Source organism: Dactylosporangium sp. NPDC005572 (assembly GCF_040605515.1).
Classification (GTDB): Bacteria; Actinomycetota; Actinomycetes; order Mycobacteriales; family Micromonosporaceae; genus Dactylosporangium.
The window spans coordinates 1-45087 of record NZ_JBEXCY010000087.1 but is presented as its reverse complement, the minus strand read 5'-3'; the positions used below and the strand labels follow the sequence as shown (position 1 = coordinate 45087).

General features: G+C 71.0%; 41 protein-coding genes and 1 pseudogene. 29 read left to right on the top strand and 13 right to left on the bottom strand.

Going from position 1 to position 45087, the window contains the following annotated elements:
- Both ABZS66_RS33225 and ABZS66_RS33220 read right to left on the bottom strand, forming a co-directional pair.
- Positions 1 to 269: LysE family transporter (locus tag ABZS66_RS33225; protein ID WP_354764652.1), on the bottom strand; the 269-nt coding region annotated here is incomplete at its 3' end.
- Positions 270 to 1502 (bottom strand): bifunctional pyridoxamine 5'-phosphate oxidase family protein/GNAT family N-acetyltransferase, encoded by a 1233-nt coding sequence (locus ABZS66_RS33220; RefSeq protein ID WP_354764650.1) that lies wholly within the window; start codon positions 1500 to 1502, stop codon positions 270 to 272.
- A gap of 45 nt (positions 1503 to 1547) precedes the next feature.
- Here ABZS66_RS33220 and ABZS66_RS33215 point away from each other — a divergent pair, with 45 nt between their 5' ends.
- The 5 genes from ABZS66_RS33215 to ABZS66_RS33195 all read left to right on the top strand — a co-directional run bounded on the left by ABZS66_RS33215 (position 1548) and on the right by ABZS66_RS33195 (position 7376).
- Positions 1548 to 2870: an aminotransferase class I/II-fold pyridoxal phosphate-dependent enzyme gene (locus tag ABZS66_RS33215; RefSeq protein ID WP_354764648.1), complete on the top strand. Its 1323-nt coding sequence runs from the start codon at positions 1548 to 1550 to the stop codon at positions 2868 to 2870.
- 124 nt (positions 2871 to 2994) lie between these two features.
- Positions 2995 to 3792 (top strand): hypothetical protein, encoded by a 798-nt coding sequence (locus ABZS66_RS33210; RefSeq protein ID WP_354764646.1) that lies wholly within the window; start codon positions 2995 to 2997, stop codon positions 3790 to 3792.
- Positions 3793 to 3992: 200 nt separating this feature from the next.
- Complete coding sequence (locus ABZS66_RS33205; protein WP_354764644.1) at positions 3993 to 4781, top strand: hypothetical protein; 789 nt, start codon at positions 3993 to 3995, stop codon at positions 4779 to 4781.
- A 657-nt stretch (positions 4782 to 5438) separates the two neighbouring features.
- Positions 5439 to 6188: a hypothetical protein gene (locus tag ABZS66_RS33200; RefSeq protein ID WP_354764642.1), complete on the top strand. Its 750-nt coding sequence runs from the start codon at positions 5439 to 5441 to the stop codon at positions 6186 to 6188.
- A 45-nt stretch (positions 6189 to 6233) separates the two neighbouring features.
- Positions 6234 to 7376 carry an acyl-CoA dehydrogenase family protein gene (locus ABZS66_RS33195; protein ID WP_354764640.1) on the top strand — a complete coding sequence of 381 codons (1143 nt, stop codon included), beginning with the start codon at positions 6234 to 6236 and terminating at the stop codon, positions 7374 to 7376.
- Here ABZS66_RS33195 and dhaL read toward each other — a convergent pair.
- Together dhaL and dhaK are read right to left on the bottom strand one after the other, a co-directional pair.
- A complete protein-coding gene (gene dhaL, locus ABZS66_RS33190) occupies positions 7351 to 7950 on the bottom strand; it encodes a dihydroxyacetone kinase subunit DhaL (RefSeq protein WP_354764638.1) in 600 nt (199 codons plus the stop codon). The genes ABZS66_RS33195 and dhaL overlap by 26 nt on opposite strands.
- A gap of 2 nt (positions 7951 to 7952) precedes the next feature.
- Positions 7953 to 8951 (bottom strand): dihydroxyacetone kinase subunit DhaK, encoded by a 999-nt coding sequence (gene dhaK / locus ABZS66_RS33185; protein ID WP_354764636.1) that lies wholly within the window; start codon positions 8949 to 8951, stop codon positions 7953 to 7955.
- A gap of 44 nt (positions 8952 to 8995) precedes the next feature.
- Here dhaK and dhaM point away from each other — a divergent pair, with 44 nt between their 5' ends.
- From dhaM to rny, 7 genes and pseudogenes are all read left to right on the top strand, one after another.
- The gene (dhaM, locus tag ABZS66_RS33180; protein WP_354764634.1) at positions 8996 to 9388 is read left to right on the top strand and encodes a dihydroxyacetone kinase phosphoryl donor subunit DhaM; all 393 of its coding nucleotides are present in this window, start codon (positions 8996 to 8998) and stop codon (positions 9386 to 9388) included.
- Complete coding sequence (locus tag ABZS66_RS33175) at positions 9372 to 9632, top strand: HPr family phosphocarrier protein (protein WP_354764632.1); 261 nt, start codon at positions 9372 to 9374, stop codon at positions 9630 to 9632. The genes dhaM and ABZS66_RS33175 overlap by 17 nt, the downstream gene beginning before the upstream one ends.
- 32 nt (positions 9633 to 9664) lie before the next feature.
- Positions 9665 to 10936, top strand: coding sequence for an MFS transporter (locus ABZS66_RS33170; RefSeq protein ID WP_354764630.1), 1272 nt, complete (start codon positions 9665 to 9667; stop codon positions 10934 to 10936).
- A 9-nt stretch (positions 10937 to 10945) separates the two neighbouring features.
- Positions 10946 to 11146, top strand: coding sequence for a DUF3046 domain-containing protein (locus ABZS66_RS33165; protein WP_354764628.1), 201 nt, complete (start codon positions 10946 to 10948; stop codon positions 11144 to 11146).
- 157 nt (positions 11147 to 11303) lie between these two features.
- Entirely contained in the window at positions 11304 to 12353 is a 1050-nt protein-coding gene (recA, locus tag ABZS66_RS33160; RefSeq protein WP_354764660.1) for a recombinase RecA, read from the top strand.
- Between the two features lie 908 nt (positions 12354 to 13261).
- Positions 13262 to 13792: pseudogene (locus ABZS66_RS33155) on the top strand (regulatory protein RecX); the annotation flags it as partial.
- A gap of 1669 nt (positions 13793 to 15461) precedes the next feature.
- A complete protein-coding gene (rny, locus tag ABZS66_RS33150; protein ID WP_354764658.1) occupies positions 15462 to 17171 on the top strand; it encodes a ribonuclease Y in 1710 nt (569 codons plus the stop codon).
- A gap of 68 nt (positions 17172 to 17239) precedes the next feature.
- On the opposite strand, the gene ABZS66_RS33145 is transcribed toward rny, so the two are convergent.
- From ABZS66_RS33145 to ABZS66_RS33125, 5 genes are all read right to left on the bottom strand, one after another.
- Positions 17240 to 19996, bottom strand: coding sequence for an ABC transporter substrate-binding protein (locus ABZS66_RS33145; RefSeq protein ID WP_354764626.1), 2757 nt, complete (start codon positions 19994 to 19996; stop codon positions 17240 to 17242).
- Between the two features lie 83 nt (positions 19997 to 20079).
- The gene (locus ABZS66_RS33140) at positions 20080 to 20949 is read right to left on the bottom strand and encodes an amino acid ABC transporter permease (RefSeq protein ID WP_354764624.1); all 870 of its coding nucleotides are present in this window, start codon (positions 20947 to 20949) and stop codon (positions 20080 to 20082) included.
- On the bottom strand, positions 20946 to 21602 hold the full coding sequence (locus ABZS66_RS33135) for an amino acid ABC transporter permease (protein WP_354764622.1): 657 nt from the start codon (positions 21600 to 21602) through the stop codon (positions 20946 to 20948). Before ABZS66_RS33135 ends, ABZS66_RS33140 begins: the two co-directional genes overlap by 4 nt.
- A gap of 82 nt (positions 21603 to 21684) precedes the next feature.
- A complete protein-coding gene (locus ABZS66_RS33130; protein WP_354764620.1) occupies positions 21685 to 22653 on the bottom strand; it encodes a glutamate ABC transporter substrate-binding protein in 969 nt (322 codons plus the stop codon).
- A gap of 67 nt (positions 22654 to 22720) precedes the next feature.
- Positions 22721 to 23464, bottom strand: a complete 744-nt coding sequence (locus tag ABZS66_RS33125) for an amino acid ABC transporter ATP-binding protein (protein WP_354764618.1) — start codon at positions 23462 to 23464, stop codon at positions 22721 to 22723.
- Positions 23465 to 23579: 115 nt separating this feature from the next.
- On the opposite strand from ABZS66_RS33125, the gene ABZS66_RS33120 reads away from it, so the two are divergent.
- Together ABZS66_RS33120 and miaB are read left to right on the top strand one after the other, a co-directional pair.
- The gene (locus ABZS66_RS33120) at positions 23580 to 24365 is read left to right on the top strand and encodes a 5'/3'-nucleotidase SurE (protein WP_354764616.1); all 786 of its coding nucleotides are present in this window, start codon (positions 23580 to 23582) and stop codon (positions 24363 to 24365) included.
- 13 nt (positions 24366 to 24378) lie between these two features.
- Positions 24379 to 25848, top strand: a complete 1470-nt coding sequence (gene miaB, locus ABZS66_RS33115) for a tRNA (N6-isopentenyl adenosine(37)-C2)-methylthiotransferase MiaB (RefSeq protein ID WP_354764614.1) — start codon at positions 24379 to 24381, stop codon at positions 25846 to 25848.
- 602 nt (positions 25849 to 26450) lie between these two features.
- Here the strand turns inward: miaB and ABZS66_RS33110 are convergent.
- Complete coding sequence (locus tag ABZS66_RS33110) at positions 26451 to 27659, bottom strand: DUF349 domain-containing protein (RefSeq protein WP_354764612.1); 1209 nt, start codon at positions 27657 to 27659, stop codon at positions 26451 to 26453.
- Positions 27660 to 27854: 195 nt separating this feature from the next.
- Between ABZS66_RS33110 and ABZS66_RS33105 the strand changes: the two genes are divergently transcribed.
- The 3 genes from ABZS66_RS33105 to dapF are packed head-to-tail and all read left to right on the top strand — an operon-like array spanning position 27855 to position 30275.
- Positions 27855 to 28532 carry a class III extradiol dioxygenase subunit B-like domain-containing protein gene (locus ABZS66_RS33105; protein WP_354764610.1) on the top strand — a complete coding sequence of 226 codons (678 nt, stop codon included), beginning with the start codon at positions 27855 to 27857 and terminating at the stop codon, positions 28530 to 28532.
- On the top strand, positions 28523 to 29416 hold the full coding sequence (miaA, locus tag ABZS66_RS33100) for a tRNA (adenosine(37)-N6)-dimethylallyltransferase MiaA (protein WP_354764656.1): 894 nt from the start codon (positions 28523 to 28525) through the stop codon (positions 29414 to 29416). The genes ABZS66_RS33105 and miaA overlap by 10 nt, the downstream gene beginning before the upstream one ends.
- A gap of 4 nt (positions 29417 to 29420) precedes the next feature.
- Positions 29421 to 30275 (top strand): diaminopimelate epimerase, encoded by an 855-nt coding sequence (dapF, locus tag ABZS66_RS33095; RefSeq protein WP_354764609.1) that lies wholly within the window; start codon positions 29421 to 29423, stop codon positions 30273 to 30275.
- A 99-nt stretch (positions 30276 to 30374) separates the two neighbouring features.
- On the opposite strand, the gene ABZS66_RS33090 is transcribed toward dapF, so the two are convergent.
- Positions 30375 to 31808, bottom strand: coding sequence for an NAD-dependent malic enzyme (locus ABZS66_RS33090; protein ID WP_354764607.1), 1434 nt, complete (start codon positions 31806 to 31808; stop codon positions 30375 to 30377).
- 149 nt (positions 31809 to 31957) lie between these two features.
- Between ABZS66_RS33090 and hflX the strand changes: the two genes are divergently transcribed.
- Positions 31958 to 33376, top strand: coding sequence for a GTPase HflX (hflX, locus tag ABZS66_RS33085; protein WP_354764606.1), 1419 nt, complete (start codon positions 31958 to 31960; stop codon positions 33374 to 33376).
- 231 nt (positions 33377 to 33607) lie between these two features.
- Positions 33608 to 35062 (top strand): hypothetical protein, encoded by a 1455-nt coding sequence (locus ABZS66_RS33080; protein ID WP_354764604.1) that lies wholly within the window; start codon positions 33608 to 33610, stop codon positions 35060 to 35062.
- Positions 35063 to 35238: 176 nt separating this feature from the next.
- Here the strand turns inward: ABZS66_RS33080 and lexA are convergent, their stop codons facing one another.
- On the bottom strand, positions 35239 to 35919 hold the full coding sequence (gene lexA / locus ABZS66_RS33075; RefSeq protein ID WP_238016138.1) for a transcriptional repressor LexA: 681 nt from the start codon (positions 35917 to 35919) through the stop codon (positions 35239 to 35241).
- Between the two features lie 405 nt (positions 35920 to 36324).
- Between lexA and ABZS66_RS33070 the strand changes: the two genes are divergently transcribed.
- The 3 genes from ABZS66_RS33070 (at position 36325) to ABZS66_RS33060 (ending at position 40339) form a co-directional block, all read left to right on the top strand.
- On the top strand, positions 36325 to 36612 hold the full coding sequence (locus ABZS66_RS33070) for a LysM peptidoglycan-binding domain-containing protein (RefSeq protein ID WP_354764602.1): 288 nt from the start codon (positions 36325 to 36327) through the stop codon (positions 36610 to 36612).
- Between the two features lie 279 nt (positions 36613 to 36891).
- The gene (nrdR, locus tag ABZS66_RS33065; protein WP_354764600.1) at positions 36892 to 37443 is read left to right on the top strand and encodes a transcriptional regulator NrdR; all 552 of its coding nucleotides are present in this window, start codon (positions 36892 to 36894) and stop codon (positions 37441 to 37443) included.
- A gap of 55 nt (positions 37444 to 37498) precedes the next feature.
- Positions 37499 to 40339 (top strand): vitamin B12-dependent ribonucleotide reductase, encoded by a 2841-nt coding sequence (locus ABZS66_RS33060; protein ID WP_354764598.1) that lies wholly within the window; start codon positions 37499 to 37501, stop codon positions 40337 to 40339.
- Positions 40340 to 40409: 70 nt separating this feature from the next.
- Here the strand turns inward: ABZS66_RS33060 and tsaA are convergent, their stop codons facing one another.
- Positions 40410 to 40820, bottom strand: coding sequence for a tRNA (N6-threonylcarbamoyladenosine(37)-N6)-methyltransferase TrmO (tsaA, locus tag ABZS66_RS33055; protein WP_354764596.1), 411 nt, complete (start codon positions 40818 to 40820; stop codon positions 40410 to 40412).
- 71 nt (positions 40821 to 40891) lie between these two features.
- Between tsaA and ABZS66_RS33050 the strand changes: the two genes are divergently transcribed.
- The 7 genes from ABZS66_RS33050 to ABZS66_RS33020 form a co-directional block, all read left to right on the top strand.
- A complete protein-coding gene (locus ABZS66_RS33050) occupies positions 40892 to 41335 on the top strand; it encodes a hypothetical protein (RefSeq protein ID WP_354764594.1) in 444 nt (147 codons plus the stop codon).
- Positions 41336 to 41349: 14 nt separating this feature from the next.
- Positions 41350 to 41817: a hypothetical protein gene (locus ABZS66_RS33045; RefSeq protein ID WP_354764592.1), complete on the top strand. Its 468-nt coding sequence runs from the start codon at positions 41350 to 41352 to the stop codon at positions 41815 to 41817.
- A gap of 10 nt (positions 41818 to 41827) precedes the next feature.
- Entirely contained in the window at positions 41828 to 42277 is a 450-nt protein-coding gene (locus ABZS66_RS33040) for a hypothetical protein (RefSeq protein ID WP_354764590.1), read from the top strand.
- Between the two features lie 31 nt (positions 42278 to 42308).
- Positions 42309 to 42650, top strand: a complete 342-nt coding sequence (locus tag ABZS66_RS33035) for a hypothetical protein (protein ID WP_354764588.1) — start codon at positions 42309 to 42311, stop codon at positions 42648 to 42650.
- Positions 42651 to 42667: 17 nt separating this feature from the next.
- Positions 42668 to 44131 (top strand): methyltransferase, encoded by a 1464-nt coding sequence (locus ABZS66_RS33030; RefSeq protein WP_354764586.1) that lies wholly within the window; start codon positions 42668 to 42670, stop codon positions 44129 to 44131.
- Positions 44131 to 44553 carry a D-aminoacyl-tRNA deacylase gene (gene dtd, locus ABZS66_RS33025; RefSeq protein ID WP_354764584.1) on the top strand — a complete coding sequence of 141 codons (423 nt, stop codon included), beginning with the start codon at positions 44131 to 44133 and terminating at the stop codon, positions 44551 to 44553. The genes ABZS66_RS33030 and dtd overlap by 1 nt, the downstream gene beginning before the upstream one ends.
- Positions 44554 to 44782: 229 nt before the next feature.
- Positions 44783 to 45087, top strand: a 305-nt coding sequence (locus ABZS66_RS33020) for a sigma-70 factor domain-containing protein (protein ID WP_354764654.1), incomplete at its 3' end; no start/stop codon positions are given.

Here is a 45087-nt window from a genome sequence, read left to right as displayed (position 1 = left end):
CGCAGGCCGATGTAGGCAAGGTAGACCGCGCCCGCGTACTTCACCAGGTTGAACAGCCACGGGTAGGTGTGCAGCAGGGAGGCCACGCCGCCGGCCGAGAGCGTCATGAGCACCGCGTCGCCGAGCCAGACGCCGGCCGCTGCCCGGTAGCCGTCGCGCACGCCCCGGCGGGCCGCGACCGACAGCACGTAGATCGAGTTGGGCCCCGGCAGCAGCACGATCGCGGCCGTGCCGAGCACATAGGTCCAGGGATTGGTGACGCCGAGCACTTACCGACCTCCAGTTGCCAGCGCCGCGGCGAGCCGGTCACGCGCCCCGGGCCACTCGTCGGCGATCATCGCGAACGAGACGGTATCGCGCCAGCTGCCGTCGGGCCGCTGCCGGTGCGCCCGCAGCACGCCCTCACGCTGGGCGCCGAGCCGCACGATCGCCTGCTGCGACCGCTCGTTGCGGATGTCGGTGTGCCACTCCACCCGGATCGCGTCGAGCGCGTCGAACGCGTGCCCCATGAGCAGTAACTTCGACTCGGTGTTGACCGCGGTGCGCCACCACGGGCGGCCCAGCATCGTGTGGCCGATCGCGATGGACCGCCGCGCCGGGTCGATCGCGTAATACGACGTCGAGCCGAGGATCGTGCCCGTCGCCGGGTCCCGCTGCACGAACGCCACGCGCCCCGGGTCGTCGACCGCGGCCGCCACGATCTGCGCCATCTCGATGGCGGAGGCCGGTCGCGGTGCGGTCAGGTGCGTCCACACGTCGGGGTGGTCGAGCGCCGCGAACAGCCCCTCGGCGTGGGCGTGGTCGAGCGGCTCCAGCACCACGTGCGAGCCGCGGAGCATGGGCGCCGCATGCCAGGGCGAGGCATCATGCCGCAGATAATCCGGCAGTGGTACCACCGAAGCCGGATCCGGCTCGGGACGGCCCATCGTCAGGCGCAGTGGCACCACGCCCGCCCAGTGCGGCAGCCCCAGGTCGACCTCGTCGTCGGAGACCCCAGCGGCACGCACCTTCGCCGAGACCTCCTCCAGCCGCAGGGACAGCAGCGCCGTCTGCGCGAGTTCCTTGGCGTTGGCCGGGCGGCTGTCGGCGGCGCGGCCGGGCATCACCTTGTCGACCAGGGCCACGAACGCCTCCGCCCGCTCCTGCGGGTCGGTGACCAGCCGGGCGGTGCCGTGCGCGACGACCGACCGGTAGTTCGCACTGTGGTGGAACTGGGACCGGGCCAGGACCAGGCCGTCGATGAGCGTCACGGTCACGCAGATGGGCAGGCCCTCCAGGCGTGCGCCGAGCATGGCGGTGCTGCCCGTGGAGCCGTGGAGATACAGCACGTCGCCGATCCGGGCGTGCAGGGTCGGCAGCACGCGGGGCGCGCCGTCGGCGACGAAGCCCAGATGGCAGACGTATCCCTCGTCGATGATCGAGTGGACCAGGCCCGCGTCATAGGAGGTGCGGTCGCCGTAGCGCCGGGGCGTCGTCCGCGCCGTCTTCTGATAGGTGTCCACTGCCCGTCCCCATCTGCCACTTTGTTCTAGTACAATCTCGAAACTGTGGCAGTACAATATCAGCCGAGCGGCGGGACCGCAGCCGAGATTTCGGCCAGCATCGAGACCGGCATCCGCACGGGCGGGCTCGACGCGGGCGCCCCGCTGCCGCCCGTGCGCACCCTGGCCGTGACGCTCGGGGTCAGCCCGGCGACCGTCGCCGCCGCCTACCGGGCGTTACGCGAGCGCGGCCTGATCGAGACCGCCGGTCGCGGCGGCACCCGCATCCGGCCGCGCCCGCCCGTCGCCCGCCGCACCGTGCACGCGCTCCCGGTGCCCGAGGGCGTGGTCGACCTCGCCACCGGCGGTCCCGACCCGCACCTGTTACCGGGCCTGGCCCGGCACCTCATCCGGCTCTCGCACGACCTGCCCACGGGCGGGTATGAGCGCGGCGGCCCGCTGCCCGAGCTGCTCGACCTGGCCGGCGAGCGGTTCGCGGCCGACGGCATCCCGTCCGGCCGCCTGACGGTCACCGGCGGCGCCCTCGACGGCATCGAGCGGGCGCTGGTCGCGCACTTACGCCCCGGTGACCGGGTCGCGGTCGAGGATCCGGGCTGGGCCAACCTGCTCGACCTGGTCGCCGCGCTCGGGCTCACGGCGGTACCGATGCCGGTCGACGACGAGGGGCCGACCGAGGCCGGGCTCGCCGCCGCGCTGGCCGCGGGGGTTGCGGCCCTGGTGGTGACCGGTCGCGCGCAGAACCCGACCGGCGCGTTCGTCACCCGCGGGCGCGCGGCGGCCTTGCGGCGCAGGCTTCAGGGGTACCGTGAAATCCTCGTTCTTGAAGACGATCATGCTGCCGAGCTGGCTCATGAGCCGGCGCACCCGCTGGCCGGATCGACCGGCTCGTGGGCCTATGTCCGCTCGTTGTCCAAGCCGTACGGGCCCGACCTGCGGATGGCGCTGGTGGCCGGCGACGACACCACGGTCGCGCGGATCGAGGGGCGCATGCGGCTGGGCACCGGCTGGGTCTCGACCGTCCTCCAGCGGCTCGCCGTGGAGCTGTGGCGCGATCCGGAGACGCGCGACACGGTGGCGCGGGCGCGCGATCTGTATGCGGTGCGCCGCCAGGCCCTGCGCGACGCGTTCGACGGAATGCCGACACACGGCGTCAGCGGGATCAACGTGTGGGTGCCGGTCGCCGACGAGACGTCGATGGTCGCCGGGCTGCGTGAGGACGGCGTCGCGGTCGCGCCCGGGTCGATGTACCGCCTGGTCAGCCCGCCGGCGATCCGGATCACAACGGCCGCGCTCGATCCCCGCGACGCCCCGCGGGTGGCCGGGGCGGTGCTGCGCCGGGCCGCCGGCACGGTCCGTCGCCAGGTGTGACATTTGGTGCTTGTTAGACACTCGTGACGGCTGTGAATCCGAAGTTGTCGGACCCGGCCGCTACTCTCCGAGCGCGTGGACACCAGTACGGGGTGGTGTCGCCATCCAGGGAGGAAGAGACAGCGTGAAGATTGCGAAGAGTGTCGTCATCGGCGCCATCGCCTTGGCCTCGCTCGCCTTCGTCGGCGCCTGCAGCGACGACAAGGGCGGTTCGAGCACGTCGGCCGGGTCGTCGGCGACGGCGCCGGCGCCGAGCAAGGCGCCGACCGGCACCGAGCTGCTCACCGCGGCGATCAACAAGACGACCGGTGCCAGCTACAAGTTCAAGGGGACCATCTCCGGCGGCACGGTCGACGGCGCCACCGACCCCGCGGCCGGCGTCAGCGCCGGCAAGATCGCCATCCAGGAGCAGGGCGTCACGCTCTCCATCGAGTCGGTGCTCACCCCCACCGCCTACTACGCGAAGATCAGCGGGCTGCCGCTGCCCGGGTTCGACGGCAAGACGTGGCTCAAGCTCGACCCGGCCAAGCTGACCGTGAAGGACGCGCTCGGCTTCGGCGACCCCAAGGACCCGGTCGAGCTCAAGTCGCTGCCGGGCAACATCGCGACCGCCGAGACCACCGACGGCAAGTCGATCAAGGGCACGATGGACTTCACGAAGAAGACCTGGGGCTCGATCGACGACAACGCCGTCAAGGCGCTCGGCGACAAGGCGAAGACGGTGCCGTTCGAGGCGACCGTCGACGACAAGGGCAACCTGACCTCGTTGAAGGTCAGCGTGCCCGCCTACGGCGACAGCAAGGCCGAGGAGATCGCGCTGACGTTCAGCGACTTCGGCTCGCCGGTCACGGCCACGACGCCGCCGGCCTCGGAGGTCACGGACGCGCCCGCCTCGGTGTACCAGCTGCTCAACCAGGCGTAGGACGTACCGCTCCCGGGGCCGGCCGAATCGCCTGGCCGGCCCCGGGCCGTTACGGTCGAGCGGGTCGCCGTCGCCGGAGGGTCTTCCGGCGACGGTTCGAGAGGCGGCTGATGGTGAGGGGGCGGGGCGACACGGGCTGACGGCGAGGTCGGACCACGGTTGGCGGCGTCACGCAGGGCGTCGATGCGAGGAGGGGATGTATGCGTACCAGCAGGATCATGGCGGCCGTCGCGGCGGCGGCGATCGCGTTCACGAGCGGTTGCGGGGGCGACGACGAGCCGAAGACCGGGGCCACGAGCGGCAAGGCACCGGTGTCGGCGCCGGCCTCACCGGCGGCGAACGCGAAGGACGTGCTGGACAAGGCGGTCAAGGACCTCAACGCGTCGACGTACACGTATCGGATGGCGATCCCCGAGGGCACGTTCTCGGGTGCGATCGATCCGGCCGGCAAGCAGCAGGTCAAGGCCGAGGGCGCGGTCGGCGGGGTGAAGTTCACGATCGAGGGGATCGTGCTCGGCACCGAGTACTACTACAGGACCAGCGCGGCGGCGCCGGGCATCGACCCGAAGAAGTGGTACAAGCTGGATCGGTCGAAGGTCACCAAGCCGGAGATCATCGGGCTGATCGAGGAGAAGGATCCGACCGGGAGCCAGACGTTCGTGGGGCGGGTGGGCAGCGCGAAGCTGGCGAGCCCGACGACGATCACGGGCACGTTCGACCTGAGCGTCGGCGGCGACCTCGGGATCGACGACAGCGCGGTGCTGGCGGCGCTCGGGGAGAAGGCGAAGACCGCGCCGTTCACCGCGATGCTCGACGACCAGCAGCGGCTCACGTCGATGAAGATCACGGTCCCGGCATACGGCACGGTGGGCGAGCAGGCGATGACGGTCGAGTATGCGGGCCACGGCCAGCCGGTCTCGGTCGCCGCCCCGAAGTCCGCCGACGTCTTACCGGCGACGACCGCCGTCTACGGCCTGCTGAACCGCTGACGCCGCTACCCGGCCAGGGGCGGCAGCGGAGGTCGCGCAGTGCCGTCTGTTCGTCGGCGTCAGTCGATTAGCGCTCGTCTTTGAGATCAACCGGGAGCTGATCGAGCAGCGTCGAGGCGTGATCAGCGTCGGGGCTGGCGGCTCCATGATCAAGGGAAACATCTGGCTGTCTGGGCAGCCATTTCCTTCCCTTGATCATGGGTGGCCGGCGGTAGTGCGGTGGGCGCTGTCGGCTACGTGGAGTTGGGTGGTCGCGGTGAGCTGAGTTGGGCGGTCGCGGTGAGCTGAGTTGGGCGGTCGCGCGGGCTCCGCGTCGATGAACGAGCACGGCATGACGCTGACCGGCGAGCCGTTCTTCCTGTCCGTGCGCCGCGATGCCGCCCTGCGCCTGCCCTGCCCTGCCCGCGGGAGTGCCGGAAATGTGGGGATGAGCCAGCCCTCGGGCGCCGCCTGCGGCATCGACCGTCGAGCGGGGTGCAGGCACGCGGGGTGCCGTCGGCCATGGCGGGCGGCGCGCCGAGGTTGCCGTTGTCGGGCGGCTGCGCGGTGGCCGCTGGGTGTGCCGTCGGTGACGGTGAGTCCGGGCCCGCCGTGGTTGCCGTGTGCTGGGGCCCGCGCCGGCACCGGGCTGGTCGGGTGGTGGGCGCGGCTGGACGGGTGGAGGCTACGCTGCGGCAGATGAGGTCGGCATTCGTTGCGGTCGTTGCTCTGTTGGCGCTCGCTGGGTGTTCGTTCGGGTCGGGGTCCGACGGGGCCAAAGCGACCGCCGGCGCTTCCGCCTCGCCCACCGGGCTGGCGGCCACTGTGGCGGGGTTCGGGACCGGCAGCTACCGGTTCAGCGTCACCGCCAACGAGGGCAAGTATCAGGGGGCGATCGACCCCGTTGCCGACCTGCTCGACGCCTCCGTCGCCGTGACCTCCGACGGGGCCAGCCTCAAGATTGACACGGTGTCTGTCGCCGGGGTGCCGTATACGCGGCTGACCGGGTTGCCGCTGCCGGGGTTCGACGGGAACACGTGGTACAAGATCGATCGGGCTCGTATGACCAAGCCTGGAGCGCTCGGGATCAGTGCCGTCGACGACCCCACCGGGGTGCGGGCGCTCGTCGCGGCGGCGCATGACGTGCGGCGCAGTGGGGACGGGTTCAGCGGGACCGTCGACATGACGCACGTCGCTGCCTGGGGGCCGGTCAACATCGCCCGAGTGCTGCAGCTCGGGGACGCGGCCAAGGCGGTGCCGTTCGAGGCGGCGGTCGACTCGCAGGGGCGGCTGGTCTCCATGAAAGTGAGCATTCCGGACAATACCGTGCAGGCCACCTATTCGGACTTCGGGGCGCGTGTCAGCGTGACCGCGCCGGCCGGTGCCGAGCCGCTGCCGGACCATCTCTACGGGATGCTCGGGCTCTGAAAGCAGCCTAGGCGAGACGGTGTCTCGCGACGCACACTGGCGCGCATGGAGCAGCACCTGTACGAGGCGGAGCATCAGGCCTTCCGGGAACTGTGCAAGGAGTTCCTGGCCCGCGAGGCGGTTCCGTTCAACGACCAGTGGGAGAAGGCGGGGATCGTCGACCGGGACGTCTGGCGCAAGGCCGGGGCCGCCGGGCTGCTCGGGATGGACGTCGACGAGGCGTACGGCGGCGGCGGGCAGCGCGACTTCCGCTTCAACGCCGTGCTCGTCGAGGAGATCGTGGCGGCCGGTGCGTCCGGGCTCGGGTTCGGGCTGCACAACGACGTCGTGGCGCCGTACCTGACCGAGCTGGCGACCGACGAGCAGAAGAAGCGGTGGCTGCCGGGGTTCTGCTCCGGTGACATCGTGACCGCCATCGCGATGAGCGAGCCGGGAGCCGGCTCCGACCTGGCCGGGATCCGGATGCACGCCGTGCGCGACGGGGACTCCTGGGTGCTCAACGGGCAGAAGACGTTCATCACCAACGGCGAGATGGCCGACCTGGTGATCGTCGTGGCCAAGACGGACGGGGCGCGCGGGGCGCACGGGATCAGCCTGTTCGCGGTCGAGACCGGGACGCCCGGGTTCAGCCGGGGGCGGCGCCTGGAGAAGGTCGGGCTCAAGGCCAACGACACCGCCGAGCTGTTCTTCGACGACTGCCGGATCCCGGCCGACCACCTGATCGGCCAGGAGAACCAGGGCTTCTACCACCTCATGGCCAACCTGCCGCGGGAGCGGCTCGGGATCGCCGTGGCGGCGGTCGCGGCGGCCGAGCACATCCTCGGGATCACGCTGGAGTACGCGCGGACGCGCGAGGCGTTCGGGCGGCCGATCGGGAAGTTCCAGCACAACCGGTTCCTGCTGGCCGAGCTGGACACCGAGGTGACGATCGCGCGGACGTTCCTCAACGCCTGCATCCTCGAGCAGAACGCGGGGCGGCTCTCGGTCACCGACGCGGCCAAGGCCAAGTGGTGGACGACCGAGCTGCAGAACAAGGTGGCCGACCGCTGCGTGCAGCTGCACGGCGGGTACGGGTTCATGCTGGAGTACCCGGTCGCCAAGGCGTGGCTGAACAGCCGTGTCCAGACGATCTACGGCGGTACGACGGAGATCATGAAGGAGATCATCGGCCGGGGTCTGGGGCTGTAGCGGCGGCCAGGGCCGCGAAGACCATCGACATCGAGGTGGCGCCCGGGTCCTGGTGGCCGATGCTGCGCTCGCCGAGGTACGACGCACGCCCCTTGCGGGCCTGCAGCGGTACCGTGGAGCGCAGTCCGTCGTCCGCCGCCCGGGCCGCCGCCGCGACGTCGCCGGTGGCCTCGAACGCCTCCACGGCCGGCACCAGGACGTCGACCAGCGTCTTGTCGCCGGGGACGGCCTTGCCGAGCTTCTGCACGGCCTCCAGCGCCGCCCGCAGCGCCTCGGCGAGCGTGGCGTCCTGCTGCAGCGCCTTGCCCATCGCGCGGAACGCCTGACCGTAGAGTGGGCCGGACGCCCCGCCGACCTTGGACACGAGCGTCGTCCCGGTCTTGACCAGCACGTCGCCGGCGGTCGGGAGCTCGGCGCCGGCGAGCGCCTCGGTCACGGCGTCGAAGCCGCGGCGGAGGTTGACGCCGTGGTCGCCGTCGCCGATCGCGGCGTCGAGCCGGGTCAGCTCGTCGGCCCGCTCGCGCACGGCGGCGGCGATCCGCTCGACCCAGGCGCGGGCCTGGTCCGCGTCCATCCTCAGGCTCCCCAGCGCAGGCCGGACGTGCGGACCGGCGCGTCCCACAGCCGCAGCAGTTCGTCGTCCACCCGGCAGACCGTCAGGGACAGGCCGGCCATGTCGAGGCTGGTCACGTAGTTGCCGACGAGGGAGCGCGCGATGCTCACCCCGGCGTCGCCGAGCAGGCGCGAGATCTCGCCGAACATGAGGTACAACTCGATGAGAGGAGTCGCGCCGAGCCCGTTGACCAGCACGATTGCCCGCTCGCCGGACGGGATCGGCTTGGCGGTGAGGATCGCCTCGGTGATCAGCGCCGCGATCTCCTTCGCGGGGCGCAGCTTCTGCCGGCTGCGGCCAGGCTCGCCGTGGATGCCGACGCCGACCTCGATCTCGTCGGCGGGCAGGTCGAACCCGGGCTTGCCGGCCGCCGGCGTCGTGCAGGCCGTGAGCGCGACGGCGAACGACGCGGACAGCTCGTTGACGCGGCGGCCCACGGCGGCGACGTCCGCGAGCGGTGCGCCCTCCTCGGCGAGCGCGCCGGCGATCTTCTCGACCAGCAGCGTGGCGCCGGTGCCGCGGCGGCCCGCGGTCCACGTCGAGTCCTCGACCGCGACGTCGTCGTCGACGAGCACCGTCTCGACCGGGATGCCCTCGTCGTCGGCGAGCTCGGCGGCCAGCTCGAAGTTCATGACGTCGCCCGTGTAGTTCTTCACGATGTGCACGACCCCGGCGCCGCCGTCGACGGCCTTGGTCGCGGCGACGATCTGGTCGGGGACCGGCGACGTGAACACCTCGCCCGGGCAGGCGGCGTCGAGCATGCCCGGCCCGACGAACCCGCCGTGCAGCGGCTCGTGGCCCGATCCGCCGCCCGACACGAGCCCGACCTTGCCGGCCCGGGGCGCCTCGGCCCGCACCACGATCCGCTCGTCGAGGTCCACGCGAAGTTCCGGATGCGCGGCGGCCACCCCGGCGAGCGCCTCCCGCACGACGTCGGCGGGGTCGTTCAAGAACTTCTTCATGCCAGTCATTTTGGCGGTACGGCAGGCACATAGCATTGCCCAACATGGGGCAACCGGTGGGAATCGTGCTCGTTTCGCACAGTGAGCGGCTGGCGCACGGGCTGCGGGACATGCTCGTCCAGGTGGCGGGTGAGCAGGTGCCGATCGAGGCGGCGGGCGGGACGGACGACGGCGCATTAGGCACCAGCTACGACCGCATCCTGGTGGCGATCGACCGGGCCGACCGGGGTGCCGGCGTGCTGGTGCTGACCGACCTGGGCAGCGCCGTGCTCACCGCGCAGACCGTGCTCGAGGACCGGGTCGCCAACGACGCGGTGCTGGTCGACGCGCCCTTCGTCGAGGGCGCGGTCGCCGCGGCCGTGCTGGCCAGCACCGGGGCCGACCTGGACGCCGTCACGCTGGCGGCCGTGGAGGCCCGCGATGTCCGCAAGCTGTGAGCTGCCCGTCGTCCTGCCCGTCGACCTGCATGCCCGCCCGGCCGCGGCGGTTGTCCGGGTCGTTGCGGGCTTCAGCAGTACCGTCGAAATCTCCCATAACGGGAAAAACGCCAAGGCGAAGAGCGTGCTCGCCGTGATCGGGCTCGGGGCGCGGGCCGGATCGACGGTCGTCGTGCGCGGGACCGGGGACGACGCCGAGGCCGCCGTCAAGGCGGTGGTATCGACGCTGGAGAACACCGAGTAAGGAGTGGTGCGGGTCGTGGTGCGTACGCGACGATGACCTGCGTGACCACACTCGCCGCACCGCCCGCCACCGACGTCCCTCGAATACAGCGCCGCACGCTCGGCCTGCTGGTCTCGATGCAGGTCGTCGGCGGCCTCGGCGTGGCGAGCGGGATCTCCGTCGGCGCGTTGCTCGCCGCCTCGATGGCCGGCCCGACCGCCGCGGGCCTGGCCGGCAGTTCGGCCGTGATCGGCGCCGCGCTGATCGCGATCCCGGCCACGCGGCTCATGCGGACCGGCGGGCGGCGGCCCGGGCTCGTGTTCGCGTACGCCCTCGGGGCGCTCGGCTCGCTGCTCGTCGCCGCCGCGGTGTGGTGGGACAGCGTGCCACTGCTGTTCGTGGGGACGCTGCTGTTCGGCGGGTCGAGCGCGGCCAACCTCCAGTCGCGGTACGCGGCGGTGGACCTGGCGGCGCCGGACCGGCGGGCGCGGCACCTGGGGATCGTGGTGTGGGCGACGACGCTCGGGGCGGTGGCGGGGCCGAACCTGGCGCCGTGGACGGATCGGTGGCTGGGTCGGTTCGGCGTACCGGAGTACGCCGGGCCGTACTTGTTCAGCTTTGTGGTGTTCGCGCTGGCTGCGGCTGTGTTGCTGGTGTCGCTGCGGCCGGATCCGTTGCTGACGGCGCGGTCGTTATCCGAAATTACGGATAAATCGGACTCTGCGGCGACGCGCGGGGTGTGGCGGGCCGCGGTGCGGACGGTCCGGGCTCGCCCCGGGGCGCGGGTGGGGGTCGCGTCCGTCGCGGTCGGGCACGTGGTGATGGTCGGCGTGATGTCGATGACGCCCGTCCACATCGGCGACTACGTGCACGACCACGGTGACCTGCTGCGCGTGGTCGGGCTGGTGATCAGCATCCACATTGCCGGCATGTACGCGCTGTCTCCCGTCATCGGCTGGCTCGCGGACCGCTTCGGTCGCCGGCCGGTGATCCTGGGTGGCATCGGGCTCCTGTTGCTGGCCTGCTTGTTCAGCGGTACCGCTGGAGACGACACGCCCCGGCTGTCCATCGGCCTGGCCCTGCTCGGCCTCGGGTGGGGCTGCACCATGGTTGCCGGCTCTACGCTGCTGACCGAGTCGGTGGCGGTGGAGCAGCGGGCCGGCGTGCAGGGGCTCTCCGACGTCGTGATGGGCGTCGCCGGGGCCTGCGCCGGTGCGCTGGCCGGCGTCGTGGTGGACCTGTTCGGTTACCCGGCGTTGACGGGGGTTGCCGCGATCGTGGTGGTGCCGTTGGTGGCGATGGTGCTACGCCGGCCGGCTGCTTAACTTGATGCCGTGCGTTTGACGGATTTCTGGCAGCGGCTGGAGCAGGTGTTCGGCGCGGGGTACGCGCACAGCGTCGCCCACGACCAGGTGTTGACCCAGCTCGGGGGGCGGACGATCGAGGAAGCGCTCGCCGGCGGCGAGGAAACCGCCGTGGTGTGGCGGGCTGTAGTCGCCGCCTATCCGGAGCGTGTTCCTGCACGTCTTCGGTGATGTTTTTTGGCGTGTCGACATGTTGATCGTACAGATGTACGGGTAATCTCCTCACTCGTTGGGCGCCACCGCGGCAGTTTTTGTCATACCCGGCGCTTAGCGTGTCAGCGTGACCAAACGAACGCCGACGAAGACCGCGAACCCAGGGGTGACGGACATGGCAGTACAACCCGATCGGGAGAAGGCGCTCACGCTCGCCCTCTCGCAGATCGACAAGCAGTTCGGCAAGGGCTCCGTGATGCGTCTCGGCGAGCGCGTCATTGCCCCCCAGGCGGTGATCCCGACCGGATCCATCGCGCTCGACGTTGCACTCGGCATCGGCGGCCTTCCCCGCGGCCGGGTGATCGAGGTCTTCGGGCCGGAGTCGAGCGGTAAGACGACGGTCGCGCTCCACGCGATCGCCAACGCGCAGGCGCAGGGCGGCATCGCGGCGTTCATCGACGCGGAGCACGCGCTCGACCCCGACTACGCCAAGTCGCTCGGCGTCGACACCGACGCGCTGCTCGTGTCCCAGCCGGACACCGGTGAGCAGGCGCTCGAGATCGTCGACATGCTGGTGCGGTCCGGCGCGCTCGACATCATCGTCATCGACTCGGTCGCCGCGCTCGTGCCGCGCGCCGAGATCGAGGGCGAGATGGGCGACAGCCACGTCGGCCTGCAGGCCCGCCTCATGAGCCAGGCGCTGCGGAAGATCACCGGTGCCCTCAACAACTCGGGCACGACGGCGATCTTCATCAACCAGCTGCGCGAGAAGATCGGCGTCATGTTCGGCAGCCCGGAGACCACGACCGGTGGCCGCGCGCTGAAGTTCTACGCGTCGGTCCGCCTCGACGTCCGCCGCATCGAGAGCCTGAAGGACGGCACCGACGTCGTGGGCAACCGCACCCGCGTCAAGGTCGTCAAGAACAAGGTGGCCTCGCCGTTCAAGCAGGCCGAGTTCGACATCATGTACGGCAAGGGCATCTCGCGCGAGGGCTCGCTCATCGACGTCGGCGTCGAGCAGTCGATCATCCGCAAGTCCGGCGCGTGGTACACGTACGACGGCGACCAGCTCGGCCAGGGCAAGGAGAACTCGCGCAAGTTCCTGCGCGACAACCCCGACGTGGCGGCCGAGATCGAGAAGAAGATCAAGGAGAAGCTCGGCGTCGGGGTCGGCCAGGCCACCGACGCGGCCAGCGGCCCGGAGGTCGCACCAGTCGATTTCTGATCGACTGCTGATCGCCGACCGAGACCACCCGGTGCCGGCGGGCGTGGGCCAAGCCGCGCCGAGTCGGCACCGGGTCTCGGTGCTCTGGTGAGCGCTGGCTACGGGGGCCGGAGGTGAAGGTTATGCCGGACGACGGCGATATTGCGCTGCCGTCATGGTTGGTCGACGCGCAGAACGACGACGGGCCGAACCCTTGGGTGTCGCAGCCTGGGGCGGACGCGCAGCCGGCTCGCGCGGGGGTGGGCCGGGAGCGCCGGAGACCCGAGGTGCCGTCGTGGGCCGGGCCGGAGTCTGGGTCCGGGTCCCCTTGGGACGACGTGGCGCCTGGGTCGCCGGTCGCCGATGCTCCGCCTGTGGGCGGTTCGCGGGTCGCTGGGCTGGATGCGGGTGCGTTGCGTTCCGGTGCGTCGGGTCCTGATGGGTCGGGCCTCGGCTTTCTGGATGGTCGGGCTTTGGGTGACCGTGCCTTGGGTGCGGAGACTTTCGGCGGCCGTGAGGCTGATGCCGGTGTGGCTGAGGGCTCGGGCGGCGGTGGGCGGTCTCGTGAGGCTCGGGGTGGTCGGGGGCGGTCACGGGCTGACCGGGGCGGTCGGTCGGAGCGCGCCGGGTCTTCGGATCGTGCCGGGTCCTGGGATCGTGGCGGGGCTTCGGAGCGCGGTGGGTTCTTAGGGCGCGATGAGTCTTCGGATCGTGGGCTCGCGGATCGTGGGTTCGCGGATCGTGCCGGGTCTTCGGGTGGTGCCGGATCTTCGGATCGTGCTGGCTCTTCGGGTCGTGGTGGCTCTTCGGGTCGTGGTGGTGCCGCGGAGCGGGGACGGCGGTCGGGCCGTGGCGGGTCTTCGGCCTCGTCTTCGGCCTCGTCTTCCGACGGCGCCGGGTCCGGGCGGTCGGGGCCCGCTGATCCTCGGGAGGCTGCGCGGGAGATCTGTCTGCGGCAGCTGGCGGTCCGCCCTCGTACGCGGGCGGAGCTGGCCACCGCGATGCGCAAGCGGGGCGTGGACGACGAGATCGCCGCGGAGATCCTGGACCGGTACGACGAGGTGGGCATCATCGACGACGCCGCCTTCGCGCGGGCGTGGGTGACCAGCCGGCACCACGGGCGGGGTCTGTCCCGCCGGGCGCTGGCGGGCGAACTGCGCCGCAAGGGCGTCGCCTCGGACGAGGTGGGGGAGGCGCTGGACCAGCTCGCCCCGGACGTGGAGGAGGAGACTGCCCGCGCGCTGGTGGCTCGGCGCCTGCGGGTGGAGTCGAGGTCGACGCCGGAGGTGGCGTTCCGGAGGATCGTCGGGATGCTGGCCCGGAAGGGGTACCCGCCCGGCTTGGCCATCCGCCTGGTCAAGGAGGCGATGTCCGAACGCGACGCCGAGGCGGCCGAGTTCGCGGAGGCCGTCGATCCGGACGCACTGACCGACGCCACGTACGACCCGGACGCCAACTAACCCCAGCAGCCCGGCGACCTCGGCCGGACCGCCCGCGTCAGCCGCCTGCCGCCCCTGCCAGCCCCCGGCGCCCCCGCGCCAGCCTGCCCGCCCCTGGCGCCCTGTCCAGCGCTCTGACGACTCGCGCGTGCTGGCTGGTCTTTCCCGCCCGTGTTCCCGCAGGACCACCTGCCAGCCAGCCAGCCAGCCGGCCGGCCGGCCCGGGCGGGGGCCGTCCTCTGCCGTTTGTCGGGCTCGCCTGCCGGGCAAGCGCACGCGCCCCGGCCGTTTGCCCGCCTGCATGTGCCCCATTGGCCTGCCGCGCCTGCCCGGTAACGACTCGCTAGCCGCCCGACAGGACCTGCCCGCCCGCTGCGCCCGCCTGGTGTGCCGCACCTCCGCCGGCCTGCCCGCCCCGCTGTCCCCGCCTGGTGTGCGGTGCCTCCTTTGGCCTGGCCGCCGCTTCTCCCCGCCGGAGCTGCCCCTGCCCGGCCCCCTGCCCTGTTCGCGGCCTGTCTGCCCGGCCTTCCCCTGCCCGTCTGCCGGGCGGCTCCCCGACGGTTCTGCAGCAGCGGGTTCTGCCGGTTGGCTTTCTGCCGGTTTGCCGTCAGCCGGATCTCATGATCGTGGAGGATTTTGGGTCGTATGGGGCTGGAAAGTTCCGTGATCATGCCCTGTGGGTCTTGTTTCCCCCTCCGTGGGGGTTGGACGTGGGCCTCGGGGGTTCGGTCCTGCGACAGCCGTCGATGGTGGGGTTGGGTGGGGCCACGCGCTGTGGTGGAATGGTCGCTGGTCTGCCGTCGGCGGACTGGCTGTGCGTCGTTGCAGTGTCACGCTGGGTCTTGGAAACTACGTGCCGGCCGGTTGACATGCCGGAAACATCCGGGCAAATGATACTGATAGGGTGTTTCGCCAGGGCTTAGTACTTGACGGACTTACGTCCCGTATGGTGCCCGATCATGAGTCCTTGACCGAAGCGCCCTTGACGACCTAGCCTCGGCGTTACCAGATGGAGACCGCCCAACCACCGCGGGTTTACCGCACAACATAGATCGCGTCACAGATCAGCAACACTTACGAGATTTTGCTCTGGAACCATGCGCCGTGCCTTGCGGGAGGTGGCGGCGCTGGCAGCGACCCAGCAGCGGGGCCTTTCTAGGCCTCTATATCGATGTACCTTGATGGAACCTAGGTCGGGCGTCTCCTCCACATCACCCGCGTCGCACCCCCTCGTGCGGCGCCGAGCGGAGCGAGGTGACGTCGTGACGGAATGCGCCCGTGTCATCCTCTGCGACCCGAACGTCCAACCGGGCGGCCGTGCCGTTCGGGGTGCCGTCGACGCGTCCGGCACCGCCGATCCCGCCGACGATCCGAGCAGCGAAGGCCATAGGGCCATCGTGCCCGGGCGTGGCAGGAATCAGTGCCGAGCTGACGCTCTCCAGGAGAGTGGCGCCGGCAGGTGGAAGCGGAACATGGCGCCAAAGCCCCCGAAAATGGCCCAGAACGGCGCGGCAACAACGGCAACAACGGTGAGCGGTGGGGATTGCGTGCCTCCGGTGCTCGCTGGGCAGGACGTGCGCACGCAGAACAGTGGGGCCTACCGCTTCGAGGTGACCGCGTGACCGAGGTGCAGATCGTGCTGACGGCCGGCGTGGCCGTCCTCGTCATCGTGGTCGTCGTCGTGCTGTTCGTGGCCCTCAAGGCGATCCGCAAGCTCAACGTTCCGGCGACCCAGGTGGCGGTGCCGGTCGACGATCCGGCCTTCCTCGCCGAGAAGGATCGGCAGGAGCACTCGCTCGCCAGCCTGCGGACCGCGGCCGAGGACGCCACCGCGGCGGTCGACGAGGCGCGGGCCGCTGCGGCGGCGGCGCGGACCGAGGCTGCCGCAGCCAAGGCCGAGGCCAGCGCGGCGCGGTCGGAGGCGCGGCGGATCCTGGACGGGGCCCGGGCCGAGGCCGACTCGCTGCTGGAGCGGGCGCACCGGCAGGCCGAGGCGGACGCCGAGCAGGCCCGGGCGGCGGCGCGCAAGGCGGGGGAGCGCGAGGTCAACCAGCTCACCGCCGTGGCGAAGGAGCAGTCGCAGGACGCCGAGCGCCGGCAGCGGCGGCTCGACGAGCGGGAGCGGCTGCTGGTCGAGGAGGCCGAGCGGCTGGCCGAGCGGGACCGGCGCATCAGCGGCACCGAAACGGATCTGTCGGACCGGGAGGGCAACGCGGCCCGGCGGGAGGCCGAGCTCGCGGAGGGCGAGGAGCGGCACCGGGCGGAGCTGGAGCGGATCGCGGGGCTCACCGCCGACGCGGCGCGGGTCGAGGTGGTCGAGACGATCGAGGCCCAGGCCAAGCGCGAGGCGGCGCTGCTGGTTCGCGACATCGAGAGCGACGCGCGGAACACCGCCGAGCAGCGGGCCCGGCACATCGTAGTCGACGCCATCCAGCGGGTCGCCAGCGAGCAGACCGCAGAGAGCGTGGTCAGCGTCCTGCACCTGCCCAGCGACGAGATGAAGGGCCGGATCATCGGCCGCGAGGGGCGCAACATCCGGGCGTTCGAGTCGACGACCGGCGTGAACCTGATCATCGACGACACGCCCGAGGCGGTGCTGCTGTCCTGCTTCGACCCGGTGCGGCGGGAGATCGGGCGGCTGACGCTGGAGAAGCTGGTGCTCGACGGGCGGATCCACCCGCACCGCATCGAGGAGGTCTTCGAGCAGGCGAAGCACGAGGTGGAGCGCCTCTGCCTGCGCGCGGCCGAGGATGCGCTGGTCGAGGTGGGCATCACCGACCTCCACCCGGAGCTCATGACGCTGGTCGGGCGGCTGCGGTACCGCACAAGTTATGGCCAGAACGTCCTCAAGCACCTCGTGGAGACCGCCCACATCGCCGGCATCATGGCCTCCGAGTTGCGACTGGACCCCGCCCTGATCAAGCGGTGCGCGTTCCTGCACGACATCGGCAAGGCGCTCACCCACGAGGTCGAGGGCAGCCACGCGCTCATCGGCGCCGACGTGGCCCGCAAGTACGGCGAGTCGGACGAGGTCGTCCACGCGATCGAGGCGCACCACAACGAGGTGCTGCCGCAGACCATCGAGGCGGTCCTGACCCAGGCGAGTGACGCCTGCTCCGGCGGGCGGCCCGGGGCGCGGCGGGAGAGCCTGGAGGCGTACGTCAAGCGCCTCGAGCGCATCGAGGAGATCGCCGGCGGCAAGTCCGGCGTCGAGAAGGTCTTCGCGATGCAGGCCGGCCGCGAGATCCGGGTCATGGTTCGCCCCGACGACGTGGACGACATCGGGGCGGCCGTGCTCGCCCGCGACGTGGCGAAGCAGATCGAGGAGGAGCTGACCTACCCCGGCCAGATCCGCGTCACCGTCGTGCGGGAGTCGCGCGTCACGGAGATCGCCCGCTGAGGCCCACAGGTTTCCCCATCAAGGCCGGCCCGGCGTAGCAGCGCCCGGCCGGCCGACAGCCCGGGGGGCTAGGCCGGCGGGATCGCCGTGTCGATCTTCATGTAGGGGTTCGCCACCTTGTAGGACCAGATCACCGGGTCGGGCACGTCGAGGTTGCCGCTCGCGTCGAACTTGATGTCCCGGGCGACGCCCTTGCCGGTGTAGGCACGGACGTACTTCACCATGTCCTCCCGCTTGCTCTTGCCGGCCTGGAGGCCCGCCAGGAACACGTTGGTGGCGTCGTACGACTCCGGGCCGTAGTAGCTGGCCGTCTGCTGGTACTTGGCCTGGTACTTCGAGGCGAAGTCGCCGCCCGCCTTCTCGGCCGGCAGGCAGGGGCAGGTGGCGATCAGGCCGTCGGCGACACCGGCGGTGTTGTTGACGAAGCCCTGCGTGAACACCTTGTCGGAGGAGACGATCGGGAAGTTCGGCTTGGCCGTGCGCATCGCCTTGACGAAGACGGCGCCGTCGTCGGCCTGGCCGGCGAAGTACACCGCGTCGTTGCCGCCGTCGGTGACCTGCTTGACCGCCGACGCGAAGTCCTTGTCGGTCCGCTTGATCGCCACGGTCGTGCCGGCCGAGCTGCCCAGCGTGCCGGACGCCGCCTTGTACCCGACCTCGCCGAAGGACGAGTCGTCGTAGACGATCGCGACCTTCTTGGCCTTGATCGTGTTCTTCAGGTACCGCGCGCCGGCCTGCGCCTGGTCCTCGTCCGAGCCGATGATCCGGAAAAACGTGCCCCAGCCCATGGCGGTCAGGTCCACGTCCGGGGCGAACGGCGTGATCATCGGGATGCCGGCCGTGTTGAGGACCGGGCCGGCGTTGACGATCTCGTTGCGGTACACCGGCCCGACGACACCGATGATCTTCGAGTCGGCGATGAGGTCGTTGGCCTTGGACTTGCTCAGGTCGTCCTTGCCCTGCGTGTCGTACTCCGCGAAGGTCACGGGGCAGTCCGCGTGCTTCCCGTTGTACTCGTCGACCGCCATCCGGACGCTGTTGCGCATCATGATGCCGTCGTCCGAGCCGGTGCCGGACGCCATGCCGAGGTACGCGATCTTGTAACCGCACGCGGGCGAGGCGGGCGGCGCCGCGGCCTGCGATGTGCCGCCGTCGCCGCCCGGGGTGCCGCCACCGCCCCCGCGGTTGGCGATCCACACGATCCCGCCGACGACCAGCAGGAGCGCGAGCACGCCACCGCCGATCGCCAGGAGCGTGCCGGTCCGCTTCTGCGGCGGCGGAGGAGGCGGCGCCTGCCACGGAGGAGTCTGCGGTACCACGGGAGGGCGGTGCTGCACGACGGGTGGCGGCGGCTGCTGGTACACGGGCGGGCGCTGCTGCGGGAACGCCACGGGCGGCCGCTGCATCGGCGGCGGGCTCACCGGCGGCGTGCTCATGACGGGCGGGGTGCTGATGACGGGCGGCGTGCTCACCATCGGGGGCGTGCTCACCGGAGGCGGCGAGGTCTGCTGGGGCGGCACCGTCGGCATCGTGCCGGTCTGCAGCAGCGGCGGCAGGTGCGGCGTGTTCGACGGCATGCTGAACGCCGGCGACACCGGCTGGCCGGACACCGGGGCGGCCGACACCGGCGCGGCGGACACGTCGCGGCTCATCTCCATGCCGCCGCCCGATGTCGGGCGCGGGCCGCCGGAGGTCGGCGACGGTACGATCGGCGTGCCGGTGGTGCCGCCCACCGCGGCCCGGCCGGTCGGCGGGGCCAGGTGCAGCGCGCCCTCGGCCACGACCAACTCCGGCTGCTCGATCGCGGTCGGGGCCAGGCCCAGCGCGCGGTGCAGCAGCGTGGCGGCGAGCGGGATGCGGCTCGACCCGCCGACCAGGAAGACGGCGGCGACCTGTGACTGTGCGGCGCCAGCCGACTGGATCGCGATCTGGGTGGCGGTCACCGTCCGGTCGAGGATCGGCTTGGCGAGCTGCTCGAGCTGCTCCCGGCCGATCGGCACGCTCTCGTCGAAGAGGGGCACGTGGACGTACGTCGTCGCGGCCCGGCTCAGCATCTCCTTGGCCAGCCGGGCGTCCTCCCACAGCTGCCAGGCGGCGCGCCGGTCGGACTCGCTCTCCGGGTTGGTCAGGCGGCGCCACTGGTCGCCCTCGCGGCCGGCGAACTGGCGCCCGAGGTACGCCACCACCGCCGCGTCGACGTCGAGGCCGCCCGCGTCGGGCAGGCCCTCGCTCACCAGCATGTCGAAGCCGCCGCCGGCGTTACGGCGCACGACGCTCGCGTCGAACGTGCCGGCGCCGAAGTCGTAGACGACCGCGATGCCGCCGACCGGCACGTGCGTGCCGACGGTACCGACGAAATATGAGGCGGCGGCGACCGGCTCGGACGACAGCAGGGGCGCCGGCAGCCCGGCCGCCGTGACGGCCTGGGCGAGCGTCTGGCGGCGCTGCTGCGGCCAGGTCGCCGGGTGGGTGATGTTGACGTGGGTCGGCTTGGCGCCCGCGACCCGCTCCGCCTCGGAGGCGACGCGGCGCAGGACGCTCGCGACGAGGTCCAGCACGGGCACGTCACGCTCGCCGAGCCAGACGGTCCCCTCCTCGACGCGGCGCTTGGGGTACGGCTCGAACCGGTGCGGCTGCAGGCGCGCCGAATGCATGGCGTCACGCCCGGTGAGGATCGTGCCGTCGGCGTTGACGTACACCGCCGACGGCAGCAACGGCGAACCGTCGAAGAGCAGTGGCTTCGTCCGCCCGTCCGGCCAACGCAGGACGGCGACGGTGTTCGAGGTGCCGAAGTCGATGCCTAGCCTGAAGCCACTATCCGCCACGCGGGCAGCGTACGCAGCGGGCGCAACATTGCCAATGTCGGGTCCAGAGCCGATGGGCCCCGACCGAAAACGGCTGGAGCTGCTCAAACGGCTGCACTGCCGGTCTCTGCGGTCACGGGAACGGGCCGGGCGGTGGTCTTCATTCGGCGACCGCCCCTGTTCAGGCGCCGCTGCAGCCACCACGCGAACCAGCTCAGCAGGCCGCAGGTCGCGATGTAGATCGCCGCGACGACGAGGTAGCTCGGCACGTACGGCAGCCCGAAGGCGAGCCGGCCGCCGATCTGCTTGCCCACGAAGAGCAGCTCCGGCACGGTGATGATGAAGCCGAGCGCGGTGTCCTTCAGCAGCACGACGATCTGGCTGACGATCGCCGGGAGCATCGAGCGCACCGCCTGTGGCAGCAGGATCAGCGTCATGACCTGCGTCTTGCGCATGCCGAGGGCATAGGCGGCCTCGGACTGGCCGCGGGCCACCGCCTCGATGCCGGCCCGGAAGATCTCGGCAAGGACGGATCCGTTGTACAGCGTGAGGCCGAGCACGAGCGGCCAGAACGGCTCGATCTTGAAGCCGAGCTGGAGCGGGCCGTAGTAGGCGAAGAAGATCAGGATCAGCAGCGGGATCGCCCGGAAGAGCTCGACGACGAACGTCGACGGCGCCCGGAACCAGGCGTGGTCGCTCAGCCGGCCGGTGGCGAAGAGCGCACCGAACAGCAGCGCCAGCACCGCCGCGGCGCCGGCCGCGCGCAGCGTGGTCAGGTAGCCGTCGAGCAGCTGCTCCTGGATCGCCGTGTACTGGAACTGCTGCCACTTCACCGAGTCGAACTGGCCGGTCTCGTTGAAGCGCCACACGATGTACACGAGCAGCGCCACGATGGCGAGGGCGCTCACGACGCCGATGATCCGGTAGCGGACCCGTGCCTTGGGCCCGGGCAGGTCGTACAGGACGTTTGTCATCGCGCGACCTTCCAGCGCCGCTCCAGCCGCCGCTGGAGGTAGACCAGCGGGGCGATGATGATCAGGAAGCCGATCGTGACCCAGAGCAGGACCTGGATCTGGTTCTCACCGCGCTCGGCCAGGTAGGCGCGGATGGCGCCGGCCTCGGCGACCGAGAAGCCGGCCGCGATGGTGGTGTTCTTGAGCATCGCGATGAGCACGCTCATCATCGGCGGCACGATGTTGCGGAACGCCTGGGGCAGCACGACCGAGCCGAGCACCTGGGTGAACGTCATACCGAGCGCGCGGGCGGCCTCGGCCTGCCCGACCGGCACCGTGTTGATGCCGGAGCGCAGCACCTCGCAGACGAACGCGCTGGTGTAGGCGACGAGGGCGACGCACGCGCTCGGGAAGTAGTCGATGTTGACATCGAGCTTCGGCACGGCGAAGACCAGCAGCGCGAAGACCAGCGTCAGCGGCGTGTTGCGCAGCAGCAGCACGTACGACGTGCCGAACGCGCGCAGCGCCGGGACCGGTGACACCCGCATCGCGGCGAGCAGCGTGCCGACGACCAGAGAGCCCACGGCGGCGATCAGGAACAGCTCAATCGTCGCCAGGAAGTTCGGGCCGATGATGTCCCAGTTGTCGGTGAGAACGCTCAGGAACGAACCCATGCAGACCTCGGTCGCTTCGGTTGGAGGCTTCGGTTGGAGATGGAAGGGGCGCCGCCACCGGCGGCGCCCCTCACGGTGTCGACTAGTACTTCTCGAGCGCCGGCGGCTTGGCCGCCGAGCCGGACTTGCCGAGCGTGCCGTCGTAGACCTTCTGCCACGTGCCGTCGCCGAACGCCGACTCCAGGGCCGCGTTGATCGCGTCACGCAGGGCCTTGTCGTCGTGGTTCAGGCCGATGCCGTACTTCTCGGGGTACGGCTGGCTCGTCGCCGGGTTGATGAACGGCTTGCCGACGACCTTGAGCAGCGCCGGGTTCTGCGCCGCGTAGCCCTTGAGGATCGCGTCGTCGGTGGTGACCGCGTCGACCTTCTTGTCGATCAGCTGGGAGACGCACTCCGAGTAGGTGGCGAACTCGACGATCTTGCCGCCGGGCTCGGTCAGCTTCTGGTCGCGCACCCGCTGGATCGGGGTGGAGCCGGTCGCCGAGCAGACCGTCTTGCCCTTGAGCGAGTCGGAGCCGGTGATCGACGTTTCGTCCTTGCGGACCAGCAGGTCCTGGGCGGCGATGAAGTACGGACCGGCGAAGGAGACGTCGGCCTTGCGCTTGTCGGTGATCGAGTAGGTGCCGACGTAGTAGTCGATCTCACCGCTCTTGATCGCCGTCTCGCGGTTGGCGGACGGGATCTCCTTGTACTCGATCTTGGCCGGGTCGATGCCCAGCTTCGACGCGATGTACTGCGCGATCTCGATGTCGAAGCCGCAGCGCTTGCCGCTCGCGTCCTTGTAGCCGAGGTTCGGCTGGTCGAACTTGACGCCGACGACGACCTTCGAGGCCGACTTGATCTTGTCGTACGTCGGGCTGCCGGTGATGGCAACGTTGCTCGCCGGCGTAAAGGTGGCACCCGACGAGGTGCAGGTGTCGCTGGCCGGCGCGTTCGAACCCGTGGCGCCACCGGGGGTCTCGGGGACCGGGTCGCCCTCCTTGCCACAGGCGGCAAGGCCCAGCGCCAGCGTGGCGACGGCGGCGACCGCCGCAATCCGCGTGATTCGCATGTCTTGCGTACTCCTTCCATTACCGCTAAGCCGCCCGGGATCGCCGAGCGGCCGGGAAACGCACCGGTCAGTGCGTCAGGATCTTCGAGAGGAAGTCTTTGGCCCGGTCGGTGCGGGGATTCGCGAAGAACTCGGTGGGCGGCGCTTCCTCCACCAACTGGCCTTCGGCCATGAAGACGACGCGGTTGGCGGCGTGGCGGGCAAATCCCATCTCGTGGGTGACCACGACCATGGTCATGCCTTCCCGCGCCAGCCCGGTCATCACGTCGAGGACCTCGCCGACCATCTCCGGGTCGAGTGCGCTCGTCGGCTCGTCGAACAGCATGGCCTTCGGCTGCATGGCCAGGGCCCGGGCGATCGCCGCGCGCTGCTGCTGGCCGCCCGAGAGCTGCGCCGGGTACTTCTGTGCCTGCTGCCCGATGCCCACCCGGTCGAGCAGCGACATCGCCCGCTCGCGCACCGCCGCCGCCTTCTCCTTGCGCACCTTGATCGGGCCGAGCATCACGTTCTCGAGCACGGTCTTGTGCGCGAACAGGTTGAACGACTGGAAGACCATGCCGACCTCGCTGCGCAGGCGCGCGAGCGGCCGGCCCTCCTCGGGCAGCGTCGTGCCGTCGAAGACGATCTCGCCCTGGCTGATGGGCTCCAGCCGGTTGATCGCGCGGCACAGCGTCGACTTGCCCGATCCGGAGGGCCCGACGACCACCACGACCTCGCCGCGGCCGATCGACAGGTTGATGTCCTTCAGGACGTGCAAATCACCGAACCACTTGTTCACGCCATTGAGCACGATCAAAGGCTCGTCCGTCATCGTCCGCCTCACTGGGTGGGTCGCTTTCCCGGAAACGTTAGCGGTGCCAATGCCCTCGATCTGCCGCGAAGCGGTCACGGACGGATAACGGCGACCCCCTGCGACACTGTTGACCATGCGAATTCTGGTCACGAACGACGATGGCATCGACAGCCCCGGCCTCCATGCCCTCGCGGCCACCGCCGTCCGGGCCGGGCACGAGGTCGTCGTCGCCGCGCCGGCGAAGGAGGCCAGCGGCGCGAGCGCGTCACTGACCGCGGTCGATGCGGGCGGGCGCATCGCGATGGCCGGGCGCCCGTTGCCGGGGATGCTTTCGACGGTACCGTCGTTCGCCGTCTCCGCCTCACCCGCGTTCATCGTGCTCATCGCGACCCGGGGCGCGTTCGGCGAGCCGCCGGACGTGGTCCTGTCGGGGATCAACCGCGGGCCGAACACGGGCGCCGCCGTCCTGCACTCCGGCACCGTCGGCGCGGCGTTCACCGCGGTCGACAACGGTTGCCGGGCGATGGCCGTCTCGCTGGACGTCTCCTTCGACCCGCGCTCGGACGCGGTACCGCACTGGGAGACCGCCGCCGAGGTGGCCGGCGACCTCCTGCCGCTGTGCACCGGCCCGTTCGTGCTCAACGTCAACGTCCCCAACGTGCCCGCCGGCGACCTGCGCGGCTACCGGCGGGCCCACCTCGCCGAGTTCGGCATGGTGCAGATGACGCTGCTGGAGCAGGGCCACGGCTACGTGCGCATGTCGCTGGAGCAGCTCGAATCCGGCGCGGAGCCGGGCAGTGACGACGCATGGCTGTTGGACGGGTATGTCGCGGTCACCCCGATCCGCCCGCCGCACGAGGCGGTGGACGTACCGCTGCCCGGGCTGGTGGATCCGGCCGGTGACCACGTCGGGGGCTAGACTTCACGCTGCCATGACTGCTTCCCGCACCTTCAAGGTGATCACGTACGGCTGCCAGATGAATGCGCACGACTCCGAGCGCATCTCAGGGCTGCTGGAGGACGCCGGCTACGTGCCGGTGCCCGGTGACGGCGACCCCGACGTCGTCGTGTTCAACACCTGCGCGGTGCGGGAGAACGCGGACAACCGGCTCTACGGCAACCTCGGCCACCTGCGCCCGACGAAGAACGCCAGGCCGGACATGCAGATCGCCGTCGGCGGCTGTCTGGCGCAGAAGGACCGCGGCGAGATCGTGCGCAAGGCGCCGTGGGTCGACGTAGTCTTCGGTACGCACAACATCGGCTCCCTGCCGGTGCTCCTGGAGCGGGCCCGGCACAACGCCTCGGCCGAGGTCGAGATCCTGGAGTCGCTGGAGGTCTTCCCCTCCACGCTCCCGACCCGCCGCGAGTCGACCTACGCCGGCTGGGTGTCGATCTCGGTGGGCTGCAACAACACCTGCACCTTCTGCATCGTGCCCGCGCTGCGCGGCAAGGAGAAGGACCGCCGCCCCGGCGACATCCTGGCTGAAGTCCGGGCATTGGCCTCCGAAGGTGTACTGGAGGTGACGCTCCTCGGGCAGAACGTGAACTCGTACGGCGTCGAGTTCGGCGACCGCCTGGCCTTCGGCAAGCTCCTGCGCGCCTGCGGCGACGTCGATGGCCTGGAGCGCGTCCGGTTCACCAGCCCGCACCCGAAGGACTTCACCGACGACGTCATCGCCGCGATGGCCGAGACGCCGAACGTGTGCCACTCCCTGCACATGCCGCTCCAGTCGGGCTCCGACTCGGTCCTGCGCGCGATGCGCCGCTCGTACCGCTCCTCCCGCTACCTGGAGATGATCGACAAGGTCCGCGCCGCGATGCCCGACGCCGCGATCACGACGGACATCATCGTCGGCTTCCCGGGCGAGACCGACGACGACTTCGAGCGCACGCTCGACGTGGTCCGCGCGGCCCGCTACTCGAGCGCCTTCACGTTCCAGTACTCGAAGCGCCCCGGCACCCCCGCCGCCACGATGGACGACCAGGTGCCGAAGGCGGTCGTCCAGGAGCGCTACGACCGGCTGATCGCCACGCTGGAGGAGATCAGCTGGGACGAGAACAAGAAGCTGGTCGGCACGCCGCTCGAGGTGCTGGTCGCGGTGGGCGAGGGCCGCAAGGACACCACGACGGGCCGCCTGTCGGGCCGCGCGCGCGACGGCCGCCTGGTCCACTTCGCGGCCGACGCTGCCGCCGGCATCCGCCCGGGCGACATCGTGCACACCACGGTGACGTACGCGGCGCCGCACCACCTGAACGCGGACGGCCCGCTCCTGTCGCACCGCCGCACCCGGGCGGGCGACGCCTGGGAGGCCGGCCGCGTGACCCGCACGCCGGGTGTGGCGCTGGGCATGCCGTCGATCGGCGCCCCACCACCCCAGCCGGCAGCAACCTCCTGCACCTGACCACCGCCGAGCCCTGCCCCGCCCCCAGCGCCGGCCGCTTCGTATCGGCGTAGACCTCCGCGGCGGTGTCCATGAACGCTGGCCGGATTTGCTGGCTGCAGAATGGCGCGCGATCTTGGACTTGAATTCGTCCCCCTTTATCGGATATTTCCGACTACTACTCCAAGATCGGCGAGGCTCGCGGGGCGGCGCGGGGCGGCGCGGGGCGGCGCGACGGCGGCGGCGGCCGAGAGGACCGATCACGCCTGATGCATCACGCCTGATGCATCAAAGCTGATGTGTCGGTCGCGGCGAGCCTGGGGCCGCATCCTGCGCGGAGGTGCGGAACCGCGATCATGCGGCCAGGACGGTCGCCGGAGGGTGCCGCCGGGCCTGGACCCAGGGGGCACCTCATGATCGTGGGAAGTATTTGGCTGTCCTGGCGACCAGATGTTTCCCATGATCATGGGCGGCGGCCATCGGCCTGGGTGATTTGTCCGGAAAGTCGCCGGCTGGCCGCGGCGAACAAGGCGGAAAACGACGTTGACCACTACACGCAGGGCGCGTGTAGTGGTCAACTTTTCTATGTCGGACGGGCTGTGCCCGTCACTGAGAAAGCTTCCTCAGCCCGTGTGCTCGGCCATCGCCAGGAACTTGCGCTTCGACTCCAGGGCCTTCTCCGCCTCGCGGATCCGGCGCTGGTCGCCGGCGGCCTGAGCGCTCGCCAGCTGCTGCTCCGCCCGCGCCACCTGCTCGCGCATCTGGGCCAGCAGCGGGCTCGCCTCGGGCGGGGTGCGGCGCCAGGCCGCGTCCATCGCCGACTTCACCTTGTCCTCGACCGAGCGCAGGCGGCGGTCCAGGCCGGCCTGGGCCTCGCGCGGGACCCGGCCCACGTCGTGCCAGGTGCCCTGGATCTCGCGGAGCTTGGCCTGCGCGGCCTTCGGGTCGCCGTCGATGTCGAGCGACTCGGCCTGGGCGAGCAGCTCCTGCTTGCGGTCCAGGTTGCCCTTGAACTCGGCGTCGCGGGCGCTGAACACCTCGGACCGGCGCTTGAAGAACGCGTCCTGGGCGGCGCGGAACCGCTCCCAGAGGCGCTGCTCGGTCTCCTTGGCGGCGCGCGGGGCGGCCTTCCACTCGGTCATGAGGTCCTTGAGGCGGGCGGCGGTCGCGTTCCACTCGGTGGAGTCGGCGATCTGCTCGGCCTCGATGACCAGCTCTTCCTTGCGGCTCTGGGCCTGCTTGCGGCTCGCGTCGAGGGACGCGAAGTGGGCGCCCCGGCGGCGGGTGAAGGCGTCGCGAGCGGCGGCGTACCGCTTCCAGAGCTCGCCCTCGGCCTTCTTCTCGACGCCGTGGATCGACTTCCACTCGTCGAGGATCTCCTTGAGGCGGTCACCGGCCGTCTTCCAGCCGGTCGCGTCGGCGGCGATCAGCTCGGCCTCCTCCACCAGGGTGGTCTTGCGGGCCAGTGCCTCGGCGCGGGCGGCGTCGCGCGCCGCGCGGGCGGCGCCGGCCTTCTCCTCGGCGATCGTGGTCAGCTTGTCGAGCCGGGCGGCGAGCCCGTCGATGTCGCCGACGACGTGGGCCTCGTCCAGGCCACTGCGCAGGCGGCGGATGGTGGACAACGACTGACCGGCGTCGGCTGCCCCGCTGCCGAGCCGGGCCTCGATGAGGTCGACCTCGGTCACCAGGTCGGCGAACCGGCGCGCGAAGTGCGCGAGGCCCTCCTCCGGCGTCCCGGCCTGCCAGGACCCGATGGCCCGTTCCCCCGCGGCCGTCTTCACGAAGACGTTGCCGTCAGCGTCGATCCGTCCAAACGTCGTAGGCTCGCTCATCTGCCATCCTCGCTCCCGGCGCCCGTAGGATCGGGTATCCCACCGTCGCGCCGCCATCGCACAGCAAAGTTCCCCAGGGCATTGTCACAGGTGTGCCCCGGGGCCGGTCGAGGGCCTGCGGCCGAACCGTGACCATTCCGGTGCCAAGCACGGGCCGCACGGCCGGGCAACGACCGTCCCCGATAACGTTAAGCCGTGTCACTCGTCGCCGCCGCGGTCTGCCCACATCCGCCGTTGTTGCTGCCGGAGGTGGCCGCCGGAGCGGCGCACGAGCTCGACGACCTGCGGTCTGCCTGCCACGTCGCCGTGGCCCACCTGACCAGCGCCTCGGTCGACTCGCTCGTTGTGGTTGGTGCCGATACCACGACGGTACGCCGTCGGCCCCCCTTCGGTGGGACCCTGTCCCCGTGGGGGATCGACCGCCCGGTCGGGACGCCCGGTGGCGACCCGCTGCCCCTCAGCCTGCTCATCGGCGCCTGGCTCGCCCCGGCCGCGACCGGCTTCCAGAGCGTCGCGGCGGCCGCCTCCCCGGACGAATGCGCACAACTCGGTCGAGCGCTCGCCGGCGAGGCCGCCCGGGTCGGGCTGCTGGTCCTCGGCGACGCGTCCGCCTGCCGCAGCGAGAAGGCGCCGGGGTATCTCGACCCGCGCGCCGGGCGCTTCGACGCCGCCGTGGCGGACGCCCTGGCCAAGGCCGACACGGAGGCCCTCCTGGGTGTCGACCCGCGGCTGGCCGGCGAGCTGCTCGTGGCCGGCCGGGCGCCGTGGCAGGTGCTCGCCGGGGCGGCCGGGGACGTCGCCTGGTCGCACACCGAGGTCCTGTATGACGACGCTCCGTACGGCGTCGGTTACCTGGTGGCGAGCTGGCGGTGACCACCGTCGTCGCCATCGTCGGCCCGACCGCGGCCGGCAAGTCCGCCCTGAGCCTGCGCCTGGCCCACGCGCTGCAGGGTGAGGTCATCAATGCCGATTCGATGCAGCTGTACCGCGGGATGGACATCGGCACCGCCAAGCTCACCGTCGCCGAGCGGGAGGGCGTGCCGCACCACGTGCTGGACATCTGGGACGTGACGGAGCCGGCCAGCGTGGCCGTCTACCAGGAGCTGGCCCGCGCGGCGATCGACGACGTGGCGGCCCGCGGCCGGGTGCCGCTGCTGGTCGGCGGCTCGGGCCTGTACGTGCGGGCCGTGCTCGAGGACTTCGAGTTCCCCGGCACCGACCCCGACCTGCGGGCCGAGCTGGAGGCGGAGCTGGCCCGGGTGGGCCCGGCGCCGCTGTACGCCCGGCTGGCCGCGGCCGACCCCGTCGCCGCCGAGCGGATCCTGCCGAGCAACGGCCGGCGGATCGTCCGCGCGCTGGAGGTCAACGCGCTCACCGGGTCGACGTTCACCGCGCGCCTGCCCGAGCCGCGCCCGGTGTACGACAGCATCCAGATCGGCGTCGACGTCGACACCGCCGAGCTCGACGCCCGCATCGCGCGGCGGGTGGACGCCATGTGGGCGGCGGGGCTGGTCGCCGAGGCGCGCGAGCTGGAGCGCCACGGGCTGCGGGAGGGCCGCACGGCCGGCCGGGCGCTGGGGTACCACCAGATCCTCACCCTTCCGGAGGAGGAAGCGCGGGCCGAGACCGTGCGCGCCACCCGGCGCTTCGTGCGGCGGCAGCGCTCGTGGTTCCGCCGCGACCAGCGAATCGTGTGGCTCGACGGTGCCGCGGCGGACATCACGGAGGCGGCGCTGGAGCTCGTGCGGCAAGATTGACGCCATGCGCTTCGCAAAAGGCCATGGCACGGGCAACGACTTCGTCATCCTGCCCGACCCCGACGGTGTGCTCCCGCTGACGCCGGCGTTCGTCGCCGCGCTGTGCGACCGCCGCCGCGGGATCGGCGCCGACGGGGTCCTGCGCGTGGTCCGCAGCGCCGCCCACCCCGACGCCGAGGCCTCGGCGGGTACGGCCGAGTGGTTCATGGACTACTGGAACTCGGACGGTTCCCAGTCGGAGATGTGCGGCAACGGCGTGCGTGTCTACGCGCGGTACCTGGCGGAGGCCGGCCTGGTCGCCCCCGAGGGCTCGTTCAACCTGGTCACCCGGGCGGGTGTGGTGCCGGTCACCATGGGCGAGGAGATCACCGCCGGGATGCCGGTGCCCCGGGTGTACGTGCAGAGCGAGGCCGGCACCAACAGCGCCGTCTTCACCGGCACCGCGGTCGACGTCGGCAACCCCCACCTGGTCTGCCCGGTCGACGAGGCGACCCTGGAGCGGCTCGACCTGGCCACCGCTCCGGCGATCGACCCGCTGATCTTCCCGGCTGGCGTCAACGTGGAGTTCGCCGCGGTCGGCAACCCACCGGTGGGCGCCGACCTGTACCGCCGGATGCGCGTCTACGAGCGCGGCTCGGGCGAGACCCAGTCCTGCGGCTCCGGCGTCTGCGCGGTGGCCGCGGTGGCCCTGCACCACGCCGGCCTGGAGTCGGGCGTGGTGGTCGTCGACGTGCCGGGCGGCCGCCTGACGGTGACCTCGACCCCGTCGGAGTGCCTGCTGCGCGGCCCGGCGGTGATCGTCGCCCACGGCGACGTCGACGCCCAGGCCATCCGCCAGCTGGCCCCACTGCACTCGTAGCCGCGGCCCTTCACGCCGCGATCTTGGAGTTGTGGTCCCGGATTCGCCGGAAAAAGCGCGGACCGCAAGTCCAAGATCGCGGCTGGGTGGGGCGTGGGCCTATGAGGACGGGGGCTCCGGGGTCGAGTCCAGGACCGGGCCCTTCGCCGCGGCCCGGACCGCCGCGGCGACCGCGGGGGCCACGCGGGCGTCGAAGACGCTCGGGACGATGACCGTCGGGTTGAGCTTGTCCTCGCCGACCGTGTCCGCGATCGCCTGGGCCGCCGCGATGGCCATCGGCTCGGTGAACTCGCGGGCCTGGGCGTCGAGCATGCCGCGGAACACGCCCGGGAAGGCCAGCACGTTGTTGATCTGGTTCGGCTGGTCGGAGCGGCCGGTGGCGACGATCGCGGCGTGCTCGCGGGCCTCCCGCGGGTCGACCTCGGGGTCGGGGTTGGCCAGGGCGAACACGATCGAGTTCGGCGCCATCGTGGCGATGTCGTCGCCGGTGAGCAGGTTGGGGGCGCTCACGCCGATGAAGACGTCGGCGCCGCGCAGGGCCCCGCGCAGGTCGCCGCTGTAGTTGTTCTTGTTGGTGTGGTCCGCGAGCCACTGCCAGGAGTTCGACAGGTTGGCCATGCCGCGGTGCAGCGCGCCGGGCCGGTCGGTCGCGATCACGTCGCCGACGCCCTGGTGCAGCAGCAGCTTGATGATCGCCGTACCGGCCGCACCGGAGCCGCTGACCACCACGCGCACCTGGTCGATCGGCTTGCCGACCACGCGCAGGGCGTTGGTGAGGGCGGCCAGCACGCAGATGGCCGTGCCGTGCTGGTCGTCGTGGAAGACGGGGATGTCGAGCAGGTCGCGCAGCCGCTCCTCGATCTCGAAGCAGCGCGGCGCCGCGATGTCCTCCAGGTTGATGCCGCCGTAGGCCGGCGCGATCGCCCGGACGATGGAGATGATCTCCTCGGTGTCCTGGGTGTCCAGGACCACCGGCCAGGCGTCGACCCCGCCGAACCGCTTGAACAGGGCGGCCTTGCCCTCCATGACCGGCATCGCCGCATACGGGCCGATGTTGCCCAGCCCGAGCACGGCTGAGCCGTCGGTCACCACGGCGACCGTGTTGCGCTTGATCGTGAGGCGGCGGGCGTCGTCGGGGTTCTCGGCGATGGCGAGGCAGACGCGCGCCACGCCCGGCGTGTAGGCGCGGGACAGTTCGTCGCGGTTGCGGAGCGCGACCTTGGGGGCGACCTCGATCTTGCCGCCGAGGTGCAGGAGGAAGGTGCGGTCGGAGACCTTGCGGACGTCGACCCCGTCGAGCTTCTCCAGGCCCGCCACGACCTGCTCGGCGTGGCTTGAGTCGGCGGTGTCGGTGGTGAGGTCGACGACGACGTTGTTGCTGTCGGAGTCGACGACGTCGACGGCGGTGACGATACCGCCGGCCTCACCCACGGCGGTGGTCAGGCGGCCGATCGCGGAGGCGTCGGCGCGGACGGAGACACGGATCGTGATGGAAAACCCGGCGCTGGGCAAACGGTGTGTGGCAGGTGTCACCGCCCCATTCTCACTCGCTCACCCACCCCCTGGCCGCACCGGGGACCGCGTGATCGTGACAGGTCGATGCACGTGCGACCAATATCAAGTGCCATCGGGTGCTTGAGGTGTCACGATTGACGAGTTGTATCGGCAGTCCCTAGGAGTACATGTTGCGAGCACGAGCGACGTTCGAGGACCTCGCGGACGATGTCGAGTTCGACACGGGCGAGCTGGAACTCGAGGAGCGTCACGCCCTCCGTCGCGTCGCCGGCCTGTCCACCGAGCTCGCCGACGTCACCGAGGTCGAATACCGACAACTGCGCCTGGAACGGGTGATTCTGGTCGGAGTGTGGACGGAAGGCACCGCCACCGACGCCGAGAACTCCCTGACCGAGCTGGCCGCGCTCGCCGAGACGGCCGGGTCCCAGGTGCTCGACGGGCTGATCCAGCGGCGTGGCCGGCCCGATTCGTCGACGTACATCGGCCGGGGCAAGGTCGACGAGCTCCGCTCGGTCGTCCAGAGCACCGGCGCCGACACCGTCATCTGCGACGGCGAGCTGTCGCCGTCCCAGCTGCGCACGCTGGAGTCGCGGGTCAACGTCAAGGTCATCGACCGCACGGCGCTGATCCTCGACATCTTCGCCCAGCACGCCAAGAGCAAGGAGGGCAAGGCCCAGGTCGAGCTGGCCCAGCTGCAGTACTTCCTGCCGCGGCTGCGTGGCTGGGGTGAGGCCCTCAGCCGGCAGGCCGGTGGCTCCGCCAGCGGCAACGGCGGCGTGGGTCTGCGCGGTCCCGGTGAGACGAAGCTGGAGACCGACCGGCGGCGCATCCGGCACCGCATCGCCCGGCTCAAGCGCGAGATCGCCGCAATGGCGACGATCCGCGACACCAAGCGGGCGACCCGGCGCCGCAACCGGGTGCCGAGCGTGGCCATCGCCGGGTACACCAACGCCGGCAAGTCCAGCCTGCTCAACCGGCTGACCGGCGCCGGCGTGCTGGTCGAGGACGCGCTGTTCGCCACCCTCGACACGACGACCCGGCGCAGCCGCACGGCCGACGGGCGGCTGTACACGCTGTCCGACACGGTCGGGTTCGTCCGGCACCTGCCCCACCAGCTCGTCGAGGCGTTCCGCTCGACGCTGGAGGAGGTGGCGGAGGCCGACCTCGTGCTGCACGTGGTCGACGGTGCCCATCCCGACCCGGAGGAGCAGGTCCGGGCGGTGCGGGAGGTCCTCGCCGAGGTGGGGGCGGACGCGGTACCGGAGCTGCTGGTGGTCAACAAGGTCGACGCCGCCGACGAGGAGACGCAACTGCGGCTCAAGCGCCTGTGGCCCGACGCGGTGTTCGCGTCCGCGCGCACCAGGGTCGGGATCGAGGACGTGCGGGCCGCCGTCGAGCAGCGGCTGCCGTGGCCGGCGATCGAGCTCCAGGCCGTGGTCCCGTACGACCGGGGCGACCTGGTCGCGCGCGTCCACTCGATCGGCGAGGTGCTCGAAACCGCTCATCTGGCCGAGGGAACGCGCATCCGCGCTCGGGTGAACGACGCGCTGGCTGCGGAGCTTGCCCAGTTTGTGGTGTCTTCGTAGGTTTTTTGCGATTACGCGGAGTGAGAGCCGGACCGGGCACCCCCACGCACGGTCCGGCTCTGCCAAACTTGTCCGATGCGACTGCGGGTGGGCTTCTGTACTGCTGCTGTTCTCAGTCTGTTGGCTGGGGTTTCAGCAGCACCAGCGGCCGCCGCACCCTCGCCCTCCGGGCAGCCGTCGCCGACCGTCGCGGGCGCCGGACAGACCGTCTGCATCCCCGACAACAAGCAGGTGACGGAGATCTCGGGCCTGGTGGCCACCGCCAACGGCTTCATGGCGGTGCAGGACAGCCAGCCCAGCGGCAAGCCCAAGATCTACCAGCTCGACAATAGCTGCAAGCTGCTCAGCACGATCAACTACCCGACCCCCGCCCGTGACCCCGAGGACCTCGCCGTCGACAAGAACGGCACGTTCTGGATCGGCGACCTCGGCGACAACGACGAGGCCAGCGGCGGCACCAAGGAGCCGCGCAAGACGGTCGCGGTGTGGAGCCTGCCGAGTGGCTCCAAGGAGCCGACGATCAACCGCCTGGCCTACCCCGACGGCAAGAAGCGCGACGCCGAGGCGCTGCTCCTGGCCGCCGACGGCAGCCCGATCATCATCACCAAGTCCCCGGTCGGCGAGGTGTGGGTCCCCGAGGGCCCGCTGCAGCCGAAGACCGAGGCGGGCGTGAAGCTGAAGAAGGTCGGGCAGTTCAACCCGCAGGACACCAAGACGGCCAACCCGCTGGGCCTGCTGGGCTGGAAGCTGATCACCGGCGCCGCCACGTCCCCCGACGGCGCCAAGGTCGTCATCCGCACCTACTCGGATGCCTACGAGTTCGACGTCAAGGGCGGCGAGGTGGTCAAGGCGATCACCAGCGGCAAGCCGCGCATCACCCCGCTGCCCATGGAGGCGCAGGGCGAGGCGATCACGTACTCGGCGGACGGCAAGACGTACATCACGGCCTCCGACCTCGACAGTTCGAAGAAGGCGCCGCTACTGCGGTACACGCCGACGAACATCTCGCCGGACAAGGGCAACGGGGCCAACCTGCCGACGCCGAACTCCGACGACCCCGGCTTCCTGGCGAGCCTGACCCTCCAGGACATCACGTATGCGGTCGCCGCGATCGGCATCGTCGGCCTGGGCCTGGTGGTGGCCGGCATCGTCGGCATCCGCCGCGCGCGGGCGGCCCGCCGCCTGGCCGGCCCGGCCGGCGCCCGCGCCTCGGTCTCGGGCGGTGGCCCGGACGGCGACGGCCCGGGCGGTTTCGGCGGCCCCGATGGCGGCCCGGACGGCGACGGCCCGCGGGGCGGTGGCACGGTCTACGGTGCCCAGCCGGCCCCGGCGGGCCGTGGCGGTGGCGGCAACGTCTACGGCGGCGCCCCGTCGTCCCCGGCCCCGCAGGGCACAACCTACGGCGGCGGCTCGGGCGGCGGCACCACGTATGGCAGCGGCGGCGGCTCGACCTACGGCAGCGGCGGTTCGGGTGGCGGGACCTACGGCTCGTCCCAGGGCGGCACGTACGGCTCATCACCGGGCGGCTACGACGCCCAGCCGCCGGGCCCGCGCGGCTTCGGCCAGGCGGGCGGCTTCCCACCCCCGGCGCCGGGCGGCAACGGCACCCGGGGCGTGTACGGCGGCCGGGGCCAGCAACCGGACGACTACGACGGCCGCGAGCGCGGCTACGCCCCCCACCGCTGACGCGCCTGCCGCCATCCCGTGATCAAGGGAAGAACCTGGCTGTCATAGCGACCAGAAGTTTCCCTTGATCATGAAGGCCGGGCGTGATCGCCGCTTTGGGTAGGTCACCGCGGTGCGAGAAAGCGACAGAGCCCAGCAGCGGAGGCAGGGCTCTGTCGGTAGGCAGCGTCGGTGGGTCAGATGCGGCGGACGACCGTGACCACGCGGCCCAGGATCGTGGCGTGGTCGCCCGGGATCGGGTCGAAGGCCGCGTTCTGCGGCATCAGCCACACGTGGCCGTCGCGGTTGCGATAGGTCTTCACCGTGGCCTCGCCCTCCAGCATGGCGGCCACGATATCGCCGTTGTTGGCGTTGGGCTGCTGGCGGACCACGACCCAGTCGCCGTCGCAGATCGCCGCGTCGAGCATCGAGTCGCCCTTGACCTGGAGCATGAAGAGCGTGCCCTCGCCGACCAGCTCGCGGGGGAGCGGGAAGACGTCCTCGACGGCCTGCTCGGCCAGGATCGGGCCACCGGCGGCGATGCGGCCCAGGACCGGCACGTACGCCGGGCTCGGGCGGGCGGCACGCGCGGCCTCCTCGTCGACGGCGACCAGCTCGCTCGGCGGGCGGACGTCAACGGCGCGCGGGCGGTTGGGGTCGCGGCGCAGATAGCCCTTCCGCTCGAGCTCCTTCAGCTGATAGGCCACGCTGGAGGGGGAGACCAGGCCGACGGCCTCGCCGATCTCGCGGACGCTCGGGGGATAGCCGTTGCGCTCGACGGCGCTGCGGATGAACTCCAGGATGCGGCGCTGGCGGACGGTCAGGTCGGCGGCGAACAGGTCGGGGAAGGCGCTGACCACCGCGGTGACGGCGCGCATCTCCGGCTCGCCGCCGCGCCGCCGGGCGCCGCGGCGGGCGCCGCTGCCAATCGCGGTGACCTCGGCCGGCTTGCTCGCGGGTGCGTCGGTGCGGTCGTCGGCTGACACGTCGTCCTCCCTCTGTTGGCGCGCGCAGCAGTGCTGCGCCGCGGACGAACCGTGGGGCCGGTCCGTCTTTCCGGCCCGCCTTCGGGTGGCGGCCCGGGTTTGTCGCACATTTCGGGTATCCCGATCAAACGCCTTGATCGTGTGTGGATCACCGTAACGCCGAGGTGCGACAGTTTCAAACATCTGTACTACGTGGCGCGCCGATTTTTCGGCGAGTCGCTTGAATCCAGTCTCCTCGCTCTGGTAGAAAATCGTACGTCCGTTCGATCGAACGGCTGTACGGAAGCGAGGGCTGACATGCCGATCCGCCTGACCCGCCGGGGTCGCATCGTGGTGTTCGGCTTCCTGGTCGTCGTGTTCGGCGGGCTCGCCGCGCTGGTCTCGGCGCCCGGGCAGGCCGCCGACCCACCCGGCCCGGCGCCGACCGTCATCGTGCAGCCGGGCGACACGCTCTGGGACATCGCGGGCCGCGTGAAGGGCGACCGCGGGCGCGACGCGACGGTCGAGGACATCCGCCGTCTCAACAGCCTGGACGGGTACGGGATCGACGCCGGCCAGCGGTTGATCCTGCCGCGCACGCGCTGACCAGCGCGAACCTTGCCACCTGGCCGTCCAGCCGGTTGAGACGGGCGACACATTCGGGTGGGGATCCGTGTTTGACTTGCGTCCACGTAGTCGTCGGCATAGCGTCTACCCCTAGATGTAGTAGTTACAGGGTTGTAAGTCCTCCACAGGTTGTGGATCCGGCAATCACCCTTACCGACCGTAGTTTTCCGGCGGAGTCCCGCTCAAGGGGCGACCGCTGGACGTTCGTGTGCGTTTTATCCGGACATATCCGGCGTAGACTGAGAGAAGGTCCATCGAATGCGGTGCCCGTATTGCCGGCACGCCGACTCGCGGGTCGTGGACTCCCGCGAGGCCGAGGATGGCCAGATCATCCGGCGGCGCCGGTCCTGTCCCGAGTGCGGCCGGCGGTTCACGACCGTCGAGGAGGCCGTGCTCGCCGTGGTCAAGCGCAGCGGGGTGACCGAGCCGTTCAGCCGCTCGAAGATCATCGCCGGGGTGCGGAAGGCCTGCCAGGGCCGGCCGGTCGACGAGGACGCCATCGCGCTGCTCGCGCAGAAGGTCGAGGAGACCGTGCGGGCGCGGGGCGCCGCCGAGCTGCCCAGTCACGAGGTCGGGCTGGCCATCCTGACGCCGCTGCGGGACCTGGACGAGGTCGCCTATCTGCGGTTCGCCAGCGTCTACCGGTCGTTCGACTCGTTGAGCGACTTCGAGCGGGAGATCGCGTCGCTGCGGGCAGGTGCGGCGGGCGAGACCCAGCCGAGGCCCGACAAGCACAGCAACAGACAACAGGGGGAGGCCGCCGACGCGGCCGACAACGGGCTGACGGCGACCGCACGCCCGGGCGCCTGACGCGAGGCACCGAAGACGTAAACCACCACAGGGAAGCAACCAGAGGGGGCCGCGGATGGCGGGGGAGACGAAGACGAAGGCATCGGCACGCAAGGGGCTGCGTGTCGAGCGGGTGTGGACGGCCGAGGGTGTCCACCCCTACGACGAGGTGCAGTGGGAGACCCGCGACGTCGTCATGACGAACTGGCGGGACGGCTCGATCAACTTCGAGCAGCGGGGGGTCGAGTTCCCGACGACGTGGAGCGTCAACGCGGCGAACATCGTCACGACGAAGTACTTCCGCGGCGCCGTCGGCACCGACAAGCGTGAGCGGTCGCTGCGCCAGCTGATCGACCGGGTCGTGTCGACGTACACGAAGGCCGGGCAGGAGCACGGGTACTTCGCCACCGACCAGGACGCCGAGATCTTCGGTCTCGAGCTGACCTGGATGCTGCTGCACCAGGTGTTCAGCTTCAACTCGCCGGTGTGGTTCAACGTCGGTACGCCGAGCCCGCAGCAGGTGAGTGCCTGCTTCATCCTCGCCGTCGACGACTCGATGGACTCGATCCTCGACTGGTACAAGGAGGAGGGGCTGATCTTCAAGGGCGGCTCCGGCTCCGGCGTGAACCTGTCCCGGATCCGCTCCTCGAAGGAGCTGCTCAGCAGCGGCGGCACCGCGAGCGGCCCGGTGTCGTTCATGCGCGGCGCCGACGCCTCCGCCGGCACCATCAAGTCGGGCGGCGCCACCCGCCGGGCGGCCAAGATGGTCATCCTCGACGTCGACCACCCCGACGTGGAGGAGTTCATCGAGACCAAGGCCCGCGAAGAGGACAAGATCCGCGCCCTGCGCGACGCCGGCTTCGACATGGACCTCGGCGGCAAGGACATCGTCAGCGTCCAGTACCAGAACGCCAACAACTCGATCCGGGTCTCCGCCGAGTTCATGCGCTCGGTCGAGGACGACACCGAGTTCGCGCTGCGCGGCCGGCTCGACGGCAGCGTCGTGTCGACGGTCAAGGGCAAGCAGCTGTTCCGCAAGCTCGCGCAGGCGGCGTGGGAGTGCGCCGACCCGGGCATCCAGTACGACGACACGATCAACGACTGGCACACCTGCCCGGAGACCGGCCGGATCACCGCGTCGAACCCGTGCAGCGAGTACATGCACCTCGACAACTCCAGCTGCAACCTGGCCTCGCTGAACCTGCTGAAGTTCCTCGGCACCGACGGCTCGTTCAACCACGAGCGGTTCGTGCAGTCGGTCGAGTTCATCATCACCGCGATGGACATCTCGATCTCGTTCGCGGACTTCCCGACCGAGAAGATCGGCGAGACCAGCCGCGCCTACCGCCAGCTGGGCATCGGCTACGCCAACCTCGGCGCCCTGCTCATGGCGAGCGGCCTCGCGTACGACTCGGCGGGGGGCCGGGCCGTCGCCGCGACGATCAGCAGCCTGATGAGCGCCACGGCGTACCGCCGGTCGGCCGAGCTGGCCGGTGTCGTCGGCGCGTACGAGGGCTACGCCCGCAACGCCAAGCCGCACCAGCGGGTCATGGCGAAGCACGCCGCGGCGAACGACGCGATCGACACGCTCGGCACCGTCGATGCCGCCATCAAGGTCGCGGCGACCGAGGAGTGGCGCCGGGGCAACGAGATCGGCGCGAAGCAGGGCTGGCGCAACTCGCAGGCCAGCGTGCTCGCCCCGACCGGCACCATCGGCCTGATGATGGACTGCGACACCACCGGCGTCGAGCCGGACCTTGCGCTCGTGAAGTTCAAGAAGCTGGTCGGCGGCGGCTCGATGCAGATCGTCAACCAGACCGTGCCGCGCGCCCTGCGCACCCTGGGGTACCAGGAGGAGCAGGTCGAGGCGATCGTCGAGCACATCTCGACGCACGGCCACGTCGTCGACGCGCCCGGCCTCAAGCCGGAGCACTACAGCGTGTTCGACTGCGCCATGGGCGAGCGCACGATCGCGCCGATGGGTCACGTGCGGATGATGGCGGCCATCCAGCCGTTCATCTCCGGCGCCATCTCCAAGACGGTCAACATGCCGGAGTCGGCGACCGTCGAGGACGTCGAGGAGATCTACTACCAGGGCTGGAAGCTCGGCCTGAAGGCGCTCGCGATCTACCGCGACAACTGCAAGGTCGGCCAGCCGCTGTCGGCGGTGAGCAGCTCCAAGAAGGAAGAGAAGGCCGAGGAGCCGGCCGAGGTGGTCGTCAAGACGGAGAAGGTGATCGAGTACCGTCCGGTGCGCAAGCGGCTGCCGAAGAAGCGGCCGAGCTCCACGGTCTCGTTCTCCGTGGCCGGCGCCGAGGGCTACCTGACCGCGTCGTCCTACCCGGACGACGGCCTCGGCGAGGTCTTCCTCAAGATGTCGAAGCAGGGCTCCACCCTGGCCGGCGTCATGGACGCGTTCTCGGTCGCCATCTCGATCGGCCTGCAGTACGGCGTGCCGCTGGAGACCTACGTCAGCAAGTTCGTCAACATGCGGTTCGAGCCGGCGGGCATGACCGACGACCCGGACATCCGGCTGGCCAGCTCGGTGATGGACTACATCTTCCGCCGCCTGGCGCTGGACTTCCTTGACTTCGACACCCGCTCGGAGCTGGGCGTCCTGACGTCGGCCGAGCGCGCGGCCCAGCTGCGCGCCGAGGCGGCCGGCGAGACGGACGTCGACCTGACCGAGATGCGCAACAGCGCCCCGGTGGTGAAGGCCGCCGAGAAGCCGGTCGAGAAGGCCAAGCCGGTCGAGATCGCCGCGCCGCGCCTGGCCGGCTCCTCGACCGAGCTGCTCGAGCTGGTCCAGGGCAAGGCCGCCGACGCGCCGCTGTGCTTCACCTGCGGCACGAAGATGCGCCCGGCGGGCTCCTGCTACGTCTGCGAGGGCTGCGGCTCCACCAGCGGCTGCAGCTGATCGTCCAGGAGTACCACCGATACAGCACGTGACGGACGGCGGGCGCTGACTTCCAGCGCCCGCCGTCCGGTTAGCGGTCGCCCGGGTCGCCCAGCAGCGGCTTCACGTCCAGCACCGGGGTGCCGTCGAGGGCCTCCAGGTTGCGCACCCGCATGGCGAGGCCGTCGAGCGACAGGATCGTCACGCGGTGCAGCCCGATCGGGTTGGGCCGGTCGGGGGAGCGGGTGGCGAACACGCCGGTGCGCGGCCGGCTCGTGTCGCCCCGCGGGTGTACCGCGAGCACCGCCCGGTCGGCCCGGTCGAGCCAGGTCAGCAGCAGCACCTCGGCGCCCGGCGCCAGCCCGTCCAGTGCCGGCTCCAGGCCCGGCGCGAACCGCACCCAGCAGTCGGGCGCACCCTCGTCACCCTGCTTCGGCGCGGCGGCGCGATCATCCAATGTGGACTCCACCCAGGCCACGGCCCGGACCGGGAATTCACTCACGTCACGACGGTACCGCGTGTCGACAAGCCGACAACCACGCGATTCTGGGAAGCCTCAAGATTCCGCGTGTGATGAAGAGGATTCTTCTGCCGGTCGCCCTCACGGCGATCGCACTCGCCGGCTGCTCGTCCGAGGAGCCGGCCGAAACCACCGCCGCGGCGACGAGCGCGGCCGCGCCGTCCAGCGCCGCCGCACCCTCCAGCGGGGCCCCGTCGAGCGCGGCGGCCGCGGACGGCGGCTGCCCGGTCGACGCCGCGGCCCTCCGCACGGCGTTCCAGGCCAACGCGGAGGTCGCCGGCTCGATCCTGGTCGGCAAGGGCTTCAAGGACATCAGCTGCTACCAGGGCTGGGCCACCGCGCTCACGCAGCCCGAGACGCAGACGGATCCCGCCGTGGTGGTGTTCAAGTACGACAGCCCGAAGAAGACCTGGGCCGCGGTCATGGGCGGCACCGACCAGGTCTGCAAGGCGAACGTTCCGGCGGCGATCCAGCCGCACCTGAAGAACTGCGTTTAGGCCGAGGTGTCGTCATGCTGAAGAAGATCCTCCTGCCGGTCGCCTTCGCGGCGATCGCGCTCGCCGGCTGCTCCTCCGAGGAGCCCGGCGGTTCCACCGCGGGGGCCGTGCCGTCGAGCGCGGCGCCGTCGAGCGCCGCGGCACCCTCCAGCGCGGCGCCGTCGAGCGCCGCGCCGTCCGTGTCGACCTCGGTCGGCAAGGACGGCTGCCCGGTCGACGCCGCGACCCTCAAGAAGGCCTACGAGGCCAGCAAGAAGGTGTCCGAGGCGGTCATCCTCGGCAAGGGCTTCGCCGAGATCAGCTGCTACCAGGGATGGGCCACCGCCCTCACCCAGCCGGACCAGATGGACGTCGCCGTGGTCGTGTTCAAGTACGACACGGGCAAGAAGAGCTGGACCGCCCTTGCCGGCGGGACCGACAACCCTTGCCGTAACCTCGTTCCGCCCACGGTGCAGTCGAAGTTGAAGCATTGCAACCAGTAAATTCCTCGATGTGCTGAAGAAACTGATTCTCCCCCTGGCCGTCGCCGGAATGCTCACCGGCTGTTCCGGCGGCGGCTCGACCCCGAGCATCGCGCCGACCACCCTCGCGCCGAGCCCGGAGGAGTCCCTGCCCCCGCAGACCGGCCCGGCGCCGACCAAGCCGGGCGCGAGCCCGCAGGCCGGCTGCCCGGTCGACTCGGCCACCTTGGAGAAGGCGTTCAACGCCAACGCGAAGCTGTCGTCGGACATCGTGCTCGGCGCGGGCCTCACCGACATCAGCTGCGTCCAGGACTACGCGACGGCAAAGGCCCAGCCGGCGAATGTCGACCCGGCGACCGTCCTGTTCCATTACGACGCCACGCAGAAAATGTGGGTCGCGCTTACGGGCGGAACCGATGGCGTCTGTGACAACGTGGTACCGCAGGCCATCAAGGCGGAACTGAAGAACTGCGGCGTCTAGTGGAATGTCCCGTCTTGTGGTCATATAGACCATGGACCGTGAAGCACTGCTCCGGCTCCTCGCGGAGGAGCCGGGCGCAGCCTTCGAAGCGTGCGGCGACGCGATCCGCGCCGGAGCGGATTTCGTCGTCTGGGACCACACCATTCCGGCCGACGAGCTGACCCAGATGTACGCCCGGCGGGCGAAGCATCTGGCGAAGATCGGCAACCCGATGCTCGGCGGGGCCGAGGCGCTCGAGCAGCTCGAGGCGTCCGGCGACCGCCCGTTGCGCACCGGCGAGGCCAAGATCGAGGACCCGCCGACGCACTTCCAGCTCTTCCTGACCGCCGACGCCAGCCGGGTCGTCGCCTGCATCGGGATCGATCAGCGTTGACGTAGCAGGATGTCAGGGTGGATGCACTGCTAGACACCGCCGGACTGGCCCGGCTGCGCGAGGCGCTCGCCTCGGCCGGGTACACCGCTCAGGGGATCCGTGACCGTCTGGGCCCCGCCGCGACGGACGCTACGGCCCGCAACGACTTCCGGGCCGCGCTGAGGATCACCGAGGACCACCCCGGCCGGCTCGCCACCCTGATCCGGCTGTTCATCTGCGGGCAGACCGAGCCGCTCGACCGGGTCGCCGCCGCGCTCGCGCCGCTGCCGCTGGAGTCGGCGGCGGCGCTGCTGGAGGCCGACGGGGACGGCGTGCGCGCCGCCGTCGAGCTGGAGCCCTATGGCGACTGGTGGGTCGTCGCCGACCTGTCCGCCGGCATGCGACCCGGCCGCCCGCTGCCCGGCGACCACGTGCTCGGCGTCGGCGGGGCGTCGACGACGCTGGCCGCCGCGACGCTGCGGTCGCCCGTCGGCTCGGCGCTGGACCTGGGTACCGGCTGCGGCGTCCAGGCCCTGCACCTGTCCACCCACGCCGGCCGTGTGACCGCGACCGACGTCCTGCCCCGGGCGCTGCGCTTCGCGGCCACCACCGCCGCGCTGAACGGGCTCGACTGGGAACTGCTGGAGGGCGACCTGGTCGCCCCCGTCGCCGGCCGCCGCTTCGACCTGGTGGTGAGCAACCCGCCGTTCGTCGCCGGGCCGGGCTTCTCCGACCACGTGTACCGCGACTCCGGCCGGCCCGGCGACGCCGTGTGCGCCGAGCTCGTCGCGGCCGCGCCGGGGCTGCTGGCCGACGGCGGGCACATGCAGTTCCTGGCCAACTGGCTGCACGTCGCCGGCGAGTCTTGGGAGGACCGGGTCGCCGACTGGCTGGCCGGGACCGGCCTCGACGCGTGGGTCATCCAGCGCGAGGTGTCCGATCCCGTGGGGTACGTCAACCTCTGGCTCAGCGACGCGAGCGAGGACCCGCGGGCCCAGCCGGCCCTCGCCGCGGCGTGGCTGGACTGGTTCGACGCACAGAAGGTCGACGCCGTCGGGTTCGGGCTGATCACGCTGCGGGCCGGCGGCAACGACGACCCGACGGTGCGCATCGAGGAACTCCGGCAGACCGTCGACGGCCCCCTCGGCCCGCTGGTCGCCGACTGGTTCGAGCGGCAGGACCTCCTGCGCCACGGCGACCTGCTCGCCACCCGGTTCCGGGCGGCGCCCGGGCTGCGGCTGCGGCAGGAGGCGGTGCGCGGGCCGGAGGGCTGGGAGGTCGAGCGGCAGCTGCTGACCCTGACCGACGGGCTGCGGTGGATCGAGGAGGTGGACCCGGTCGCGCTGACCCTGGTGGGAGCGTGTGACGGGTCGGTGACCCTGCGGGACCAGGTCGACGTGCTGGCCTTGGCGCATGAGGTACCGCCGGATGCTCTGCTGGAAGTCGCGGTGCCGCTGGTGTCGCACCTGGTCGAGCGCGGCATTCTGCTGCCGGTGACCTGATGCGGGCATTGGTCCAGACCGTTTCCCGGGCATCGGTGACGGTCTCCGGTTCCGTGGTGGGCTCGATCGTCGACGGTTTGCTGGTGCTGGTCGGGGTGACCCACACGGATGACTCGGCGGTGGCTGTGACAATGGCCCGCAAAGTGCACGAACTGCGCATCCTGGACGACGAGAAGTCGGCGTCCGACGTCGGTGCGCCGCTGCTCGTCGTCTCGCAGTTCACGCTCTACGGCGACGCCCGCAAGGGCCGGCGGCCGACCTGGATCGCCGCCGCCCGGCCCGAGGTCGCCGAGCCCTTGATCGAGGAGTTCTGCGCGGCGCTTCGCGCCCGCGGCGCATCCGTCCAAACCGGGCGATTCCGCACCCACATGCTCGTCGAGAGCGTGAACGTGGGGCCACGGACGGTGCTGCTGGAGGTCTGATCGCCACCGGGACTCACGGATTCGTGCCACGGCTCCGCCGCCTCACCGCCACTTCACGCCCGCTCAGCGAAGCTTCTTCCCGTAGGAATGATCGCGCCACTTGTCAAGACCACGGGAGGCGAGCGAAGTGGCCCAGCCGCTGACTGACACCACGGACTCCACGGACTTCAACGCGACGGACGCCACGGACGTCTCGGAGCTTGAGGCCGACGAGCAGCACGAGCCCCAGATCGACACCGCGGGCGTCTCAGCGGACCTCGTTCGTGCCTACCTCAACACCATCGGCCGCACCAAGCTGCTGACGGCCGAGCAGGAGGTCGAGCTCTCGAAGAAGATCGAGGCCGGACTGTACGCCGAGGAGAAGCTCACCAACGGCGACGTGCACCCCGCGTGGATGAACACGTACGAGATCGTGGTCCGCGAGGGTCGTGCCGCCAAGGCCCACCTGCTGGAGGCCAACCTCCGGCTGGTGGTCAGTATCGCCAAGCGGTACACGGGCCGTGGCATGGCGTTCCTGGACCTCATCCAGGAGGG

What these genes read in the sequence shown, in the direction of transcription:
- ABZS66_RS33205 (WP_354764644.1), top strand. Translation starts at nt 3,993, where the DNA reads ATGCGTACCAGCAGGATCATGGCGGCCGTCGCGGCGGCGGCGATCGCG.
- ABZS66_RS33195 (WP_354764640.1), top strand. Translation starts at nt 6,234, where the DNA reads ATGGAGCAGCACCTGTACGAGGCGGAGCATCAGGCCTTCCGGGAACTG.
- dhaL (WP_354764638.1), bottom strand. Translation starts at nt 7,950, where the DNA reads ATGGACGCGGACCAGGCCCGCGCCTGGGTCGAGCGGATCGCCGCCGCC.
- dhaK (WP_354764636.1), bottom strand. Translation starts at nt 8,951, where the DNA reads ATGAAGAAGTTCTTGAACGACCCCGCCGACGTCGTGCGGGAGGCGCTC.
- dhaM (WP_354764634.1), top strand. Translation starts at nt 8,996, where the DNA reads ATGGGGCAACCGGTGGGAATCGTGCTCGTTTCGCACAGTGAGCGGCTG.
- ABZS66_RS33175 (WP_354764632.1), top strand. Translation starts at nt 9,372, where the DNA reads ATGTCCGCAAGCTGTGAGCTGCCCGTCGTCCTGCCCGTCGACCTGCAT.
- ABZS66_RS33170 (WP_354764630.1), top strand. Translation starts at nt 9,665, where the DNA reads ATGACCTGCGTGACCACACTCGCCGCACCGCCCGCCACCGACGTCCCT.
- recA (WP_354764660.1), top strand. Translation starts at nt 11,304, where the DNA reads ATGGCAGTACAACCCGATCGGGAGAAGGCGCTCACGCTCGCCCTCTCG.
- ABZS66_RS33140 (WP_354764624.1), bottom strand. Translation starts at nt 20,949, where the DNA reads ATGACAAACGTCCTGTACGACCTGCCCGGGCCCAAGGCACGGGTCCGC.
- ABZS66_RS33135 (WP_354764622.1), bottom strand. Translation starts at nt 21,602, where the DNA reads ATGGGTTCGTTCCTGAGCGTTCTCACCGACAACTGGGACATCATCGGC.
- ABZS66_RS33130 (WP_354764620.1), bottom strand. Translation starts at nt 22,653, where the DNA reads ATGCGAATCACGCGGATTGCGGCGGTCGCCGCCGTCGCCACGCTGGCG.
- ABZS66_RS33125 (WP_354764618.1), bottom strand. Translation starts at nt 23,464, where the DNA reads ATGACGGACGAGCCTTTGATCGTGCTCAATGGCGTGAACAAGTGGTTC.
- ABZS66_RS33120 (WP_354764616.1), top strand. Translation starts at nt 23,580, where the DNA reads ATGCGAATTCTGGTCACGAACGACGATGGCATCGACAGCCCCGGCCTC.
- miaB (WP_354764614.1), top strand. Translation starts at nt 24,379, where the DNA reads ATGACTGCTTCCCGCACCTTCAAGGTGATCACGTACGGCTGCCAGATG.
- ABZS66_RS33110 (WP_354764612.1), bottom strand. Translation starts at nt 27,659, where the DNA reads ATGAGCGAGCCTACGACGTTTGGACGGATCGACGCTGACGGCAACGTC.
- dapF (WP_354764609.1), top strand. Translation starts at nt 29,421, where the DNA reads ATGCGCTTCGCAAAAGGCCATGGCACGGGCAACGACTTCGTCATCCTG.
- hflX (WP_354764606.1), top strand. Translation starts at nt 31,958, where the DNA reads ATGTTGCGAGCACGAGCGACGTTCGAGGACCTCGCGGACGATGTCGAG.
- lexA (WP_238016138.1), bottom strand. Translation starts at nt 35,919, where the DNA reads ATGCGCGCCGTCACCGCGGTGGTCAGCGCCTTCCCCGACCTGTTCGCC.
- ABZS66_RS33070 (WP_354764602.1), top strand. Translation starts at nt 36,325, where the DNA reads ATGCCGATCCGCCTGACCCGCCGGGGTCGCATCGTGGTGTTCGGCTTC.
- nrdR (WP_354764600.1), top strand. Translation starts at nt 36,892, where the DNA reads ATGCGGTGCCCGTATTGCCGGCACGCCGACTCGCGGGTCGTGGACTCC.
- ABZS66_RS33060 (WP_354764598.1), top strand. Translation starts at nt 37,499, where the DNA reads ATGGCGGGGGAGACGAAGACGAAGGCATCGGCACGCAAGGGGCTGCGT.
- ABZS66_RS33050 (WP_354764594.1), top strand. Translation starts at nt 40,892, where the DNA reads ATGAAGAGGATTCTTCTGCCGGTCGCCCTCACGGCGATCGCACTCGCC.
- ABZS66_RS33045 (WP_354764592.1), top strand. Translation starts at nt 41,350, where the DNA reads ATGCTGAAGAAGATCCTCCTGCCGGTCGCCTTCGCGGCGATCGCGCTC.
- ABZS66_RS33035 (WP_354764588.1), top strand. Translation starts at nt 42,309, where the DNA reads ATGGACCGTGAAGCACTGCTCCGGCTCCTCGCGGAGGAGCCGGGCGCA.
- dtd (WP_354764584.1), top strand. Translation starts at nt 44,131, where the DNA reads ATGCGGGCATTGGTCCAGACCGTTTCCCGGGCATCGGTGACGGTCTCC.